Here is a 56,655-nt window from a genome sequence, read left to right on the forward strand (position 1 = left end):
TCCTGATGGCGCTGTCCAACAAGTTCGGCTCGATGGTGGTGACCACCGGCAACAAGTCGGAAATGTCGGTCGGCTATGCGACGCTCTACGGCGACATGAACGGCGGCTTCAACCCGATCAAGGACCTCTACAAGATGCAGGTCTACGGGCTTTCGCGCTGGCGCAACACCACGGTTCCACCCGGGGCGCTCGGGCCTTCCGGCGAGGTCATCCCGAAAAATATCATCGACAAGGCGCCCTCGGCCGAGCTTCGCCCCAACCAGACGGACCAGGATTCGCTGCCGCCCTATCCGGTGCTCGACGATATCCTCGAATGCCTGGTCGAGAAGGAAATGGGCACCGAGGAGATCGTTGCACGCGGCCATGACGAGGCAACCGTGCACCGGATCGAGCATCTGCTCTACATCGCCGAATACAAGCGCCGCCAGTCGGCACCGGGCGTCAAAATCACCAAGAAGAATTTTGGCCGCGACCGCCGTTACCCGATCACCAACCGGTTCCGCGACAGGTAGTTCCGACACCGAAGGAAACGATATGCGCAGTTCGGTCGAGATCTACACGATTGCCAGCGGTGAAAGCCGGGTGGTCTGGCAGACGGAGCAGCTGGTCGAGGCTCCGAACTGGTCGCCTGACGGCCAGTCCCTGGTGATCAACGGCGACGGCTTGCTCTATCGCTTGCCGCTTTCCGGCGGCGAGCCGCAATTGATCGACACCGGTTTTGCGCGCACCTGCAACAACGATCACGGCATTTCGCCCGACGGCCAGACCATCGTCATCAGCGACAAGACCGAATTCGGCGCGTCAACAATCTACATGCTGCCTGCAGAGGGCGGCCTGCCAAGGCAGGTAACGTTGAACCGGCCGTCCTACTGGCATGGCTGGTCGCCGGACGGAAAGATACTTGCCTATTGCGGCATCCGCGACCAAGTCTTCGATATCTACACCATTCCGGTGGAAGGCGGCGAAGAGACCCGCTTGACCTTTGGCGAGGGGCGCAATGACGGACCGGACTACAGCCCGGACGGACAATGGATCTATTTCAACTCCAGCCGCACCGGCCGGATGCAGATCTGGCGCGTCCGTCCCGATGGTTCGGATGTCACGCGCATTACCGACAGCCCGTATGGTGATTGGTTCCCGCATCCGTCTCCGGACGGAAAACACCTGCTGGTGATCTCCTATGACGGCGACGTTTTCAATCATCCGCGCGACCTCGACGTGCGGTTGCGGCTGATGGATCCGGACGGCGGCAACGCCCGTGACCTGTTTGAACTGTTTGGCGGGCAGGGCACGATCAACGTTCCCAACTGGTCGCCCGACGGCAAGGCGTTCGCCTTCGTGCGCTATCAGCCGGGCCTTGGCAATTAACCGATTTCCAACCAGCTTGTTTAAATGAAACTTCCGCTTTTCTTGATAGGCTCCGTCTCAATCAACGCATGAAACCTGGGGGCAGGTTTGGTGAGAAGGACCGGTGAGGCGGGCATGGCAGCGGGGGCGAAAAAGCGGACTTCGAGCAGGGCAGTTCTGGGTATTCATACGGCCTGCACGCTGGTCGCCTTGCTGATTGTCGCCAGCCTTGCCTTCGTGCTCAACCGCTCCGTCACCGAGGCGGACCGGTTTGGCCTGACTGCCGAGCGAAAACTGGTCGAAAGCGAGATGCGCCACCAGGTCGATGCGGTCGTGCAGTATCAGGCCGGACTGTCCTATTGGGACAAGAGTTTCGCGGAGCTTGAAGACCGCACGTTTACCGACGCTTTCGTCAAGCAGGAGCTGACCGACTGGCTCTGGCGGGATTTCGGTTTCTCCTGGATGATCTTTGCCGACGCCTCCGGCCGGACGTTGCTGGCCATGGAAAATGGCCGCAAAGTGGATGCCGGGACGGGCGGCCGCACCCTGAAATGGGTCGAGGATCTCATCGACAAGGCGAACAGTCTTTACGAGGCGGCACTGATCGCCAAGGGCGGCGGATGGGTACTTTTATCGACGGATAAAAATCCGGACGTATTGGCGGCGCCGTTGCCGAATATCCACGCCGCAGACCTGCGGATGATCGATGGCAGTATGAGCATCGTCGTGGTGCAGGCCGTCGTTCCGAAGACGATGGACATTCCAGCCGGCCGCCGCAAGCCGGTGTTCATGATCACCGTCAAGCCGTTCAGCGGGCGCATGATCCGCGACATGGAAGACAGGCTTGGCATTTCCAACCTCGGATTCATCCCGTTGCGCCAGGTGGCGAAGGGCTTTATCCAGGCTGCGGTCAGCGATTGCTCCCAGCCGGCTTGCATGGTTGCAGCCTGGACGCCGCGCGCACCCGGCAGCTTTGTCCGCTCAGAGACGCTGCCGAGCGTGATCGTCATCGCGATGCTGGCAGCCCTGACCATGGCTTTCATCGCAGCCCGGTTCGGCGCGGTCTTTTCCGCTCTGCAGGACAGCGAAGCGGAAAACCGTCACCTCGCCAAGCATGATCGCCTAACGGGCGTTTTGAACCGCAGCGGTTTCGACGATGTGCTGCATGCCTCGCTTGCCAAGGTCAAGGAACGTCCGTTCTCGCTGCTTTGCCTCGATCTCGACACGTTCAAGGTCGTCAACGACACCTACGGCCATCCGGCCGGCGATGCCGTGCTGAAGACACTGGCCGCCAGGTTTGCCGATCGCGTCGCGGGCCAAGGTTTCGTAGCGCGGCTTGGCGGCGATGAGTTCACAATCATTGTCAATCATACGGTTTCGCACGCTGACGTGATGACGCTTGCCAACGCGCTGATCGCCGATGCGCAGGTTCCGGTGCCGTTCGAGGGACACTTGCTGCGCGTCGGCAGCAGCGTCGGCGTGGCCTTTGCGCCCGAACACGGCAACATTGCCCGCGAAATCGTCCCCCTGGCTGACCAGGCGCTGTACCTGGCCAAGAACCGCGGCCGCAATCGAGTCCAGACGGCCGATGATCTGGTTGTCGCGGATCGCATCCCGCGTACCGGACAGGCTGCCTGATCAGCGTCCGGATGCCGGAATATTGTAGGGCGTGATGACTTCCACCGCCGACAGCCGGGCAATACCTTGTCCGGCCAGTGCGCTCTTTTTTCCCAAGATTGCCCGGAACGCGGTGCGTATGTCGGCCTTCAGGTCGTGGTGCAGGATGAAATGGATCTGCCCAGTGCGCAGGAATTCGAGGTTTCCGGCATCGAGGTCATGTGCCACGAATATGGAGCAGGCCCGGTTTGCGGCAGCAAAGGCGGCCAGCACCGCGCGGTTGCCGCCGCCGATCGAATAGACGGCGTTGATGCCCGGATGGTTTGACAGCGCTTCGGCCGTCAGTGCGCCGGTTGCGTCGTCGCGGCCAAACCCCTCGCTGATTTCAACGATGCCGATCGACGGATAGCGGTCGCGCAAGGTGCGGCGAAAGCCGATTTCCCGTTCTTCTTCGCCGCGAAACCGGCTGCTCGACAGGGTGGCAAGGACGATCGCCGGCTGCCCGGAAAAGCGTTCGCCGATCAGGTAGGCAGCTGTTTCGCCGGCTGCCCTGTTGTCTGCTCCGGCATAGGCGGTGCGTGGCGCATTGGGCAGGTCGGTGACCAACGTGACGACGGGAATGCCGGATTGTTCGAGCCGCGCCACGGCGGCGCTGATCTCGGGCACATCCGGCGCCTTCAGGACAACCCCGTCAGTGCCGCGCAGGCGCACCCGGTCGAGCAACTGGACGATCTCCTGCGGGCGCATGGTTTCGGCGAAATGAAAGCGGGACCGGAAGATCGTCGGCAGAAATGTCAGGCTTTCGCTTTCGAACGCATCCCGGACGGCGTCGGTAAAGCGGTCGGGCGCCTCCATGATGACGTCGATGCCGAATTTGCGGCCCTGGATCTCGACGCCGGGCTGCTGTTTTTCCAACTCGCGAATTGCGGCGCGCACGCGCAGTTCGGTCTGTTTGCGCACACCGGGGCGAGCGTTGAGGACACGATCGACCGTGGCGACACTGAGGCCGGCCTGAAAGGCGATGTCCTTGACCCGAAATTCGTGCGCCATCGCCGTTCCGTTCTGATGGTTTTTTGAGGTGTTTCTGCTCTATATCAGCTTCCCCCTCGGCGTATAGTGCGGTCAACGACAGACATCCGGCGGGAGGAAATGGGGATGAAAACCGACAATAGTGTGGAGCAGCGTGCGGATCGGATATGGCTGACGGAAGCCGCCTGCGATCTTGAGGATTTCCGCGCCGAGGTGGAGCGCACGACATCGCTTGCCGACTATCCGCATGCCGCAGCGATCGAGAAAAACGTTTTGATCTATGACAGCGCCAGCGTGCTGAAGGCGGCAGCTTCACACGAGGGGCGCCGGGCGGTACTGGCCGAGATCTGCGAGGCCTTTGCGACAGGGCCCGGCGTCGTCGTGCTGAAGCGGGCTTTCGAGGATACGGCCGTCATCGATATCGCGAGCGGCATTTTCGACGATATCATCAACGAGCAGCACCAGACCAGCACGGGCGGTGGCGATCATTTTGCCAAGCCGGGCGCCAATGACCGAATCTGGAATTCGCTGGAAAAGCACTGCCTGCGCGACCCTGAAAATTTTGCCGCCTACTATGGCAACGCCCTGATCGCTTTGGTCAGCGAAGCCTGGCTCGGGCCGAGCTACCAGATGACGGCGCAGGTCAACCGGGTCAATCCGGGCGGGGCGGCGCAATCGGCACACCGGGACTATCATCTCGGCTTCTTGACCTCGTCCGTCATCGAGCAGTTTCCGGCACATGTTCATCGGCTGTCGCCGGTCCTGACGCTGCAGGGGGCGGTGGCGCATTGCGACATGCCGCTGGAAAGCGGGCCGACTTTGTTCCTGCCCTACAGCCAGACCTATGTTCCCGGCTATCTGGCGCTGAAACGCCAGGAGTTTCGCGATTATTTCGATCGCCACCATGTGCAGTTGCGGCTGTCGAAGGGCGATCTGGTGTTCTTCAATCCGGCGCTGTTCCATGCGGCGGGAACCAATCGTTCCGAAGGGATCAAGCGGGTGGCAAACCTGTTGCAGGTTTCCTCCGCTTTCGGGCGGGCGATGGAGACTGTCAACCGGCAGCGCATGAGCGCCGTGCTCTATCCCGCCTTGAAGGCGATGCTGGCGGATGGGCGCTTGTCTGGCAGCGAAGCCGCTTGCGCCATCGCATCCTGTGCCGAGGGCTATTCGTTCCCGACCAATCTCGACCGGGATCCACCGTTGGGCGGGCTTGCCCCCAAGACGCAGGCGCAGTTGATGCACGAAGCTCTGTCCGGCGGCTGGGAGGAAAGTGCATTCGTAGCGGCGCTTGCCGCGCAATCGGAGAAGAAGCTCAGCTAACGGACCGATGTCTTGCAATTTGAACTCCTGCCCGAATGCCGGGCGGGAGTTTTTTGGCATCGGCGATATCGAAATGGAGGAAAGACAATGAGCACTGACTATGGCCGTCTGGACGGCAAGATCGCAATCGTTACCGGTGGAACGCAAGGCCTGGGAGCGGCGATCGCGACGCTGTTTGCCGAGCGCGGCGCGGCCGGCATCGTCATCTGCGGCCGCAATGCCACCAAAGGCGAGGCCAAGGCGGCCGAGATCGGCAAGGCGACCGGAACCCGGGTCGTCTATGTGCAGGCCGATCTGGAAAAGGTCGAGGATGCGCGCAAGGTGGTTGCCGCCTGCGACAGGGAATTTGGCCGGGTCGATGCGCTGGTCAACGCGGCCGCGATTACCGATCGTGGCACGATCCTCGATACCAGCCCGGAACTGTTCGACCGGATGTTTGCCATCAATGTGCGCGCGCCGTTCTTTCTGATGCAGGAAACGATCAACGTCATGCGCCGGGAAAAAATCGAGGGGACCATCGTCAATATCGGGTCGATGTCGGCCATGGCCGGGCAGCCTTTCATCTCTGCCTATTGCGCGTCCAAGGGCGCGCTGGAAACGCTGACCAAGAACACGGCCTACGCGGTGCTGCGCAACCGGATCCGCGTCAATGGCCTGAACATCGGCTGGATGGCATCCGAAGGTGAGGACCGCATTCAGCGCGAATTCCACGGATCACCTGCCGACTGGCTGGAAAAGGCTGCGGTCAGCCAACCCTTCGGCCGCTTGGTCGATCCTGCGGAAGTGGCGCGCGCCTGCGCCTATCTGTCGTCGGCGGAATCCGGCCTGATGACCGGTTCGATGATTTGCTTCGACCAGTCGATCTGGGGTGCTTATGACGGATCGCCGCATCCGGTCGCGGCGATCTGACAAGAACCGGCGTGCCGCCTTGCAAACGGCGGCCCGCTATGGCCATATCGTTTCGTTCAGGTGCCTGCGCAAGCAGGAGAATCGGGAATCCGGTGAAAATCCGGGACGTGCCCAGCGCTGTAACGGGGACGGCTTTGCTTTTACGAATCTCTGAATCATTTCAGAGTTCTGCCACTGGATCTTCAATCGATCCGGGAAGGCGGCAAAACCGGATGATCCGCAGTCAGAAGACCGGCCTGACGAGATGGACCAGCCCCGCGCGGACGGCGGGAGGTTTCGCATTGTTGGGGATCAAACGATGCAAACTGAACCACAAGACCGCCTTGTGAGGGCGGACGCATTTTCATCGGACGAGCGCGCCGCCGTCTACCGCGCCATCGAAACCCGCCGCGACGTGCGCGACCAGTTCCTGCCGGCGCCCTTGCCGGACGCGCTCATCGGGCGGTTGCTCGCTGCCGCACACAGCGCGCCGTCGGTCGGCTTCATGCAGCCATGGAATTTCATCGTCGTCCGGGACGAGGACCGGCGCGCTCGTGTTTTCGAAGCCTTCCAGCGGGCCAACGAAGAGGCGGCGCTGATGTTCGAGGGCGAGGTGCGGGACAAATACCGGTCGTTGAAGCTTGAAGGGATCCGCAAGGCGCCCGTCAGCATCTGCGTCACCTGTGATCCGACCCGGGCAGGCAAGGTCGTTCTCGGCCGGACGCACAATCGGCGCATGGATGCCTTTTCCACCGTCTGCGCGGTGCAGAATCTCTGGCTTGCTGCACGGGCCGAAGGCGTCGGCGTCGGCTGGGTCAGCATTTTTCACGAACGCGACATCAAGGACGTGCTCGACATCCCCGGTCATGTCGACATCATCGCCTGGCTCTGCCTTGGTTATGTCGACACGCTCTATGCCGAGCCGGAACTGGCCGTCAAAGGCTGGCGCCAGCGCTTGCCGCTCAAGGATTTGGTGTTTTCCGATTGCTGGGGTGCGCGACCAGTCGATTGATCAGTTGGTCTGCTGTAGTTCCTGATATCCGGGGCCGGTTGGATGCCTGAGGTCGATCGAGGTTTCCTGCGAAGGCAGGAAGCTCGGGCCGACAACGCGAACCTTGTTGTCCTGCGGATTGTAAGGCCGGTCGGCAACGGGGGTCTTCACCTCGACCGGGTCGGCCTTCTTGCGGGTGCGAACCTCGATAACGCCTTTGCCGTCGTCCGGCGTGCTCTGTGGTATCGCCGTGCGTCCGGCGGGAGCGCAGCCGCACTGACCGGGCTGGCTGAAATCGCGGGTCTTGTAGGCGAAAGCCGACGGCAGGTCGGCATAGGGTTCGCCGGTGGCGGCGGAGACCATCTGGTTTGTCTCTTCGGTCGCCAAGGCATGATAGTAGAGCGCCGTCTCCGCTCCCGGACACCGCCGCTGGCAGGTTTCGGCATCGCGCTGGAAATCGGCCGGGGACGAGTTCGACGAGATCGGGAAGAACGCGCCGTCGCAGGTACGCACGCACATGGTGCGCAGGCTGCCCGGATAGTCCGCGCTTGGACCAAAGCCGTCATCCGGCGTGGCGAAGTCGGCGTTGCTGCCGCGCATGTCCGGCTCGTCTTCACTGATCGGCGGCAGATCGTTCAGGATGTTGCGGTGGGTTTCCGGTTCTTCGACGGCGGCACTGAGGACTTCATCCTCCTCCTCGGCGCAGCGATTGGCGGCAAGCGCTGCGTGGATGCGCCGCCGGGTGATGTCGCTGGCGCCCCCTTCCAGAAGATTCTGCCGACGGGCTTTCAGCGTTTCGAGATCCATCTCCATCTGAGAGATTTCGGCGTCGAGGCTGTAGCAGGCGTCTTCGTTCGGGCCACCGACAATGATGACGCTGCCGGAACTGCATCCCAGCCGTCTCAGATCGCTGCGCGCCTGCCGCAGATCCAGGTTCTGGCGGGAGATCGCGCTGGTGTAGTCGCGCAGATTGGCATTGGAGGCGACGATCTTCGGCAGGCTGGCAAGGCGGGCATTCAGCCGTTCGCACACAGCCGAGGCATCGGCCGTGGTCGTCATGACCAGAAGAAGCGGAGCGATCAGCGCCGCAAAGGATTTCGAACGGAAGGTCACGTGTTCCTCTCGCCTGAGCATACCGGCACGTGCCGGGTACGAAGGAACATCCTGCGCACTCTGACTTTGCCCTTATCATAACGTCATTCGACGGTGCTGCAACGGTTGCTGCATGGCAGCGTTAACGGCAGGCGGGAGTTTAATGCGAGGCGAGGCGGGAGAGCCACAATCGGCGGCTCTCCCGGGGCAAGGCAATTATGCCGCCCGGGCGGTTTCCAGGGACATTGGCCTTTCCAGCACCGATCCGCCGATTTCCGCGACGCTTTTCATCCGTTCCAGAAGGTCGGGCGTAACCTCCCAGGCAACGGCCACGGCGTAGACGGAACCGATCCGCTGCGGTTCGCCGATACGCTCGCCGGGGCAGCCCATCCGCCTGAACATGCGCTCCAGGAAGACATCGGTGACCGTGACGATGTGGCTGAGACCGGACGACAGCCCGAGTTCGCCAACGCCGCACATCAGTTCCGCCGCCGCAATCGTCACCTGATTGGAGCCGCGATCCTGCGAGATGGTCGGATCGATGCAGAAACGGCTGGATTCCCAGACGGACGCGCTGCGCACCTGCGGATTGTCACCAAGCAGGATCGGGAACGTGTCATCCAGCATGTTGGGTCCAAGCGTCGGCAGCAGCCGCAGCGCACCGCGCAGGCGGCCCGTCTGCTCCGAATAGGAGAGCACGTAGAGCGGATTGGCATCATCATAGTGATCGATCTCCCAGTCGCCGCGAAGCGAGACATCCCATTTCAACAAATCGTGAAAGACACGCTTGCGCAGCCGGAACATGGCGTCGAGATCGCGCGGATGCTGCTTGCCGGTGTTGCGATTGAAAATCCTGATCATTGTTTTGCTCCTGTGTTCGTATGCGAGGAGCAAATGCTGTCAGGGATCGCCGGCCGGCATAACTGTCGGTAGTGACAGGTTTCCAATGCACGCGGACAAGTTTCTCCTGACGGGAGGTCCGCAAGGACATCCCGTCAGGAGAAACAGGGGAGGTGATATCGGGCTGGCGCGCGCAGCGCCGCGTGGGGAAATCAGAACGTCGGAATGAGATCGCGACGGACGGCCTGGGCAACAGCCTGGGTATTGGAAACGACGTTCAGCTTTCGGCGGGCATTGGTCATGAAGAAGCGGACGGTGCGTTCGGAAATGCCGAGGATCGTACCGATTTCCCAATAACTCTTGCCGGCAGCGGTCCAGCCGAGCACTTCTGTTTCACGATGGGTCAACATCTTGGCACCATGCTCCGAAAGCTCAATCCGGCTGTCGTTTTCCAGAACGGATGCGTGGAAAAGATTGGCCAGCAGTTGAAAGTCGCGCAAATGGTTGCGCCGGTAGGCCGGCCACTCTTCTGCTGGGACATCGGCATGGATCGCCAAAAAGGCCAGGCGGCGTGTGGGTGTCGGAAGTGGCAACGTCACGCCGTCGATGCCAAGCCCCAATCGCACGGCGGCGGAAAAGAGCGGTTCACTTTCCGGATGAAGTTGGCGGGCGGCCGCCCAGTCCACCGGCCTGATGCCGCCCATGGTAAGCCGAAGGATAGGGTCGATCCGCCGAAATCCTTCATCGAGATAGGTTCTGGCCGCGCAGGTACTGAAGGTATGATTTAGCCGGTGAATCGCGAAGCCTGACGCCAGAACATCGACATCTGCGTACAGTAGATTTGCAATACAGAAAGTGCTGCGCATCAAGGCGAAAAACCGTTTTGCTTCAACGAGTTTCTCGTTTTCCATAATGTCCAGCAGGTCAAAGAATGCCTGTTGGTCAGTCATGTTGCAAATACCCTGTTATTTAAGGGAATTTACCATGATAATGATTTCTAGACTTTGTCTAGTGCAATCTTTGGTTAATAGAAATTTCTTAAATTTTACAATTTAAGATTGTTTTTTTGAGCAAAATTACATTTCGATTGAGCCGGCTTTAGCCGGCTCAATCGCGTTTAAATCAAGCCGGGTAGGAGGCTTCCACCACGGCCAGCGCTGCCATATTGACCACGCCGCGCGAGGTTACCGACGGCGACAGGATATGCGCGGGCAGGGCCGTCCCGAGCAGGATCGGTCCGACATGCAGGCTGTCGGTCATCGTCTTGACGACGCCGAGCGTGATGTTGGCGGCGTCGAGATTGGGGAAGACCAAGAGGTTGGCCTCTCCGGCCAGCGTGCTGTTGGGCATGACGCGGCGGCGCAAGGTTTCCGAAATTGCGGAATCGCCGTGCATTTCACCGTCGGCTTCGAGATCGGGGGCGAGTTCGCGGACGATCTGCATCGCCTTGCGCATCTTGAAGGCGCTTTCCGAATCCCGCGAGCCGAAGTTGGAATGCGATACGAGAGCCGCGCGTGGCGTAATGCCGAAGCGGCGGATTTCCTGGGCGGCCATCACCGTCTTCTGGGCGATTTCTTCCGCCGTCGGATCGAAGGTCACGTAGGTGTCGGTGAGGAAGGTGGCGCCGCGCTGCGAGATCAGCAGGCTGAGTGCCGAGAAGTCGAGCACGCCCTCGCGTTTGCCGATGATCTGGGAAACGGCGCGGAGATGAGCGCTGTAGCGGCCTTCGACACCGCAGATCAGCGCATCTGCTTCGCCACGGCGCACGGCAAGCGCGCCGATGACGGTCTGGTTGGTACGCACGATGGTGCGGGCTGCTTCCGGAATGACGCCGAGGCGGCCGACCAGCGCAAAATAATCGTCGACATAGTCGCGGAAGCGTGGATCGCCTTCCGGATTGACCACCTCGAAATCGACGTCCGGGCGAATGCGCAGGCCGTAGCGTTTGAGGCGGGTCTCGATGATGTGCGGGCGGCCAATCAGGATTGGCCGGGCCGTGCCGTCTTCGAGCAGCACCTGAGCGGCACGCAGGACGCGCTCGTCCTCGCCTTCCGAAAAGATCACCCGGTTCTTCTGGGCATTCTTGGCGGCGGCGAAGATCGGTTTCATGATGAAGCCGGAGCGGAAGACGAAGCGGTTGAGCTGGTCGAGATAGGCGTCGAAATCGGCAATCGGCCGGTTGGCGACGCCGCTGTCGGCGGCTGCCTTGGCGACGGCCGGCGCGATGCGCAGGATCAGGCGCTGATCGAACGGCGAGGGTATCAGGTAATCCGGGCCGAACACCGGCGTTTCGCCGGAATAGGCCCGGGCGGCAACGTCGGACGGTTCTTCGCGGGCAAGGGCTGCGATGGCGCGCACGGCCGCCATCTTCATTTCCTCATTGATCGTGCGGGCACCGCAATCGAGCGCGCCGCGGAAGATGTAGGGGAAACACAGGACGTTGTTGACCTGATTGGGGAAGTCCGACCGGCCGGTGCAGATCATCGCGTCGGGCCGGGCCGCACGCGCCAGTTCCGGCATGATCTCCGGATTGGGGTTGGCAAGCGCCATGATCAGCGGCTTTTCCGCCATCTGCACCAGAAGCTCCGGCTTCAAGACGCCGGCAGCCGAAAGGCCGAGGAAGACGTCGGCACCGGCAATGCTGTCGGCCAGGACGCGGTTGGCGCTGTCCTGCGCATAGATCGACTTCCACTCGTCCATCAGCACTTCGCGGCCGGTATAGACGAGACCTTCGAGATCGTGGACCCAGATGTTTTCGCGCCGGGCGCCGAGCGTCACCAGGAGATTGAGGCAGGCAAGCGCCGCAGCACCTGCACCGGACGTGACGATCTTCGCCTTGGCGATGTCCTTGCCGGCCAGTTCGAGCCCATTCAGAATGGCGGCGGCAACGATGATCGCGGTTCCATGCTGGTCGTCATGGAAGACCGGAATATCCATCTTCTCGCGCAACCGGCGTTCGACCTCGAAACATTCCGGCGCCTTGATGTCTTCCAGATTGATACCGCCGAAGGTCGGCTCAAGGGCCGAAATGACATTGACCATCTGCTCGATTTCGGGCGCATCGATCTCGATGTCGAAAACATCGATGCCGGCGAATTTCTTGAACAGGACGGCCTTGCCTTCCATCACCGGCTTGGAGGCGAGCGGGCCGATATTGCCAAGACCGAGGACCGCCGTGCCGTTCGACACCACCGCGACCAGATTGGCGCGGGCGGTATAGTCGGCGGCGGTCGAGGGATCGTCGCGAATGGCAAGGCAGGGGGCTGCGACGCCCGGAGAATAGGCAAGCGCCAGGTCGCGCTGGTTGCCGAGCGGCTTGGTCGGCTGGATCTCAAGCTTTCCTGGGCGTGGATAGCGGTGGAAGAACAGCGCCTGTTCATCGAGGTCGCCGCTTGCAGGAGCCGCTGGGGTCTTGGCCTTGTCGCCGGTGCTCATATTCGTATTCCCTACCTATTCGTCGCGGCTCTTTTTGCATGAAAAGGCGGCTCCGTACAGTTTCGAAACGGGCGTTTATCCCTGGTTTTCAGGAACAGGTGTTTCTCCGGCGTTACCGGTGGTTCCACAGGCTGTCATGCTCCTGAAACAAGAGTCTGTTTTTGAAGGCTTAGAAGAGAGGCACGATAGACCGTTGCGAGGCAAGATGACCGAGAAAGAGCAAGAACCCCGGCGTTTCAGGACCCTGTTCATTTCCGACGTTCATCTGGGATCGAAAGCCGCAAAGACCGACTACCTCCTCGATTTCCTGCGGGCCACCGAGGCGGAGACGATCATCCTCGTCGGCGATATCGTCGATGGATGGCGGCTGAAGCGCAGCTGGTACTGGCCGCAATCGTGCAACGATGTCGTCCAGAAGCTGTTGCGCAAGGCGCGCAAGGGCAGCCGCATCATCTACATCCCCGGCAATCACGACGAGTTCATGCGGGATTTCCCGGGCGTCCATTTCGGCGGCATCGAGGTCGCCCAGCGCCACATGCACGAGGCGGCGGACGGCCGCAAATATCTGGTGCTGCATGGTGACGAATTCGACGTGGTGGTGCGCAATGCCCGCCTGCTCGCCTATCTCGGCGATTGGGCCTATGACACAGCGATCGTCATCAATATCGGGCTTGCCGCCATCCGCCGCCGTCTCGGCATGCCCTATTGGTCGTTTTCGGCCTGGGCGAAGCAGCAGGTCAAGCACGCGGTCAATTTCATCGGCGAATTTCAGCGTGTGGTCGCCGACGAGGCGCGCCGCGAAAAGGCCGACGGAGTCATCTGCGGCCATATCCATCACGCTGTGATCGAGGATATCGGCGGCATCCGCTACATCAATACCGGCGACTGGGTGGAGAGCTGCACCGCGATAGCCGAGCACCATGATGGGACCATGGAGCTGATCACCTGGCGGGAATTGAGCAACGTGCCTGCGGTTCGCGAAGACACGGCCGAAGTGGAAATGATGATGGCACGGGCTCTTTCGCAACAGGCGGCATAAAACCGCAGTTATCTGCGACAGTAGGGAAAAGTAGCGGCTGGCGCTGGTCTCGGGCGTCGTGATAAATCATGGACGCAACTGTCAGGTCCTTCCATGATTCCCTCATCTCCGCCTCCCTTTCACGAGGAAGCGCCGCGCTATTTCGTGCCGCGCATCGCCTTGCTCTTCTGCGCGCCTCTCGTCGTCAACGGTTTTGCCATGCCGTATTTTCCGGTCTGGCTGAGCACCTTGTCGCTGAGCGATTTCGAAATCGGCATCATCCTTGCCTTGCCGATGTTCGTGCGCGTCATCACGGCGCCTCTGGTCGGGCTTTTGGCGGACAGGATCGGCGAGCGGGCGGAAGTGCTGATCTGGTCGGCAGTGCTGTCGCTACTGACGGCGCTGGCGCTGTTCGTATCCCATAGCTTCTGGTTCGTGCTGATCATTTATGCCGTGCAGGGCGGCGTCTATGCGCCCTATGTGCCGATCGTCGAGGCGATCGCGCTGACCGGCGTGCGCCGCTGGGGCTACGATTACGCGACCATGCGCGTCTGGGGATCCGTCGCCTTCATCGGGGCAACGATGCTGGGCGGCGTGATGGTCGGGTGGTATGGCGGCTCGATGGTGCTGCCTGCGATGGCCGGCGGTTTCATCCTGATGATTCTCTTGACCTTCATCGCGCCGCGCGTCGGAAAACCGCGCCGGCCATCGACCTTAACGACGCTGACGGAACCGCCGCCGAAGGCGTTGCACAAACTCGATCTGCAACTGCTTTTGATCGGCGTGACGCTGGTCAACGGCAGCCACGCGATGCTGTTCGCCTTCTCGGCGATCTACTGGCAGCATATCGGTTTTACCGGCACCGAGATCGGTCTGTTGTGGAGCGCCGGGGTCGCTGCCGAAATTCTCATGTTCTTCTGCGCCAAGATGATCATCCGGCGGTTCAGCCTGTGGACGATGATCTTTTCAGGCTGCGTGCTTGCCGTCGTGCGCTGGATCATCTTTCCGATGGATCTCGGCTTCGGTGGCTATTTCGGCTTGCAATGTTTCCACGCGTTCACCTATGCGATCATGCATACGGGCATGCAGAACATTCTGGTGCAGCGGGTTCCCGAAGAACAGGAATCCTCGGCGCAGGGGCTGTATTTCTTCTACACCGGCGTATTCTCGGCGATCTTTACCTTCACATCGGGCTATTTTTATACCTGGTTCGGCGTCCACGGATTCTATTCGATGTCCGTCGTTGCCTTCATCGGTTGCTGTTCTGCCTTTGCCGCCTGGTACCTTCAGCCCCAGAGGGCAGGAAGGGGCGGAAAGACCAGCGAATCGGCGTAGCGCAGGCCGGGCTCGCGGTCGCGGGCCAAAAGCAGCGGTCCGTCGAGATCGACGAAATCGGCGCCTTGGGCCAAAAGCACAGCCGGCGCCATGCCGAGCGACGTGCCGACCATGCAGCCAACCATGATCTTGAGGTTCAGCGCCCGCGCCGCATCGCGCATGCGCAAGGCCTCTGTGAGGCCACCCGTCTTGTCGAGCTTGATATTGACGGCATCGTAGAGCCCCACGAGCTTCGGCAGATCTTCGGTCTTGTGGACGCTTTCATCGGCGCAGACCGGCACCGGGCGGTGAACGGATGCAAGCAGGGCGTCATCTCCGGCGGGCAGGGGCTGTTCGATCAGCGCGACGCCTGATTCGGCGCAGACATCAAAATGATAGGCAAGATTGACCTCCGTCCATCCTTCATTGGCATCCAGAATGATGGCGCTGTCAGGGGCTGCTGCCCGCACAGCGCGAATGCGCGAGGCATCGTCAGCGGTTCCGACCTTGATCTTCAGGAGCGCCCGATGGGCATGTTGCGCGGTCTGCGCCGCCATGGCTTCCGGTTCGCCAAGCGAAATCGTGTAGGCGGTGGTGAGCGGCGCCGGGTCGGCAAGTCCTGCCAGGGTAAAAGCGCGCGCGCCGGCTTTCTTCGCATCAAGATCCCAGAGCGCGCAATCGACGGCATTGCGTGCGGCACCGGCCTTCATGGTCTGCCGGAGTTCGTTGCGGTCAATGCCCGCCTCGATCCGCGGCCGGATGGTTTCGATTTCCGCCAGCACGCTGTCGATGGTTTCGCCGTAGCGTGCATAGGGCACACATTCGCCCATGCCGGCAAAAACGCCCTCCGAAATATGGCAGGTGACCACGGAGGCGGTGGTCTTGCTGCCGCGCGAAATCGTGAAACTGCCGGCGATCGGGAAGTGTTCGACAGCGGTTTGCATCAAACGGGTCATGGTGTTCTCCTGTGGCATCGATATCGCAGCGGCCAACCGTTTGGTACAGAAACGTTTCCATCGGTGACAGACCGGGCTCAAGCGGCTATGAGTCGCTGACGTTTTATCAAATGCAGCCATCTCCGGAAGACCCAACAGACGTGACGCGTTCCCAAGAGAAAACCGACACCGACGTGCAGCTCGCAGAAGCTGACGATGGCAGCAACCGGGCTTATCGTTTCAGCGGCGATTGGCGCAGCGTCTCCATTCACTTGGCGACGCCGAAGCTGGATGCGTTCGCCGCAAAGGGCGGCGACCCCGCCGAGGTCGATCTGAGCGAAGTCACCGCCATGGATACGGCTGGCGCATGGGTTATTCGCCGCTTCATGACGCAGATCGGCGAGGTGAAGCTGACGAGCGACAAGCCGCGTTATCTCGAACTGATGAATGCCCTGCCGGAGATGCTGCCGGAACCAGCCACCGAAGAGAAGAAACCCGGCTCGCTTTTCATTCGCATTTTTACCCCTATCGGCAATTCGGTGGTCTCCGCCTGGGAAGACACCGTTGCGGCGATGTTCATTCTCGGATCGGCTGTGCGTGGCGCGCAGCTGAAGCTCGGCCGCCATAGCGGCCTGTCGCCGGCGGCGATCGTCAGCCAGATCGACCGCATGGGCGTTCAGGCAGTACCGATCATCCTTTTGATGTCGTTCCTCATCGGTGCGATCATTGCCCAGCAGGGGGCGTTCCAGCTGCGCTATTTCGGCGCCGAGCTTTTCGTCGTCGATCTGGTCGGCATTCTGCAGCTGCGCGAAATCGGCGTGCTGCTGACTGCGATCATGATCGCCGGCCGTTCCGGCAGTGCGATCACGGCCGAAATCGGCTCGATGAAAATGCGCGAGGAAATCGATGCGCTGAAGGTGATGGGGCTGAGCCCGATCGGCGTTCTGGTGTTTCCAAGGCTCGTCGCGCTCACCATTGCGCTGCCGCTCCTGACGATCATCGCCAATTTCGCTGCTCTCACTGGGGCAGCTGTCGTCACCTGGAGCTATTCCGGGATCACCTTTGCGACGTTCCTGGCACGGTTGCAGGAGGCGGTGGATTTTTCCTCCGTGCTGGCTGGCATGATCAAGGCGCCATTCATGGCGCTGATCATCGGCGTCGTGGCTGCGGTCGAAGGCTTGAAAGTCGGTGGCAGTGCCGAATCGCTCGGCAAACACGTGACGCAATCGGTGGTGAAGTCGATCTTCGTGGTCATTCTCGTCGATGGCCTGTTTGCGATCTTCTATGCGGCGATCAATTTCTGATGGAAGAGGTTTTGCCGGTGGATCCGAGGGAAGACATGACTGCAGACGTGCCCAGGCAAGCCGGCGAAAACGGCACGGAGGTCATCCTGTCGGTGAAGGATCTGACCGTCGGTTTCGGTTCGAATATCGTCCTCGACAAACTCAACCTCGATATTTATCGCGGCGAAATACTCGGTTTCGTCGGCGCGTCCGGCACCGGCAAGTCGGTTCTGATGCGGACCGTGTTGCGCCTCTTGCCGCGCCGGTCCGGCTCGATCGAGATTCTCGGCGTCGAATATGATGCGGTGAGCGAAGAGGAGCGCATGGAACTCGACATGCGTCTTGGCGTTCTGTTCCAGCATGGCGCGCTGTTTTCGGCGCTGACGGTCAAGGAAAACATCCAGGTACCGATGCGGGAATATCTCAATCTGCCGCAGGAGCTGATGGATGAGCTGGCACGGCTGAAGATCGACATGGTGGGGCTGGCGCCGGAAGCGGCCGACAAATTCCCCTCCGAACTCTCCGGCGGCATGATCAAGCGCGCTGCTCTGGCCCGGGCGTTGGCGCTCGATCCCGACCTCGTCTTTCTCGACGAACCGACCTCCGGGCTCGACCCGATCGGGGCAGCCGAGTTCGATAACCTGATCGCCAAACTGCGCGACACCCTTGGGTTGACCGTGTATATGGTGACTCACGACCTCGACAGCCTGTTTTCGGTCTGTGACCGGATTGCAGTGCTCGGCAAGAAAAAAGTTCTGGTCGAAGGCACGATCGAGGACATGCTGGCCTGCGACGACGAGTGGGTGACGTCCTACTTCCAGGGCAAGCGGGCGCGTTCAATCGTGCGCGAGGATGACAAGAAGGCTTCCTGACAGCGCTGCATGATTGAGACGTTGCACGAATGCTTGACTGAAGCCGACTGATTAATTGAAGCAAGGAGCCGCATTGGCGGCGTCCCCCAAGGGTACCGGTAGCAATGGAAACAAAAGCCAATTACGCCATCGTCGGATTTTTCACGATCGCGGTCATCTTCGCGGCCTTCGGCTTTGTCTATTGGATGTCTCAATATGGCCGAAGCGGCGAAATGGCGGAGCTGGTCATCAGTATTCCCGGATCCGCCAACGGCTTGAGCGTCGGCTCGCCGGTGCGCTTCAACGGCATCCCCGTCGGCTCGGTCCGCAGCCTCGCCATCAATTCCAACGATCCGCGCTATTCCGTTGCCGTGACCGAAGTGTCCGCCGATGCGCCGGTGTTGAAATCGACGACGGCGACGCTGGAGATCCAAGGTTTGACCGGTGCTGCCTATATCGAACTCAGCGGCGGCAACAAGGGAGATGAGAACATCCTGCGCAAGGCTCTTGATACCGGCACATCCGCGCAGCTGACCGCCGACCAGTCCAGCGTCACCAGTCTTCTGGCGACCGCAGACAAGATTCTCGACCGGGCCAACACGGCGATCGGTGACATTCAGGGCTTCGTCAAGGATGTGCGCGGACCGTTGACCGAGACGATTTCCAATGCCGAGCGTTTCACCCGGTCGCTGGCCGACAATTCGGAAGGTATCGACCAATTCCTGAAGAGCGTCAGTGCGCTGTCGACCTCCATCACCGCTGCTGCCAGCAAGCTCGATTCGACACTGACTGCAGCAGATACTCTGGTGAAATCGGTCGATCCGAGGAAGATCGACCACATCGTCAGCAACGTCGAGAAGGTAAGCAACGATCTGAGTGCGGCGTCCACAGGCGTTGCCGACACCATCGCCTCGTTCAGGAAGACGGCCGAGACCTATGAACGGTTTGGCGAAAAGGCCACCGCATCGCTCGATCGCGTCGATACGCTGATCGCCTCCATCGACCCGCAGAAAGTTTCTGGCGTCGTCAACGACGTCTCGGCTGCCAGCGCCGATGCCCGCAAGGCGGTTGCCTCGGTGGCGGATTTCGCCGAGCGGATCAAGGGCCGGCAAAACGATATCGACCAGACGATCACCGATGTCACCCAGATGGCCAACAAGCTGAATGCGGCCTCCAGCCGCGTCGATGGCATCCTGGTCAAGCTTGACGGCTTCCTTGGCGATGCAGACGCGCCATCGCTGTCTGCGGATGCCCGTGCAACGCTCCAATCGTTCCGCAAGGTAGCCGATAACCTGAATGCGCAGATCGGCCCGATCGCTGAAAACCTCAAGCGCTTCTCCGGCTCCGGCCTGCGGGATATCGAGGCCCTGGTCAGCGATACGCGCCGGACGGTCAACACGCTCGATACGACGATTTCGACCTTCGACAAGGATCCGCAGCGGCTGCTGTTCGGCGGCGAAACGGTGAAGCAGTATGACGGGCGCACGCGCCGCTGAACCGAAGTCCCGAACGGTCATTCAAATCCGGAATTGCCGTTAAAGGTGCTGCCGAATCGGGTATTGCTGCGATAAGCGTGACGTTTGCGTGGCAAGGCTGCAAGCCTTGCCGGATTTTTACTCTGTCCGCGCTGGTTTGGCTGCTTTTTGGCTTGTTTTGAGCGGATCAGCCTCTACGTTGCTGCTGATTGGCGAAGGATAGTGTTTGAAATGATTTTTTCCGGTGTGTCGTTTGGACGAAAGGCAGGTTTGATCCGGGCCTGTTCCGCATTTCTGTTGATCACTGTGCTTTCCGCCTGCGCCGGCAAGGCCAACAATGACACCTACAGCCTGTCTGCTTCGCCGGCTATCGAAGGTCCGTCTTCGACCAGGAAGCAGATACTCGTTCCCGAGCCGACTGCGCTGAAAGCGCTTGACAGCGATCAGGTGGTGATCCGGCTGTCGAGTTCGGAAATCCAGTATCTTGCAAAATCGCAATGGAGCGACCGTCTGCCGAAGATGGTCCAGGCAAAGCTTGTGCAAGCCTTCGAGAATACCGGCAAGATCGGCGGCGTCGGCAAGCCGGGCGAGGGGTTGGCCATCGATTATCAGGTCATCACCGAAATCCGCTCGTTCGAAATTTCGACCGAGGGCTCCGATACGGCCGTCGTGGAGATTTTCGCCAAGATTCTCAATGACCGCAATGGCACCGTCGGTGCGCAAAAAGCTTTCCGCGCGACCGTTCCGGTGCGTGGCAGCGGGGCGCCCGCCTTCGTCGCGGGTCTTGACGGCGCATTCGCGCAGGTGACAGGCGAAATCGTCAGTTGGACGCTCAAGGCGATCTGATCAGGAAACCACGATCCGGTTGACGATCTCGGCCACACCTTCGACGGTGTTTGCGGCTTCTTCCGCCCGCTCGGCCTCTTCAATCGTTGCGACCGTACCGCTCAGCACAATCATATTTCCCTTCGAGACCACGGACACATCCGAGGCATCGAGCCCGTCCACCGTGGCCAGGCAGTTGGCGACCCGCGTTTCCAGGTCGGCCTGATCTCCCTCGAAAAGCTCCTCCGGGGTTTTGCCGTAAAATGTGCGCTCTTTGAAAACCATGGCTCAGTTCTCCGATCCGGTTATTCGCAGATAACGCGGCCGGGACGCTTTTGTTCGGACCTGTTCCATTCGAAACAGCGCGGATACGTGGCGCATGAGAGTGTTGGGTCACTGGATGAGACGAACTCATCAGGAACCAACAGAGGGAACATCAACATGCGCAAGCTCATCATTTCTGCCGCCGTCGCAGTCATTGCCGCCGTCTCGTTCGCCGCTCCGTCGCAGGCCGGCGGACATGGCCATCACGGCCGTCACCATGGCGGGTTTTCGATCGGCTTCTACAACGCCGGCTACTATGGCGGCGACTATTACGGCGGCGGCTATTATGAGCCGTCCTGCTACATCAAGAAGGTGAAGCGCTGGGACCGGTGGGGCAACCTGCATATCCGCCGCATCAAGATCTGCGACTGATACGCATCCTACAGAAAACAAAAATCCGGCCGCGCAAACGGCCGGATTTTTCGTTCGTGCAATCCGGCTTTAAGGCCAGCGGACCACGGGTGGCAGCGATGACAGGATCGAATCGACATTGCCGCCGGTTTTCAGCCCAAAAATCGTGCCGCGATCGTAGAGCAGGTTGAACTCGACATAGCGGCCGCGGCGGACCAGCTGCTCGTCGCGGTCTTCCTCGCTCCAGGGCTTGTTGAAATTGGCGCGCACGATCTTCGGGTAGATCAGGCTGAACGCCTTGCCGACGTCCTGGGTGAAGGCGAAGTCGGCTTCCCAGCCGCCCTTCTCCGCATCGGAATGCAGCCAGTCGTAGAAGATACCGCCGGTGCCCCGCGGTTCGTTGCGGTGTTTTAGGAAGAAATACTCGTCGCACCATTGCTTGAAGCGGGCGTGATCGGCAACCGGATGCCGCTTGCAGGCGATCTCCATGCCTTTGTGAAACAGCATCGTATCCGGGTCGGCCTGGGTGCGGCGGCTGTCGAGCACAGGTGTCAAGTCGGCGCCGCCGCCGAACCAGTGGCTGGTGGTGACGACCATGCGTGTGTTCATGTGAACGGCCGGAACGTTCGGATTGACCGGATGGGCGATCAGCGAAATGCCGGAGGCCCAGAACGCCGGGTCTTCTTCCGCACCTGGAATCTGGCTGCGGAATTCCGGTGAGAATTCGCCGTAGACCGTGGACGTATGAACGCCGACTTTTTCGAAGACGCGGCCGTCCATCATCGACATGCGCCCGCCGCCGCCGGCTCCCTTGTCGCGCAACCAGTCCTTGCCGATGAAACGCCCCGGCTCGCGGTCGGACAATGGACCTGCCAGTTCGTCCTCAAGGGTTTCAAACGCGGCGCAGATGCTGTCCCGCAGGGATTGAAACCACGCTGTTGCTCTGGCCTTCTTGTCTTCGATATCCGCGGGCAATCCCTGCGGCAGGTTGGGTCGTTCCATGAAAAGTAATCCTGTTTGGCGGGGCCTCAAGCGGCAAGAAGAGCGCCGATTCGCATATTGGCCGACAGTTCATATTTTTGCCACAGCTGCAACTGTGCAGGCTTCAAGCGGTCAGGTTGCCGCAGGCGGCGGACAGGCGATTCGACTCGCAAAAGCAGAAATATCTCCCTATCTTCTAGGCAAGAGGCTCGACTGGCGAAAGGTGAGCTTATGGCTAGAATTCCCGCAGGACCGCCGCTCGACGGTTTGAAACGTCAGATCGCCCGGCACCGGAATGGCGATCCGCAACGCAGTGACGGTCTGTTCGTGCGCGAGACTTTCCGGCTCGATCGTACGCATGCGCGTCAGAAGGCGCAGGAGTGGTTCGATTCCTGGCCGAAAGCCGCTTACTGGACCGAGGTCGAAAGCTGGCGTCAGCTCGACGGCGACCAGATCGAATTCACCATGCGCCGCCTGCCCAGCGCCGATTGAGGGCTCAATCCGCTGGCTCTCCATTGGCGCCGTATCTCTATTCCGGTTCCTCACCGGCATGCTCGATGAGATAGGCGCCGGCACCCTTTTCCGACAGCGTGTCGTATGGATTGCGCAGCGGACAGTCGCGCATGGAAAGGCAGCCGCAGCCGATGCAGGATGTCAGCTGATCGCGCAATGCGGTGAGCTTGGCGATGCGCTCATTCAGATCAGCCTTCCAGTGCTCAGACAAGTGCGCCCAGTCGCTCGTCAGCAATTGCCGGTCGTTTGGCAGGGCGGAGAGTTCCCTTTGAATGTCGGCTAGCGGAATTCCGGTGCGCTGGGCGATCTTGATTACGGCGATGCGGCGCAGCACGCTGCGCGGATAGCGGCGCTGGTTGCCCCGGCTGCGCATGCTCTTGATCAAGCCCTTTGTCTCGTAAAAATGCAGCGTCGATACCGCGACGCCGCTGCGCGCGGCGACCTCTCCGACCGTCAGTTCGCGGCGGGGCAGGTCGGTTCGATCTTTTTCCAGCATGTCTGTTGACCTCAACTTTAGTTGAGGTTCTATACCATCAGCTCCATCGTAACAACAACGGAGCTTTCGCAGACATGAACGAGAAAATGACCATCGCCGTCGTCTATGGCAGTGCCCGGCAAGGACGCTTCTGCGACACGGTCGTCAACTGGGTCTTGACGGAGTTGTGGGCCGAAAGCGGTTTCCGGGTCAGCCTCATCGATCCCCTTGAGTTCAAGGGAGCGGCCGGAGATGTGACGCTGAATGCCGAAGCGCTTGAGGAAAGGGTTGCCGAGGCCGACGCCTTCATCGTCGTCACGCCCGAATATAATCACGGTTATCCGGCAGCGCTCAAGGAGCTGATCGACAGTTGCTATGAGCCTTGGCACGCAAAACCGGTTGCCTTCATCTCCTATGGCGGCGTCTCGGGAGGGTTGCGCGCGGTCGAGCAGTTGCGCCAGGTGTTTGCCGAGCTGCACACGGTGACGATCCGCGATACCGTCAGTTTTGCCAATGTCTGGGCACAGTTCGATGCGGCCGGCAATCCGTTCAAGGCGGCAGAGGCCAAGGCCGGGCTGATGGTGACGCTGCGACGGCTGAAATGGTGGGCGAGGGCGCTGAAGACCGCCCGGGCCGAAAATGCCTATGGCGGCGTTGCCGCATGAGGCGATCCGGCAGGTTTAGCCGTTGACCTGCCGGATCGCCTCGCCAGCGATCATCGCCACAGACATGGCAACGTTCAGCGACCGCTGCCCCTCGACCATCGGCACGATGATGCGCCCGTCCGCCTTGTCATGGACGTTATCCGGCACACCAGCGCTTTCGCGGCCGAACAGCAGGGTATCGTTCGGCTGGAACCGGAAGCGCGTGTAGGGCTCGGCAGCCTTGGTGGAGGCCAGCACCAGCCGGCGGCCCTCGGCAAGCCGGGCTTCTTCGAAACGCTCCCAGTTGACGTGGCGGGTCAGCGTGACCGAGGCGATATAGTCCATGCCGGCGCGCTTGAGGTTCTTGTCCGACAGGTCGAAGCCCGCCGGCTCGATAATATCGATGGCGAGACCCAGACACGCGGCAAGGCGAAGGATCGTCCCGGTGTTGCCGGGAATGTCGGGCTGATAGAGGGCGATGCGGAGCGAATGGGATGACATATCAACAATTCTTATGGGGTCCATCAATGGCCGTAATCAATCTGTGCCGTAATGGCAACAGAATCCTGGTTGAGACAAAAATGATGAAAAAAACGCCATCGCCAATCTGGCGTACCGGCACAAATCAATCTATGTCTGCAGCATCTGCAACGCGAACCACAGGAGGCTTACATGGATATTCGAATGATCACCAGCCTCCAGGCTGTGCCTCCAGTCCGCTTGGACTGACCGGTTTCGCGCTTTTCCTTTTTTTAAACTCTTGCGCACGACCGCCCGCTTTCCGGACGAACACGTTTCGTATGCAAGATTGAGTTGTTTCCGGTTTTTAATGTCTAATCGATGAATGCGGGGCTTCCCCGCCTTCCTTCACTGGATTCCTGAAGGAGCCTATCATGTTCGGCTGGTTTGAATCCCGCCTTAATGCCTATCCGGTCGAGGAACCCACGGTTCCGCCGCAAGGTCTGTTCGCATTCTGCTGGCACTATACCAAGCCTGCGGCACCCTGGCTGTTGACCATGTCGATCTGCACCATGCTGATCGCGGTCGGCGAAGTGGCCCTGTTCCAGTTCCTCGGCAACGTCGTAGACTGGCTGTCTTCGGCCAAGCAGGACACGTTCCTGCAGAGCGAAGGCACCAAGCTGATCTGGATGGGCGCGCTGATCCTGATCGGTCTGCCGACGGTGGTGGCGATCGATTCGATCATCATGCACCAGGTGTTGCTTGGCAATTATCCGATGATCGCACGCTGGCAGATGCATCGCTATCTGCTGCGGCAGGGCATGACCTTTTTCGCCAACGAGTTTGCCGGCCGTGTCGCCACCAAGGTGATGCAGACCTCGCTTGCCGTGCGCGAAACGGTGATGAAGATCCTCGACGTCTTCGTTTACGTCGTCGCCTATTTCATCTCGATGCTGGTAGTGGTCGCTGCGGCCGACTGGCGGCTGCTTGCGCCGCTGATCGTCTGGATCATCATCTATGTCTGCATCGTCACGTATTTCGTGCCGCGCCTGCGCAAGATCTCCAAGGATCAGGCGGATGCGCGCTCGATGATGACCGGCCGCGTCGTCGACAGCTATACCAACATCGCCACCGTCAAGCTGTTTTCGCATGCCGGCCGCGAGGAGGTGTATGCCAAGGAAAGCATGGATGCGTTCCTGCAGACCGTGCACCGGCAGATGCGCAAGGTGACGCTGTTCCATGTGCTCGTCTACACCAACAACTGCATCGCGCTGTTTGCGATCTCGGCGCTCGGCATCTATTTCTGGATGACCAGCGGCATGTCGGTCGGTTCGATTGCCATTGCCGTGTCGCTCGCCATGCGTATCAACGGCATGTCGCAGTGGATCATGTGGGAAGTCTCGGCGCTGTTTGAAAACATCGGCACCGTCTATGACGGCATGAGCATGATGACCAAGGCACATGACATCGTCGACAATCACGATGCCAAGGTGCTGAAGGCGCCGCAAGGCGCCATCGCGTTCGAAAACATCGGCTTTCACTACGGCAAGAACAAGGGCGTGATCGACAACCTCTCGCTCGACATCAAGCCGGGCGAAAAGATCGGTCTGGTTGGACGCTCAGGTGCCGGCAAGACGACGCTGATGAATGTGCTGTTGCGCTTCTACGATCTCGAATCCGGCACGATCCGGATCGACGGGCAGGACATTTCCGCGGCAACGCAGAACAGCCTGCGCGCGCAGATCGGCGTGGTGACGCAGGATACGTCCCTTCTGCACCGCTCGATCCGCGACAACATCGCCTATGGTCACCCCGAGGCTGACGATGCCGACATCATCGCCGCCGCCAAGCGGGCCAATGCCTGGGACTTCATCGAGTTGCTCGAGGATAACCAGGGCCGCAAGGGGCTCGATGCGCAGGTTGGCGAGCGCGGCGTCAAGCTCTCCGGCGGCCAGCGCCAGCGGATCGCGATTGCCCGTGTCTTCCTGAAGGACGCGCCGATCCTGATTCTCGACGAGGCGACCTCGGCGCTCGATTCGGAAGTGGAGGCCGCGATCCAGGAAAACCTGTTTGCCCTGATGAAGGGCAAGACGGTGATCGCGATTGCCCACCGCCTGTCGACGCTGACGGAGATGGACCGGCTGGTCATCCTCGAAGCCGGCAAGATCGTCGAAACCGGCAGCCATGCCGAGCTGATCAGCCGCAGCGGTCTGTATTCCGACCTCTGGTCGAGACAGTCCGGCGGCTTCATCGCTGATGATGGCGATGGTGCAAACCAAAAGGAGGAGGCGGCCGAATAGGCCGCCTCCGAGCTTCGCATGCTATCTCCCGGGACGATCGACGTGAGCGCTATCGGTTTTGAATTCGACATCCTGATCAAGGGGGAGCGCACGCAGGCCCTCGATGTGTTCACCGCGGCCAATCCGGACTGGAAATGCCGCTGTGGAAAGAACGGCGGCATGCTGGCCGAGCCACCACAACTGACGGTAGATCAGCCGGAAGCGTGTGCATTCGTGGCGCTGCATGTCGATGCGTATGCGACGCAGCTTTCGGCGCTGCGGGTGCTTGGCCATGGTCATTGCGTCCGCATTGCCGTCCATTTTGACAGTGCGACGATGACGGCCTTGAGCCTTGGCCTCAAACCCTCGACCATGGCGCTGGTTTCGGCACTCGGCTACCAAGTCGAGTTTTGCCTTTATCCTTCCACCGAGCACGACGACGACTGAAAACTCGATCCGAACGCGTCCCTTTGGGAACATGACGAATTTGTAATTGAGATCATCAGCATTCGCGGTTGATTGCCGATTGCCGCGCGCGCGAATCCGCCTATATCGGACATATGCTTTTGCGCGCCCTGTTCGCTTTTTTCGAAAACTGGCTCCAGCCTTTCGCTGTTCGCGACGGCTTGCAGCCACCTGAGCGGCTGATCCCATACGTTTGGTTTTACATCCGGCAGGCCAAGGCACCGTTCATCGCCATGCTTGTTCTCGGCGGCCTGACGGCGGCGATCGAGGCGACGCTGTTCTGGTTCGTCGGCCGCATCGTCGATATTCTGGCCACGGTCAAGCCAAGCGACGGCTGGAGCGGGCTGCTTGCAGACCACGGCGCCGAACTGTTCGGCATGCTCGTTCTGATCGGCATCGTCCGCTTTGTCGTATCGCTGGCGATGGCGCTGGTCGATCAGCAGGTGATCACACCCGGTTTCTACAATCTGGTGCGCTGGCAATCCTACCTGCATGTCTCGCGACAGTCTTTGTCGTTCTTCCAGAACGATTTTTCCGGCCGCATCGTCACCAAGGTTTGGTCGGGCGGGCAGGCGGTCGGCGATGTCGTGACCTCGCTGATGGAAAGTGTCTGGTTCGTCGGCATCTACTCGGTCTCGACGCTGGTGCTGGTCGGCCAACTCGATCTGTCACTTGCCGTTGTCGTTCTTCTCTGGCTGATCGGCTTTGCCTTCCTGGCACGTTATTTCGTTCCGCGCATCCGCAAGCATTCGAGGGAAACGGCGGAAGCGTCGTCGATGCTGAGCGGCCGCATGGTCGATGCCTACAGCAATATGCAGACGCTCAAACTGTTTGCCCGCGACGAGGAAAACGACCGCTACATGCGGCAGGGCTTCGATATCTTTCAGGACAGCATCATCCGCTTTACCCGGTTCATCACCGGCGTGCGCGCGTCGATGGCGTTTCTGTCGGGGATCATGATCGTCACCATGGCGGGGCTCAGCGTCAATCTCTGGCTTTCGGGCGCGATCAGTTCGGGTGCGGTGGCGTTTACGATGGCGCTGATCCTGCGGCTGAATTTTCTCTTGAGCCGGATGATGGTGCAGTTCAACGGCATTATGCGCAATATCGGCACGATCCAGAATGCCGCCGAGATGATTTCGCAGCCGGTGCAGCTTGTCGACCAGCCGAATGCACCGAGCCTCGTCGTCAACAGCCCGGCGATCCGTTTTGAAAACATCCACTTCCATTACGGCAAGGGGCAGGGCGTCATAGACAACCTGTCTCTGGTGGTCAGGCCGGGTGAAAAAATCGGCATTGTCGGCCGCTCAGGCGCGGGCAAGACGACGCTCGTCAATCTGCTGTTGCGCTTCTACGACCTTGAAGCCGGCCGCATTCTGATCGACGGGCAGGATATCTCGACGGTGCGCCAGGAATCACTGCGCATGCAGATCGGCGTTGTCAGCCAGGATACATCGCTGCTGCACCGGTCGATCCGCGACAACATCCTGTTTGGCCGGCCGGATGCCGATGAGAACGGCCTGCGCGACGCGGCTGAAAAAGCCGAGGCGCTGGATTTCATCGCGAATCTCCAGGACCAGCGTGGCCGCAAGGGGTTTGACGCGCATGTCGGCGAGCGCGGCGTCAAGCTGTCCGGCGGACAGCGCCAGCGGGTGGCGATCGCGCGGGTGATGCTGAAGGATGCGCCGATCCTCGTGCTCGACGAGGCGACCTCAGCACTTGATTCGGAAGTCGAGGCTGCCATCCAGTCCAATCTCGACCGGCTGATGCACGGAAAGACCGTGCTTGCCATCGCCCACCGGCTGTCCACCATCGCTGCGCTCGACCGGCTGATCGTCATGGATCAGGGCCGGATTGTCGAAGATGGAACCCATGACCAGCTGATATCTGCCGGCGGCCTTTACGCCGATCTCTGGCTGCGCCAGTCGGGTGGATTTCTGGCCCGCGAAGCTGCGGCCGAATAGCGCACCAAGCCGCTATCCACGGGCGTGGAAAAGCCTTGTTTTGACCGCGCCGGACGGCAAAAATCGGTTTGCGAACATTGGCTTCGGTTTTCCCGCGACATTGTGGCTCACCTCTTGCGCTCAAGGCTAGACATCCCCAGCGATCAAGCATAGAACGCGCCGGAATGCCGGGGAATCTGCCGTTTCTGATACGTGTGGGGTTCGCCCGGTTTTGATGTATGACGCGGGAGAGCGAAAGTTTTCTTCGAATCGTGCATAGAGGCTTATTGATTTGGCGCTGTTCTTTCGCTCAAGTGTCAGCACGGGGCGCGGATCGACGCCGGGGACAGTGCGGTTTCCGCAAAACATTGCGTGAGAGGATGGTTTAGCCGTGAGCGAACACGAGATATCAAGCGAAACCTCGGGCGAGCCCACTCGCCGCGATTTCCTGTATTTGACGACTGGGATGGCAGGCGCAGTCGGCGCAGCAGCCGTGGCATGGCCATTCATCGACCAGATGCGGCCTGATGCCTCGACGCTGGCGCTGGCCTCGATCGAGGTCGATGTTGCAAGCCTGCAGCCGGGCATGTCACTGACCGTAAAATGGCGCGGCAAGCCGGTGTTCATCCGCAACCGTACCGACAAGGAAGTCGAGGAGGCCAACGCTGTTGCGCTGGCCGACCTGAAAGACCCGGTTGCGCGTAACGCCAACCTTCCAGCCGATGCGACTGCGACAGACCTTGATCGCTCCGCCGGCAAGGAAAAAGAAAACTGGATCGTCATGATTGGCTCCTGCACGCATCTCGGTTGCGTTCCGCTCGGCCAGGCTGGCGATTTTGGCGGCTGGTTCTGTCCGTGCCACGGCTCTCACTACGATACGGCCGGCCGTATTCGTAAGGGCCCGGCACCACAGAACCTCGCCGTACCGACCTTTGCGTTCGCTACCGACACAGTCATCAAGATCGGTTGAGGGGAATACTGATTATGAGTGGTGATCATTCAACCTATACGCCGACGTCCGGTATCGAAAAATGGGTGGATTCGCGCCTGCCGCTGCCGCGGCTCGTGCATGACAGCTTCATTTCCTATCCGGTTCCGCGCAATCTGAACTACGCCTACACATTCGGCGCCATGCTTTCGGTCATGCTGATCATCCAGATCCTGACCGGTGTCGTTCTGGCCATGCACTATGCTGCGGAAACGACAGTCGCCTTCAATTCCGTCGAGAAGATCATGCGCGACGTCAACCAGGGTTGGCTCCTGCGCTACATGCATGCCAACGGCGCGTCGTTCTTCTTCATCGCCGTCTACCTGCATATCGGCCGTGGTCTCTACTACGGCTCCTACAAGGCTCCGCGCGAAATCCTCTGGATTCTCGGCGTTGTCATCTACCTTCTGATGATGGCTGCGGGCTTCATGGGCTACGTTCTGCCCTGGGGTCAGATGTCCTTCTGGGGTGCGACCGTTATCACCGGCTTCTTCTCGGCCTTCCCGCTCGTCGGCGAATGGATCCAGCAGTTCCTGCTCGGCGGCTTTGCCGTCGATAATCCGACGCTCAACCGCTTCTTTGCGCTGCATTACCTGCTGCCCTTCATGATCGCCGGCGTTGTTGTCCTGCATATCTGGGCGCTGCATGTCGTCGGCCAGACCAACCCGACGGGCGTCGAGGTCAAGACCAAGACGGACACGGTTGCCTTTACCCCCTTCGCTACCCTCAAGGATGCGCTCGGTGTATCAGTGTTCCTGCTGGTTTACGCCTGGTTCGTGTTCTACATGCCGAATTTCCTCGGCCACCCGGACAACTACATTCCGGCGAACGCCCTGAAGACACCGGCTCACATCGTTCCTGAATGGTACTACCTGCCGTTCTACGCGATGCTGCGCGCCATCACCTTCAATGTCGGCCCGATCGATTCCAAGCTTGGCGGCGTTCTGGTGATGTTCGGTGCGATCATCATCCTGTTCTTCCTGCCCTGGCTCGACACGTCGAAGGTTCGCTCAGCGGTTTATCGTCCCTGGTACAAGCTGTTCTTCTGGCTCTTCGTGGTCAATGCCATCCTGCTCGGCTGGCTGGGCTCGCGCCCTGCCGAAGGCCTCTACGTGGTGATGTCGCAGCTTGGCACTCTCTACTATTTCGGTTTCTTCCTCGTCATCATGCCGGTTCTCGGCCTGATCGAGACGCCGAAGCGCATCCCGAATTCCATTACCGAGGCGGTTCTGGAAAAGCAGGCTGCGAAAAAGTCTGTTGCTGCGTGATGTCTGCCAAGAACAAGGGACCCAAAACAATGAAAAAGCTTGTTACAGGCATTCTTTCGCTCGCAGTCGTCGCCGGACTTGGTGCTGGCATGGTGTTCGCCGCAGAGACCGGCGAAGCCAAGCCTGCGGGTGCTGCCGCTGAGGAAGAGCATGGCGGCGGTACGCCGCACTTCCCGATCCACAAGCCGGAACAGGAAAAATGGTCCTTTGCTGGACCGTTTGGCCACTATGACAAGGGCCAGCTCCAGCGCGGCCTGAAGATCTACACCGAAGTCTGTTCCGCCTGCCACTCGATGAACCTGGTGTCCTTCCGTACACTGGAAGGCCTGGGCTATTCGCCCGCCCAGGTGAAGACCTTTGCGGCCAACTATGAAGTCCAGGACGGCCCGAATGCCGAAGGCGAGATGTACACCCGCAAGGCCGTGCCTTCGGATCATTTCCCGTCGCCGTTCCCGAATGCCGAGGCTGCTGCTGCTGCCAACAATGGTGCGGCACCGCCGGACTTCTCGCTGATCGCCAAGGCGCGCGGTATCGAACGCGGCTTCCCGACCTTCATCTTCGACATGTTCACCCAGTATCAGGAAGGTGGCCCGGATTACATTCATGCGCTGCTGACCGGCTACCAGGAACCGCCGAAGGGTGTCGAGATTTCGCCGGGCACCCATTACAACCCGTACTTCGCCAATGCTGCGGCTCTGGCCATGGCAAAGCCGATCTCCGACGATCAGGTCACTTATGACGACGGTTCGCCGCAGACGGTCGAGCAATATTCGCGCGACGTCTCCGCGTTCCTGATGTGGGCTGCCGAGCCGCATCTGGAAGCGCGCAAGCGCACCGGCTTCATGGTGATGATCTTCCTGTTGATCTTCACCGGCCTGATCTACCTGACGAAGAAGTCGGTTTACGCCAACAAGGAGCATTGAGTTTTCTCAATCTTTGAAATGACAAAAGGCGGTCCATGGGGCCGCCTTTTTTTTGTGCGGGCTGCTCCGCCAGCGCATGGTTGAAATCTCCGCCTCTGCCGCGCGAGGTGAATAACGCGCCATGGATGTGATGCCTCAGAGGGCATTCGTCCCGTGTCATCGGTAGCTGCCTGATCGCAGCGATGTCTGGAAGAGCGCTCTGTAAAGCCGTCAAGGTAAGTTGACCGTCGCAGGCACCTGCGCACTTTTCTTAGCCGTCAGTATGGATACGGGTCAGGTGGATTTCTGACGGTACGTAGCCGTCCGCTGTCAATTTGGAAACGATTGTGACATCTCCCCTAACTGAATCTCTATTCCAGATGTCAGCGACAGTCACTGGGTCGATCAACTTCATTCTGAGGCGCTTTTCACATATACCGTTTGGCACCGCGGCCCATCCAGAGTTTATTTTGTCCTTGTCTTGAGCGTGAATCTCAAGGTCTACATCATTGTGACTCTGGTAGCGTTCGAAGTCCTCCTTCGCGCTGAACTCTTCAGCACAAGGAATCTCCTTGATCACTTCACGGCCGATCTTTTGACGATCAAAAGATATGGGCGTAGCGCCTTCGCGCTGACTTGGAATAAAGAACCCTTGAACGGCTTTTGTTAGCCTTTTGACAGCGCTTGGGCTTCCATACTTCGCGTCAAAAATCTTTTTGATTTCCTCTTCGGATCTGCCAGTGCTGTTGGCCAGTTGAGATATCAGATTGTTGACTTGAGCTCGTAACGTTCCGTTCTCGACAGCTTTAACTGCTGCGTCCTTTAGAAAAGCAGCTCCGTAGAAAAGGACAATCATCGTAGCAACCGTTACGATTGAATCGTATGTATCGGGGATGTTGACCTTAAAAAGGTCCTCGATCATTGGCGGGATCTCTGTTTTTAGATCGTCCTGAAACGCTACGATCAACGTCAGAGCAAATAGCTCCCGAAGTGGACTTTCTTGGGACAAATGGCGAACATTTATCTGACTGTGCTCCACTTGCAGTCCATCGATAAGGCTCGGTAGCAGAGAGATCGCATCGTCGATTGCAGTGTCTGCCGCCTGCAACGCAGCGATAACATCGGCTATCGGGGTTAAGCCTTTGGTATCGTAGGTAATTAACAACGGAAGATTGATTTGAGCCATTTGCGAAAGAAAGCAGCTTTCCGTTCGGTTGTAGAGTCATTTTTCTCTACCGGCCAATTTTTTGGTGACTTGCTATAACGTCGTTAGATTCATAAAGCCGTTTTCAGCTGAGAAATAAAACAAGAAAGGCCCCATCCTTATGGACAGGGCCTCTGGGGATAGAAAGGGATCCGCCCCTTAGCTGAACCGTCCAGCCGCGTGCGCCAGCATCGTGTAGACCTTGCCGGTATCCGACGTCAGGTAGGTCTGCGTCATGACCTTGTCGCGGTCATTGCGGGCGACGTCGCCGAGCAGCTTTTCGAAGTCGGCGATGTAGCGATCGACGGCGGTGCGGAATTCCGGTTCGCGATCATACTTGCGCTTGATCTCGTCGAAGGTCTGCTGACCCTTCAGCGTATAGAGGCGGCGTGTGAACACGTCGCGCTCACCGCGCTGGTAACGGCGCCACAGATCGACCGAAGCATCGTGGTCGATGGCGCGGGCGATATCGACCGACAGCGAATTCAGCGATTCCATCACATGGCGCGGGTTGCGGGTGTCGCCGTTGCGGGCCGCAGGAGTTGGCTGTGCTTCGGCGGCACGCTGCTGGACCGGTGCAGCGGTTGCCGGCTCTTCGTCGCGCGAGGCACCACGCAGCAGGTCACGCATCCAGCCGCTGCCTTCTTCGGCACGCTGGCGGGTTGCTGCCTGCGGCTCCGGCTGGCGGCCAACTGGCTGTTGGACGGCTGGCTGCTGGGCGAGTGGACGCGGCTGCTCGATGCCGAGGCTGCCGCGAAGGGCCGTCTCGGGCTCCGGGCGGCGTTGTTCGACTGCCGGCTGGTGGGCGACGGCGCGGACCGGGGCGGGCGCTACGGCCTGCTGGACTGCCTGCTGGGCTGCGGTCTGCTGGCGGATCACGGGCTGGGAGATCTCGAGCTGGCCGGACGACTTGCCGATGATGTCGGAAAGCTCCTGCAAGGCCTTGATCTGTTCGGCGACCGCACGGCGCATGACCGAGGCGTTTTCCTTGGCCTCTTCCGGCAGGTCGAAGGCGCCGCGTTTCAGTTCCTCGCGGGTCATGTCGAGTTCCTTGCGGATCTCGTGGGCCGAGCGGCGGATTTCGTCGGTGGCGCCGCTGAAGCGGCTGACCGCCTCTTCGACGGCCTGGCGGATGGCCGAACCCATGTGCTCGGCCGCACCGTCGGATTTCTTGCTGGTTTCGGTCATCAGGCGATCGATGTCCGAGAGCGAGGCGCCAACGCTGCCGCGCAGGCGGGAGGCGACTTCCTTGGAGCGTTCCTCGGCGCGGACAAAGGCACCCTCGACGGAGAGGCTTGCGTCTTCCCCGGCCTTGGTGACGGCGGCGCGCATCGCTTCGCTGGCCGATGCGGCGCGGGCTTCGGCTTCCGACAGTGTCTTGCTGACATTGGCGAAGGACGACTGGACACCGGCGCGCAGGTTGCTGGCGATCTCGTTGGAGCGTTCTTCTGCCCGCACGAACACCGATTCGACCGACATGCTGGCTTCGTCGCCGGCCTTGACGACGGCATTGCGCATGGCCTCGGCCGCCGATGCGGCGCGCTGTTCGGCTTCGCTCAGAATGCGGCCGACATCGCTGAAGGACGACTGGATGCCGGAGCGCAGATTGCCCGCGACCTGGGCCGAGCGGTCTTCTGCCCGCTGGAAGGCGCCATCGACGAAGCCTTCAAGCGCATGCATGGTCTTTTCGATTTCCTCGGACCGGCTGACGAGACCGATGGAGAGTGTGCGCAGCGCGTCCTGGCGTTCTTCCAGCGTGCTGACCAGATTGGACTGCGCGGCAGCGAGGAGATCGGACGCCTGGCCGAGAACCTTGGAATGATCCTCGAAGCGGCCGACGATGCCGCCGATCTGCGACAGGGTGGAGCCGGAAATATCGGCGAGCTTATCGACCTTGCCTTCGAGAAGGCGGGTCGAAGTGGACAGCATGTCGGAGGCACGGGTGGCGGATTCGGAGAACCGCGCGGTTGTCGATTCCAGCTGCTCGTCCATGGCACCGAGATTGGTGCTGGCCTGTTCGATGACGCCGGCAATCGAGTGGTTGCTGGCGGCCAACTGGTCGATCAGGCCCATGGCCGTCGACTGCAGACGGTTCTCGACCATCTTCATCGCCTTGGCCGTCTCTTCGGCGCGGCTCGAGATCGCATTCAGCGTTTCGCCGGTGCGCGCAGTCAGGCTGTCGAGCAGAGTGGCATTTTCGGCGCGCAGGCGATCAGCGCTCTGCTGTGCCACTTCGCTGATCCGGTCGGCTGCTTCCTTACCGGTTGCGGCATACTGATCGATGATCGGGCGTGCCTGTTCGTCGATGATTCGCGTCAGCTCGGCGGAGCGGCCGGCCAGCATCGAGTTGAGCTCGCGCGTGCTGTCGTCGAGGGTGGTGCGGATGGTGTTGCCACGGGCCTCCAAGGCCTTTTCGACATCGGTCAGGCTCTGGCTCAGCGACGATGCCTGTTCGGCGACGCGCGACTGTGTCTGGGCAATCCGTGCAGCTGCGCCATCGGATGCTTCGCCAACGGAACGGGCAAGCTCGGCGCTGCGCATGGCTGCGGTCGCTGCCGTCTGTTCAACGGCCGACTGGAAGTCGGCCTGCCGTGCAGCCATTGCCTGGGCAAAATCGTCACCGGCCTTGGCGAGCAGTTCGGCAGAGCGCAGGGCTTCCGCATCGATGCCCTGGGCTGCTTCGCCGACGGCACCGCGCAGGTTGGTGACAAGGCCAGCGGCCTTGCCCTCGATCGTACGGCTGACATTGTCGAGACCGATCGAAAGGGCGCGGTCCATGGTGCCGAGGCGTTCTTCGATGCGGCCTGTGCCGCCTTCGATGCTGGCCTCGATCCGTGTGGCGGCGGCTGAAGTGACGCGGTCGAGTTCGGCGGTCTGGGTGGTGAGCGTGTCAGAGATACGGGTTGCGGCTGCGACGCTGATCCGGTCGATCTCTTCGGTGCGGCCGGTCAGGCTGCCGGCGATCCGGTCGGCGGCAAGGGTGCTGACACGGTCGAGTTCCGCCGTATGATCCGACAGGGTCGAGGCGATGCGCGCTGCGGCGGCATTGCCGACGCGGTCGATCTCTTGCGTCCGTCCAGCCAGGCTGTCGGTAATCATCGCGGCAGCAGCCGTGCTGATCTGATCGAATTCAGCCGTGTGGGCCGAGAGCGTTTCGGCGATCCGTGCTGCGGCAACGCCGCCGATACGGTGGATTTCGTCGGTGCGGCCGGCAAGGCTGTCGGCGATGCGCGCGGCTGCACGGTCGCTGACCTGATCCAGTTCGGACACCTTGGCCGACAGGGTATCGGCGATCCGCTGGCCGGCATTGTCGACGAAATCGCTGACGCCGCCGACGCTTTCGCGGACGCGGCCTTCCAGTACGCCGAGGCTGCTCTCAATGCGGGCGCCGGTCTCGTCGACGCTGCTGTTGATGTTGGTGAGCGACGTGTCCATCCGGTGCGTCAGGGTGTCGGCAGCGCGGCTGATCTGGTCGGCGGTTTCGCCAAGCTGGGTGGCGACGTGGCTGGTGCTGGCAAGCATACGCTGCTCAAGGGCAAGCGCGCTCTTGTCGATGGTGCTGCCGAGTTCCGCCTGGCGTTCGTCCAGCGACATTTCCAGCATGCTGGCGCTGGTGGCGAGCGTCGTGGCAATCGACATCGACTGCTCCGCCAAGACGTCGGCGAGCTGGTCGGTTCCGCTGGCAACCGCGACGTTGATCGCGTTGATCCGGTCGTCGAGCGTTGCCCGGATCTGGTCGTGTGTCGATGCAAGCGAGGTTGACAGCTGCTCGGCACGGCCGGCAAGGGTCTGCTCGATATCGGCGGCACGGCCAGTCATAGCGAGGGCCAGTTCAGAGGCGTGGCCGGAGAGGACGGTGGCAATCTCCGCCGATGTGCTGGTCATCGTACCGGCAATATCGCTGACGCGGCCGGACAGATCATCGGCGATTTCGGCGACGCGGCCGGACAGCTGCTTTTCGATGTCACCGACCCGGTCGGCCATCGTTTCGGCAATCGCGCTGGCGCGATAGGACAGGCTGTCGGCAATTTCCTCGGTGCGGCTGCTGAGCGTCTCCGTCATTTCGGTGGCGCGCGCAGACATCGTGCCGGCGATTTCGGCGGAGCGTTCGGAGAGAAGCGTGTCGAGCGTCGCGGTTTGGGCGGTAAGTGTGTCGCCGAGCGCACGGCTGCGTTCGGACATCACGCTATCCAGGCGCTCGGTGGTGCCGCCGATCGCCTGCTCGATTGCGCCGGCAGAGGAGGTCAAAACGTTGGCAAGCGCGCCGGTGCGGTGCGACAGGATGGTGTCGAGACGTTCGGCAGTGCCGTCGAATGCGCCGTCGATCGCAGCGGTCGATGAGGACAGGACGTTTGCAAGGGCGCCGGTGCGCTCCGACAGAATGGTGTCGAGACGTTCGGCAGTGCCGTCGAAGGCGCTGTCGATTGCCGCGGTCGATGAGGACAGCACGGTTGCAAGTGCGCCCGTGCGCTGCGACAGGATGGTATCGATCCGCTCTGCGGTTCCATCGAATGCGCCGTCGATTGCTGCGGTCGATGAAGACAGCACGTTTGCAAGAGCACCCGTGCGCTGCGACAGGATCGTATCGATCCGTTCGGCCGTACCTTCAAAGGCGCTGTCGATGGATTCCGAGCTTGCAGCGAGCAGGCCCGAGAGTTCGACGCTTCGTTCCGAAAGCGTGTTGTCGAGACGCAACTGGCTGGCCGCGATCGATGTGGTGATCTCGTCGGCGCGGTTGGTGAGGGTCTCCTCGATGCGGCCGTGGATCGCCTGCAGACCGTCGATGAAGCCGGTCGTGTGTGTGTCCAGGTTTTCGGCAAGCTGCCGGTTGCTCGTAGCGATGGCGCTGGTGCGGGCGTCGAGCGTGTCGGCAAGACGCTGCTGGCTCTCGGTAAGGGCTGTTTCGAGCGAGATCGCGCGGTGGGCAAAGCCGTTCTCAAGCCGGTCCTGCGCCTCCGTGAGTGCGCCCATCAGGGTGCCGGAGCGTTCCTGCAGGACGCTGTCGATGCGCAGATGCGCATTGCCGATCGCATCGCCGAGTTCAGCGGTTTTGCCGCTGATGGTCTGCTCGATGAAATCCTGCGTGGTGCCGAGGGTCGTGGCCAGCGTCAGAGACTGGTCCTGAAGAGCAGTTTCGAAGCGCTCTATGCCGCCGTCAAGAATGCCGCCGATGGAGTCAGCGCCGCCGGTGACCGACTGGTTGATGCGGGCGAGGCTTTCCATCAGCTTGGAGTCCAATAAGCCGGCGCGCTTGTCGAAGGCTGTGGCAAACTCGTGGAAGCGGCTGTCGAAGGCCGTTGCCAGGTGGCCGACGGTCGTCTGCAGTTTTTCGTCGAAGAAGCCGGTGCGCAGATCGATGTCCATGATCATGTCGTCGGCGCTGGACTTCAGGCTCTGGCGGAAGTTGGCGCCCTTTTCGTCCAGCGTGGCGTTCAGCGTGTGCAGGATGTCGTCCAGGCCGCCGGTAATGGCCTGCTGGCCAATGTTCAGGCTCTCGTTGAGATCGCGTGTGCGGGCAATCAGCGTTTCATTGAGCTGACGGGCGCGCTCGTTGAGTGCTGCGTTCAATTTCTCGGTATTGGCATCGAGCGAGGAGGCGCGGGTCTCGAACTGACCCAAAAGTTGCTGGCCACGCTTTGCGAGCGTCTGGCTGAGATTGTCCAGGCGGGTATCGAATTCGTTGCTGAGCGAAACGCCGGCGGTGGTCAGGCCCGAGAGCAGGGCGTCGGTACGGGTCGACAGCATGGCGCCGATCGTCTGGGTGGCGCTATCGGAGCGTTCCATCAGGGCCGCAGCGCGGGTCTCGATCATCGAGGCAAACGCTTCGCCTGACGTGGCGATACGGTTGGAAATGTCGTCGCCGGCAAGCGCCAATTCGTCCTTGAGCTGGATATGGGCGCCGGAAATGGACGAGCGGATGCGTTCGGCATGGCCGACGATGGATTCGCGCTCGAGGCCGAGTTCCTGAACCAGCGTCCGCACACGCAATTCGTTGTCACTATAGCTACGCTCAAGCGCGTTGACTTCGGAATGGACCAGCGTTTCGAGCTCGGTCGCACGCGCAATGGTGCGTTCGATGCCTTCGTTCATCGCCGACACTTCGCGGCGAACCGCCTGGCCGACGGTCATGATGCGCTCGGAGGCGGCAGTTTCCGGCTCTGCGAGGCGCAAGGCGACCTCGGCCATGGAGCGGGCGGCACTGCGCAATTCCTGGGCGCGCGAAATCATGATGGCAAACGAGAAGAACAGCATCACCGGCAGGATGATGAAGATCGCCACGCCAATGGCGCCCGGCATGGCCGACAGATCGGCGAGCGAGCGGATTTGCCAGATTTCCGGCCCGTAAAGAAGATTGGCGACACCGAGGCCACCGATGATCCACAGGGCGGAGACTGCGGCGGCAATGCGCATTGCCGAACGGCTGGAGCGGACGTCCAGCGATCGCAGGATCGCAGCCGGCGTCTTGCGGCCATCGTCGTTTGCGGGCGCAAACGACGGGGCCTTGGGAGCGGGCTCGGGAGACAGGGTTCTTTGGGTTTCGGCGGCGCGGGCAGCCTTGGCGGCCTGCTCCTGCTGTGCTTTTGAGTTCTTCGCCTGGCTGGGTACATGCGTCTGTTTGGCCGGCTCGGACAGTTTTTCCTCCGGATGATCCAGGGACGTCTTGTCGTTGAGGGCAGACTTAAGCTCGTCAAAATCGATTTTCAGAGCGTCTTCCAACGCCTGAAATGCCTTGTCGTCGATCGACTCATTGCTTTTATTTGTCGCCATGCGGATACGCCTCGTTACCAAACTGTCCTTCCGGAAGGATCCGCCGCAACACCGCCTGCATTGGGAACACCTCCGGAACTCGGACGGTGACATGAGGATACGCGCATCACATCTACGCAGAACCCTGACATGCACCCATTTCAACCACGCACCGACGGATAACGCATTGAGACCCGTAGGTGCTTCATTCAATACAGTTTTCCGTCAGGACCGTTTACACCCAAAGACATAAACATATCCCTCAACGTACCGTAGTGACACATTCACCGGTTTCTTACAATTAAGCCCCTCCGGCATTCGTTAAAATCCTAACAAGTTCTTAATGAAAATTAGAGGCGTTTCGGCCAAAAACCCTTGTAATCAGGCGGTTTAATGGCCGTTAACCATGCCAAGCGAAAGCTGCCCTCATTGTGCCGCGTTTTAATCAGATAGCAGCGCCGCTCCGGCTTAATCGGAGCTGAAGATGATTGAAATACCGGCTCTGCAGGGCGAAGGACCAAACGGTCGGCGCCATCTTGAAGCCATAGAATAGGTAGATCGGTCAGGCACTTCCAGACAAATCCGGGCAGTCCGGAGTTTCATGGGAGAGCGGACCGGTTAAAAAACGGGACGATCGGTTGCGAGCCGGTGCGTCAGAAAAAAACACAACAAGGACATTGGCACATGGCGGCTCTCAAGATCGCATTCGAAGCACCCGATAATTTCGGGGGCGCTTGCTCTTCCACGTCGAGGCCTATCGATCTCGTGCATCTGGCGACGCAGACGATGGGTGACAAGCTTCTTGAAATCGAAGTGCTGCAAATGTTTGCCCGCCAGACCCGGCAGTTGATGAAGGATCTGTCATCCGACAGCGCCGACGCCCGGCTGGCGACCGCCCACCGGCTCCGCGGTGCGGCTCTGGCCGTTGGCGCTTTCAGCGTGGCCGAGACTGCGGCTGCGGTCGAAGCGGCGCCGCACGACGCCGGCAATCTTGCGGCGCTCGGTGCAGCCGTGCTTGAGGCCGAACTGTTTATCCTGAAACTCTGCCGGTAATCGCCACGGGCCTTTGCCGGTGAAACGTTTGGCGACAAAGGGTCACGGTTGATGCCGGACCTTGCTGACACCCATGCGAGTTGACTGGCGATGGGATTTGTTGGAAGAAATCGGCTGAATTCGCTGCGTTCCGCCGCCGCCTCTGTTTCGGGGCGGCGTTTGTTCTTGCGGCAAGCCGAAACAACGCCAAGCATCCGGAAGAAACAATGCCAAAACTGAGTATCATCACCTTTGACGGCACGCGCCACGATTTTGAGGTTCAAGCTGGTTCCACAGTCATGGAAAACGCTGTCCGCAACTCGGTGCCTGGCATCGAGGCCGAATGCGGCGGCGCCTGTGCCTGTGCCACCTGTCATGTCTACGTGGATGACGCATGGTCGGCGAAGGTAGGCGCACCGGAGGCGATGGAAGAAGACATGCTCGATTTCGCCTATGACGTGAAGCCGACCTCGCGGTTGTCCTGTCAGATCAAGATGAGCGACGGCCTTGACGGGCTCGTCGTTCATGTTCCGGAACGTCAGGCCTGATTCAGGTCCATCGATCTCATTGCCGCAGGCAAAAAAAGCCCCGCTCGTCGCGATCGACGTGCGGGGCCAGGAGGGCGCATCGCATGCAGATGAGGGAGGGAACATCTGCTGCATAAGGATACGCCAGGAGAACACAACCTGCATGATGGCTACGGCCGGTCGAACATCAATCCGGACGAGACAGTCAAGCGCGAAACAATACTCCGGATTTGGCGCATCCATGTGGAGGCGTACTCAGTAATCCGGGCGGGAATGAAGCCGGTCTGTTTGCCTGTTCTTCACTCTGTGCTTTAACAGTACCTCATCTTGCAGCGTTGTTGTATCGCTAGAAATCACCAATGAGATACTGTTGACGGAAAGCTTTACGCAAGCCACGTGATTCACCGCTTGGATTATCTGGGGCTGCGATTCTGTGTGATTGCGGTGTTCACCGCTTTTTCAGCGTATCAAGCCGGTATTGCAGCAACCGGATCATCCGGCGGTCAAAATTGGCGGCTTCCATCCTGTCGAAGCGGGCCTGATCGCGATCATGGTCCTGGATCGCCGTTTCGCTCAGCCGCGCGACGCGGGCCTGCATGCGCTCGCAATCCGCTTCCGGTTTCAGTGCCAGAAAGTCCTTTTCCAGCTTGCGGGCATGGTTGCGGGCGATTTCGGCATGACGCTCCTCGTGGCGCTTGATGTCGCTCGACAGCGTATCCCAGACGAGGCCAAGGTCGCGGTTTGCCTTGCCCCGGTTTTTCCAGCGGGGCAGGATCAACCGGGTGCTGAGCGTGACCTTTGCACTGCCGACGGCGCAACGGTTGCCGTGTTTTACATAGGTCACCGTGCCGCCGAACTTGATCTTGGTGGCGCCGGGATGGCGTGAGCCGCTGCTTTTCATCATCGGCCCGTTTTCCGACAGCGCCTTGTCCAGCTCCTCCGCCGTGCGGCCGCCGATGGAGAAATACGTGATGCTCTTGTTCACGACGGTTTCGGCATGGGCTGCCGAAAAAGTGCTCGCCACGATGCTTGCTATCAGAAGCGCGGCGAATGAAATGCGGCCAGTCGGCATATGTTTACAGGTCTCGGCAGTTGAACTTCCAAGGAGCTTGGGGCATAGCCAGCCGGAGCGCAACAGCAAATAGGCAACAGCTCCCGGTAAACCGGAAAAGCCAATGTATTTCGGATATTTGCGGTTTGCCAATTGTGCATGTGCCTCCGCTGTCGAGCGGCTCGCCGTGTCATAGACCCAGTGCAAGAAAAGGAATGAAACCATCATGATCGATCCTTTCCAGCCGTTCGAATGGGCATTGGCACATGGCCGGACGTTGACGCTCGGTCCGCAGGGACGGTTGATGGCGATCGTCAATGTCACGCCGGATTCGTTTTCCGACGGCGGCAGCCATGCGGAAACCGAGGCGGCGGTGTCGCAGGCGTTGCGTTGTATCGAAGACGGCGCCGAGATCATCGATGTCGGCGGGGAATCGACCCGTCCGGGGGCAGCGATGGTGACGGCCGCGCAGGAGCAGGACCGGGTGCTGCCGGTGATCGCAGCACTTGCCAGCCGTACCGATGCGATCATTTCAGTGGATACCTACCGGGCCGAGACCGCAAACTGCGCGATCGCCGCAGGCGCCCATATCATCAATGACGTGCACGGACTGCAGCGCGAGCCTGATCTTGCCAATGTCGCTGCGGCAACCGGGGCCGGGCTTTGCATCATGCACACGGGCCGTGACCGCGAGAAGCTCACTGATGTGGTTGCCGATCAGTATCATTTCCTCGAGCGGTCTCTGGCGATTGCCGCCGCCGCCGGCGTCGAGCGTCAACGGATCGTGCTTGATCCGGGCTTCGGCTTTGCCAAGGATACCGATGAAAACGTCGCGTTGATGGCGCGCTTCGCAGAATTGTCCGGTTTCGCGCTGCCGCTTTTGGCCGGCACCTCGCGAAAACGCTTTCTCGGCGCCATTACCAATCGTGAGGCGCAGGAGCGGGATGCGGCCACGGCTGCAACGACCGCGCTGCTTAGAGTGGCCGGTGCTGCTGTTTTCCGGGTACACGATGTCGCAATCAACAGGGATGCGCTTCTGGTGGCGGATGCTATGCTTGCCGCAAAAAGACACATGACCGGACTGCCTGGGAAGGAAAATCGACCATGACAGCGATCTACACGATCACCCTGAAGAACTGCGCCTTTTTTGCGCGCCACGGCGTCCATGACGAGGAGGAGTTCCTTGGGCAGCGGTTCTTCGTCGATGCGGAACTGGATGTTGTTCAGGGAACGGCTCTGGTCGAGGATTCGATCAATGATACAGTGCATTACGGCATTGCCTTCACCGAAATCGAGAAGATCATCACCGGGCGCCGGCGTTACCTGATCGAGGCCCTGGCGCTGGAGGTGGCAACCACGCTCTGTTCGGTTTTCCCGCAAATCCGCCGGGCGAAAATATCGATCCGCAAGCCGAATGCACCGGTTCCCGGTGTGCTCGACTATGTCGAAGTGACGGTCGAGCATTTTGCCTGAGATGGATGGGCATTTGGCGACGCTCGGCCTCGGCGGCAATATCGGCGATCCCAGAGCGTCAATGGCGCGCGCGCTCGTCCTTCTGGATACCCGGCCGGACTGCGCGGTGGTCAGTGTTTCAAAACTCTATCGCACGCCGCCCTGGGGTAAAATCGATCAGGCCTGGTTCTTCAATGCTTGCGCTGCCGTGAGGACGACATTGTCTCCGGACGATCTGCTCGATGCCTGCCTGTCGATCGAACGCCAGATGAAGCGGGAGCGGCTGGAGCGCTGGGGGCCGCGCACGATCGATATCGATGTGCTGACCTATGGCGACCGCATGCAGCAGTCACAGGCGCTGGAAATACCGCATCCGCGGATGACCGAGCGCGGTTTTGTCCTGAAACCGCTGGCGGATTTTGCGCCGGACCTTGTCATCGCTGGCCGCACGGTTGCCGATTGGCTGGAGGACGCCGATGTGGCGGGTATAGAAATCGCCGATCCGCGCAGCGATTGGTGGCGGCAGACTACGGAAAATCCGCAGTCCTAAACGCATCCGCAGTCTTAAACGCAAAAGAGCCGGACAAGCCGGCTCTTTAAACTACCCAATGGGCATTTGCTTATTCGATAGAACCGACGGCCATGTTGTCGACCTGGCGGCTGAGGCTGACACCGATCACCGGAACCATCGCGTCCTCGACCTTGACCGAAATGGTGATGTTCAGTGTGGAGGGATCCTGCAAGCGGGCGATCATCGCGCCGTTCAGCTTCTTGCGATTGATGCCGACGACGACCTTGTCCTTGGCGACGTTGCCCGAGACGATGTCGAGCCCCTTGCCGTTGGCGCCATCGAGGAACTTGCCGGTATAGGTCTTGCCCTTCTGGGTGATCAAGGCGGACATTGGCTGCTTGAAAACGCCAACCCGGCAGGTACCATCGAGCTTGATGCCTGCGGATGCGCCTTCAGCCGGTTCTCCGATCAGGTCGCAGGTGAATTTCGTCCCCTTGTACTTGCCCGCGACGATTTCACCCGGGCCTTTCCACTGGCCGGACACCTGTTCGAAAAACGCCTTGTCATCGCCGGAAAAGGCCGGCGATGCTGCGCAGGTCAGGGCTGCGAGTGAGGCTGCGGCAACGCCGCGAGCGATCAAAGAAGGGCGCGAGAACATGAACGATCCTTGATGGTCGATGTCAGGAATGTGAGGCTACATTTGCACTTAAATGGTTAATGGAGCGTTTCGCCACTTTGCTTGATGACGGTGAAGAGCGCTCACGAAATGTTTCATGTATCGATTTCCGGCCTTTTGAACCCCTTGGAAATCCAGCGTTTTCACGGCTGAATCACCGGGACGTGTGCAGCGGTGACTGGATGTGCTTTGGAAACTGCCATGCCGCTTGTTACGTAATGCGCATATAAGGGAGATACGAGATGACCATCGTTAACGATATCGAGTCGCGCTCGGCAGCAAAGGCCGGTGACGGCTCCGTCATCTACCGGCACCGGATTGCGACGCGCATCACGCATTGGACCTGGGCGATCGCGCTGTTCTTTCTGCTGTTGAGCGGGCTGCAGATCTTCAACGCCCATCCCCAACTCTATATCGGCAATCAATCCGGCTTCGAATTTGAAAACAGCGTGCTTTCGATGCGGGCCATGCAGGCCGCCGATGGGACGGTCGGCGGCTACACCACGGTTCTTGGCCGCAGTTTCGACACGACCGGCGTGTTCGGCATGAGCGGTCCGGCCGACAATCCGGCCTATCGCGGTTTTCCCGCATGGGCGACACTCCCGTCCTACCAGGATCTGGCGACGGGACGCGTCGTGCATTTCTTCTTTGCCTGGTTCTTCGTTGCCGCCTTCCTTGTCTGGTTCGTGAGCAGCCTGATCAGCGGGCATCTGAAGCGCGATATTCTTCCCTCCTTGGCCGATATCAGGGCCTTGCCGCGCAGCATCGTTGATCACCTGCGCTTCCGGTTCCATCACGACGGCCGTTACAATGGCCTGCAGAAGATGGCCTATGCCGGCGTGCTGCTGGTGATCTTTCCTCTGATCATTGCCACCGGCCTTACCATGTCGCCGGGCATGAATGCCGCCTGGCCCTGGCTGCTCGATATCTTTGGCGGCCGCCAGACGGCGCGTACCATCCATTTCCTCTGTATGGCAGCGTTGGTGGTTTTTTTCCTGATCCACATCTTCATGGTTTTGGCGGCGGGGCCGCTGAACGAAATGCGCTCGATCATTACCGGCTGGTATCGGACGGATAAGAAGAATGAGGAGCACTCGGCATGACCCCCTTCATCATCAACCGTCGAAAGTTCCTGACCATCGCCGGCGTCGCCGCTGCCGCCGTTCCGCTTTCGGGCTGCGATGTCTTTGACAGCGTGCTGGCTGGACAAAGCCCGGTGCGGCAGTTTCTTGCCTCGGCAAACGGTCTTACCTACCGCGCCCACCGCGCGCTGATCGGCGCCGATACGCTGGTGCCGGAGTTTTCCGCCAGCGAAATCCGCCAGGGCCAGCGGCCGAACGGTTCGACGGATCCGACCGATGCCGATTATTTGTCGTTGAAGGACGCGAATTTTTCCAGCTATCGACTGGCCGTCGGTGGGCTGGTCGAGAAGCCGGTGAGCTTCAGTCTCGATGAACTGCGCAACATGCCGTCGCGCACGCAGATCACCCGCCATGACTGCGTCGAGGGCTGGAGCTGCATCGCCAAATGGACCGGCGTGCCGCTACGCCAGATACTTGACGAGGCCCAGGTGAAATCGGAGGCACGTTTTGTGGTGTTCCACTGCTACGATACGATGAACCTCGGGCTGCAGGGTGCCGTAGCCTATTACGAATCGATCGACCTCATCGATGCACGGCATCCGCAGACGATTCTTGCCTATGGCAACAATGACAAGCCGCTGGCGATCGCTAACGGCGCGCCGCTGCGAGTCCGTGTCGAACGGCAGCTGGGCTACAAGATGGCGAAATACATCAAGGGCATCGAGCTCGTTTCGTCGCTGGCGCCATTCGGCGGCGGCAAGGGCGGCTTCTGGGAAGATCTCGGCTACGACTGGTATGGCGGCATTTAAGCCAAGCCGCGCTAGCCGTCGCCTTCCGGCATCCTTGTCTTGGATGATCCGGGCGTCAGGTCGCCGATGAAATCGCCGATTCCGGGGCGTTTCAGCGCCCGGAAGGGCATCGGCCGGCAGAGATCCATCGCGGCGATGCCGATCCGTGCGGTCATCAGGCCGTTGATGACGCCTTCGCCAAGGCGCGCCGACAGTTTCGAGGCGAGGCCATGCCCGAGCACCTGCTGGATCAAACTGTCGCCGGCGGCAATCGAGCCGGTGACCGCCAGGTGGGCAATGACATCGCGCATCAACCGCAACAGTCCCAATGTCCCCGGCCGGCCGCCATAAAGATCGGCCATTGCCCGGATCAACCGCGCCGATTCGTAAATCACATAGCCGAGATCGACGAGCGCACGCGGGCTGACGGCGGTGACGATCGAGACGCGTTTGGAGGCGTTGAGGATCAGGCCCCTGGCTTCCCGATCGAGCGGCGTCAAGAGTTCGCGCTCGGTCAGGTCGAGCAGGTGAGGACCGTCGATGATCTCCGTCTCGGTTTCCTTCAGCCGCAGGCGGCCGCGCGCCGTCTGCGGCTTGGCTGCCAGCAGGTGGACGAGATGGGCCATCACCTGCCGTGCCGGCTTTGCTGTCGATGACAGGCTGGCATCGATGGTTTCCTGCTTCAGGGCCTGCACGGCATTCAACCGCATCAGCCCCGACAGTTCGCGGGCGATGATCACCAGAAAGGCGATCAGCCCGATCGCAACAGCGCCGATAGCGAGATATCCGAGCCAGTCGGCGCGGGTGAAAAGATCACGCACGAGACTATCGACCCAGAGGCCGGCCGCCAGGGAAACCAGAACGCTTATGGCGCCAACGGCAAGCTTGGCGAAAGAGAAACGCCGTTTGCGCGGTGTGGCTTCAGGCGTGCCGGGCAGGGCAGTGGTGGTCGCCGCGAAAGGATCATCGGCATCGGCCGTCATGACGATATTGTCGCCGAAACTGGCCGGAGAACGTTTCGTTGGAGTTGGCGCTTCGGTGGAAGTGGATGGATCGTTGCCGATGGTGAATACGGCAGGTTTTCGCTGCGGAATCTTGGGTGTGTCGCTCATGCCAGCCGGTCTCCGAACAGGAACTGCATGGCCCGGTCGAGCCGGATATGCGGGACGGACAGTTTCAGGCCGCCGCCGGTCTCTTCGATCGGTGGTGGCCGGAAGCGGACGAAGCTCAGATCGGGCACCAGGCTTTCTTCCGGTTTGGATTCGAGGTCTTGAAAAAGTGAATCCGGATTCTTCGGTAAGTCACCGGTAAATATCGCTGTTTTCCGTTCGCCATCAAAGGTCTCGCCGTTGATGGTCTCGCCCGCAATCGGCGTACCGACGATGACCGGCAGGGTGTGGCCGTCGTGATCGACGGTCGCCTCGCGGGTTGCTCTGACCGAGGCGATGGCCATGACCTCGAGGCCGGCTCCACTCATGCCGATACGCTCGACGGCACGCCGGACAAGGCGCTCTGTGATCCGTTCAAGCCGGTCGTGGCTTTCGTGGTGCAGATGGTCGGCCTTGGTTGCGGCGATCAGCACCTTGTCGATCCGCTTGGTGAGAAAGGATGACAGGAAGGAATTGGTGCCGGGCTGGAAGCTCGCCAAGACGTCGGCCAGCGCGCTCTCCAGGTCGAGCAGTGATTCCGGGCCGCGGTTGATTGCCTGCAGCGCGTCGATCAGCACGATCTGGCGGTCGAGCCGGGCGAAGTGTTCGCGGAAGAACGGCTTGACGACATAGGTCTTGTAGGCCTCGTAACGCCGTTCCATCATTGCCCAGAGAGAGCCTTTTGGCGCACGGCCTTGCGGAAGGTCCGGCAGCGGCGAGAAGGTCAGGGCGGGCGAGCCTTCGAGATCGCCGGGCATCAGGAAACGGCCGGGCGGCAGCGTCGACAGCGAACGTTCGTCCGACTTGCAGGCCCGCAGATAACGGGTGAAGACCTCGGCCAACCCGCGGGCGTCTGCCTCGACGGCAGGTGCCGTAATGTCGAGCGAGGAGGCCAGCGCCAGCCAGTCAGCCGACAGCTCGGCGCGGACGCCGGTTCTAGCCCGATCCGCCGTGCGGTCGCTGAAGGTGCGAAAGTCCTGGTTGAGCAGGGGCAGATCGAGCAGCCACTCGCCGGGATAATCGACAATGTCGATCGACAGCCGGCCGGGCGAAAACATCCGGTTCCAGCCGCTGGCGCTCTCATAGTCGAGCGTGATGCGCAGTTGCGAGATCGCTCGCGTCGAATCCGGCCAGAGCCGGTCGCGCACCAGCGCTGCGATATGGTCTTCGTATTGAAAGCGCGGCACCGCATCGTCGGGTTGCGGCTCCAGCCGGATCTTCGATACCCGCCCCGAGCGGACGGCCTCGAAGACGGGCAGGCGGCCACCGTTCAGGAGATTGTGGACCAGCGACGAGATGAACACGGTCTTGCCGGCGCGGGAAAGGCCGGTGACACCCAGCCGCAAGGTCGGATTAACGAAACCCGATGCACGGTCGGTCAGCGTGTCGATTGCAAGTCGTGCGTCATCGGTGAAACGGGTCATGAATGGCGGCAAGTTTCCGGGCCTCAAATATGCGTGGGCTATGGCTTCACGGCCATGCATGTCATCTGCGATATAGTGCGCCGGGGCGGCCGAATAAAGGTTGCGGCAGACGGTTGGCGAACAGCGTTCACCTGCCGTGACTGTCCGGATCGAGCCATGCGGTCAAAGTCCCTGGCGGCAGCATGTCAGCGGACGGCCGCATATCGAAGTCGATGACGGCGAGCGCGCCGGGAGGATAACCGGCCGGGGCGGCCTCGATTGCAGCCTCCTCGCTGAGAATTTCGCGCAAGATCTCTTCGATCACCGGATTGTGCCCGACCACCATCAGCGCTGAAAGGCCAGAATCCTGGCTGCCGATGACGTTGCGATAGACACTCGCTCCACCGGCGTAGAGTTCATCGACATAGCGGATATCCAGATCTTCTGTCATCGCGCGCCGGAAGGCATCCGCCGTCTGGCGGCAGCGCAGGGCGGTCGAGCAGAGAACGAGATCCGGCCGCATGCCGCCGTCCGCCGCCATGCCGGCGACGATCTCGGCGTCGGCAAAGCCCGTATCATCCAGCGTCCGGTCGAAATCCTTCTGGCCTGGAAGCGCCCAGGCGGCCTTGGCATGCCGCAGAAGGTACAGTCGAAAAACAGCAGCAACCGCAGCGGGCATGGGAAATATCCTAGAGATAGCATTGCCGCCCGAACGCCATCTCGATCCGGGCAGCGGCGTCTGTTGTTCGGTTCCGTATGCGCTTTGTCCGCCGGGACCGTCGAAAGATCAAGCGGTGGCGATCCGTTTTTCAGTCGTCGCGATGGATATTGCCGGATCCTTTTACGGCCAGTGCAGCAAGGGGGAACGCACAGTGCTGTTGGCACGAAGAGGAAGAAAAAACATCTGCCTATTTCTTGTGCCGTGGAGAACGCGAAATATGCGTTGTCCGAAATTTCGCTGCCGCTGAGATGCAGCTTTGGTGCCGGCTGCCGGATGTCTGCAGCAAAACAATTTCGAGAAAAATCTGAAATCTTTAATTTTGATGAAATATTAGCCTGTTAGCCTCTCAAGTAAGCAAGGCTTAAAAAACGGTGGGCTGTTTTTCAAAGACTTGAAACGGCGCGTGCATGGGTCTATACACCGCCGCACATGAGATGTTCTTCAGGAGAATCGCGTTGAGTGAGAAGATCGATCTTAGTTCCTATGTCTTGTCTGAGACTGAGGAATTCATGAATACTAACCAGCGTGCATATTTTAGAGCAAAGCTGAACGCCTGGAAAAACGACATCCTCCGTGAGGCCCGGGAAACACTTGGGCACCTGGCCGAGGAAAGTGCAAACCACCCCGATCTTGCAGACAGAGCATCGTCGGAAACCGACCGGGCCATCGAGCTTCGGGCACGGGACCGGCAGCGCAAGCTGATCTCCAAGATCGATGCGGCCCTGCAAAGGCTTGACGAGGGAACGTACGGTTACTGCGAGGAAACCGGCGAACCGATCGGACTGAAGCGTCTTGACGCAAGGCCGATCGCAACCTTGTCGATCGAGGCGCAGGAGCGTCACGAGCGTCGGGAAAAAGTCTACCGCGACGAGTAATCGTTCCGGTTCAAACATGAAAAACGGCGCGAGATGATCGCGCCGTTTTTTGTTTTGGTGGTGTTGTCGCTTGGCCAAACGCGGCATTGAGGCCGCGATATCCGCAACCAGCTCAATTCTTACGGTTTTCGGCGATCTCGTTCAGCATCCGGTTCATTTCGTCTTCCAGCGACGGTTCCGGGCGGTTGCCCTGCACCGCGCCCAGCCGCGGCTCCTGACGGCCTGCCGGATTGGCTACGGGAGCGCTTGCACGCTTTTCGCCGTCGATACGGACAGGGTCGGCGCTCAGCTTGCCAAGGTCGCCGGTGATCTGGGCATCGAGAATACGTTCGAACTCAAGGGCGGTCGCGTCCTTTTGAGCTTTGGCATCTGGCTGAGCTTGAGCACCCGCCAAGCTTGGAACGGGTTGCGCCTGCGTTGCCGCGGCGACTGCAACGGCAGGTGTCTGGGGCAACGGCCGCTCTGCGGTGACGGACTGATTTGCCGCCAGCACCCGCGATCGTGCAGCATCCAAAATATCTTCTGGTGATCTGGCCGTCTCGATCGACACGGGTTGCGGTCGAACCTGAGCTTGAACCGGAATAGTCCGCTCGGGAAGAGCTTGGCGTGGTGTGACGGTATCGGTTCGTGGTTGCATCGGCTGGACGGCCCGCGCCGGTGGCAGGGAGACATCGGCGCCTTCACCGTAAAGAACCTGACCCATTGCCGACACCGGCGCCGGTTTGACTTCTGGCTGGGGTGCAGGACGCCGTTCGGTGATCGGGCGCTCTGCGACCGAACGCTCTGTGACCGGGCGTGCGCCAATGGCAGCATCGGCCGGCGGCTGAGCAATGGCAGCCGGCATCTGTGGCTGGGCCGTCGATGCAATCCGGCTTTCGATCACGACGTCGGTCGGTCCGCCGATCATGATCAGGTGCTCGACATCGTCGCGCCGCACCAGCACGAGCCGCCTGCGCGTATCGATCGCTGCCGCATCCAGCACGGCAAGCCGCGGCTGGCGGTTCTTGCCGCCGCGAATGAACGGCGAGGACGGCCTGTTGCGCATGAACCGGAGCACCCCGACCAGGCAAAGCAGGGCAAGAGCCACAGCGCCCGCCGCAATGATGAAACGGGTACCGTTGTTGCCAACCATTTCAATCATGTGCTGTACTCCTTCGTAAACCCGCGACCCATGCCGATTTGACAGCTTTTTTCGGGTCGCAACAAACAGTGCCGGTCATTGTCCTAGCGCCAATGTAGCGCTGTTTCCAGCTTCGGCGAGGTTTTGCGGGACATTCCCTGTGAATTGACCGCAATGCCTTTCACAGAGATGCTTTCTGCTCTTCCCTGTGGCTGTTAAAGATGATTCTTGCTCGGTGTTTCGCGGTCCGCCGGCACGGGATGCAGATTCGCCCCGGCTGCCGTTGATCTGAGCATAGAGACCAAACCTGCGCGTTCATTCCGGACGTGCACGGCACGGTCTAAAAACGAGGGCCTTATGACGAAATTGCGGCAGGCAGGTGACTATCACATGCCGATTGTAGACCGTGGAACGCGGCCCGGAACGGTGCTGCGGATCATTCTGCTCGCCATCGTGCTGACCGCGTCGGCCGTCGGCTTCGTCATTTTCAAAAATCAGCTGGAAAACCAGATCGTCCTCGGCATTCTCGGGGTGCTGGCCATGGTCGGCATTTTCTTCCTGGTGTCCTCGGTGATCGGCTTCATCGAGGTGATGCCGCAGTCGCGCCCGGACGAACTGGCGCGCGCCTTCCTCGACGGTCATCAGGACGGCACGCTGGTGACCGACCGCAAGGGCCGGATCATCTATGCCAATGCAGCCTATGGTGCGCTGACCGGGGCCACCAAGGCCACCGAAATCCAGTCGCTCGAAACCATCCTGTCGCGCAACCGCGAAGCAACCGAGGCGATCTACCGGCTGACCAACGGCCTGCACGAGGGCAAGGCCGGACACGAGGAGTTCCGCTTGTTGAAGCCGCTGCGCTCGAGCGGCGGTTCGGCCGGTTCCGGCGCCCACTGGTTCCGTCTGAAAGCCCGCGTGCTGCCACTCGAGGATGGCGACCGCAACCCGTTCTATATCTGGCAGATTTCCGACATCACCTCGGAGCGCGACGATCAGGAGCGATTCTTCAAGGAATTGCAGAACGCCATCGACTATCTCGACCACGCGCCGGCCGGCTTCTTTTCGGCCGGCAAGAAGGGCGAGATTTTCTACGTCAACGCCACGCTCGCCGATTGGCTTGGCCTGGATTTGACCAAGTTCCAGCCGGGATCGATGACGATCGCCGATCTCGTCGCAGGCGAGGGGCTGGCCCTGGTTCAGTCGGTGCAGGCCGAACCCGGCTTGAAAAAGACCAAGACGCTCGATCTCGATCTGCGCAAGGCCAATGGCCAGAGTTTTGCCGTGCGCATGGTGCACCGGGTTTCCTCGGCGCGCGACGGTGCCCCCGGCGAAAGCCGAACGATCGTACTTGCCCGTTCGAACGACGACGAAAGCGATCAGTCGGCATCGATCGCCGCGATGCGCTTTACCCGCTTCTTCAACAATACGCCGATGGCCATCGCCTCCGTCGATGGCGACGGCCGGATTCTGCGCACCAACGCGCCGTTCCTCAAGCTGTTCTCCGCCGTCGTCTCGCAGGACGATATGGAGCACGGCGCATTGCTGGAAGCTTTCGTTCACAGTACCGACCAGACGCGACTGCGCGATGCGCTGGACGCCGCCAAGGACCGGCAGGGCGACATCGCACCGATCGATTCGCTGCACCCGACCGACGAGGCACGGCATTTCCGCTTCTATGTGCATGCGGTCATCGACCAGAGCGACCAGGCGCCGGAAGAGGCGGCGATCGTCTATGCCGTCGAGATCACCGAGCAGAAGGCACTCGAAACCCAGATGGCGCAGACGCAGAAGATGAATGCGGTCGGCACGCTTGCAGGCGGCATCGCGCATGACTTCAACAATGTGCTGACGGCGATCCTGCTCTCCTCCGACCATCTGCTTTTGTCTGCAAGGCCGTCGGACGCCAGTTTTGCTGATCTGATGGAGATCAAGCGCAACGCCAACCGCGCGGCGGTGCTGGTGCGTCAGCTTCTGGCCTTTTCGCGCAAGCAGACGATGCGGCCGACCGTGCTGTCGATGACCGATGTCCTCGGCGACCTGCGCATGCTGGTCGACCGGATGACCGGCACCAACGTCAAGCTTGAGGTCGATTACGGCCGTGATCTCTGGCCGGTGCGCACCGACCTCGGCCAGTTCGAACAGGTGGTGCTCAATCTGGCCGTCAATGCGCGCGACGCCATGCCCAATGGCGGCGTCATCACCTTGCGCACCCGCAACTTGCCCGCTGCCGAAGTCGCATCGTTCAACGTCCGGGAACTGCCGGAAGATGATTATGTGATGGTTGAGGTGTCCGACCAGGGCACCGGCATTCCGCCGGAAATCCTCGACAAGATCTTCGAACCTTTCTTCACCACAAAGGAGGTCGGCAAGGGTACCGGGCTTGGGCTGTCGATGGTCTACGGCATCATCAAGCAATCCGGCGGCTACATCTATCCGGAATCCGAAGTCGGCAAGGGAACGACGTTCCGTATTCTCCTGCCGCGCTACATCGAAGAGCCGCCATTGCCGGGCGAAGCCGGCGAGGCGCAGGCGGCGGCAGCACTGGCCGCAAAAGCCCCGGCCAAGCCGGAACCGACCGACCTGACCGGAAACTCGGCGGTGGTTCTTTTGGTGGAAGACGAAGAGGCCGTGCGCCGCGGCGGCAAGCGCATGCTGGAAACCCGCGGCTATACGGTGCACGAGGCCGGTTCCGGTGTCGAAGCTCTCGAGGTCATGGCGGAGCTGAACGGCGCCGTCGATATCGTCGTTTCCGATGTCGTCATGCCGGAAATGGATGGGCCGACTTTGCTCAAGGAAATCCGCAAAACCTATCCGGACCTGAAGTTCATCTTCGTCTCCGGTTATGCCGAGGATGCTTTTGCGAGAAATCTGCCGGCCGACGCCAAATTCGGCTTCCTGCCGAAGCCGTTTTCGCTCAAACAGCTTGCCGTCGCCGTGCGGGAAATGCTCGACAGCTGATCTGCAACTGCTGGCCATCGGCAGGATTCGGGATCTGCCGTTCCCGGTTGAGCGCGGCCACCGATCGGCTGATCTCTGTGGCGTTAACCTCGCGCCGGGATATTTTTTGGGCCGGGTTGCTGCTGTCCTAAAAAGGCCTGTTTCGCAATTGCATCTTCAGGTGCCACGCGCTGCGTTTGAGTCTGACAGGTTGTGTGGTCTGTTTGCCCAAACGTAGCGTCCCATCCTCCGATCTTGCGAGCGCTCGAATGAATTCAAAGCTGAGAATTGCTGTTCTCTTTGGTGGCCGTTCTGCCGAACATGATGTTTCTGTTCTGTCTGCGCGCAATGTCTTCAAGGCGCTCGATGCTGAAAAATACGACGTCGTGCCGATTCTGATCGACCGCCAGGGGAAATGGCTTCTGCATCAGCTGCGCGATGGAGCCTTGCCGGATCCGCTGCCAGCCGCGAGTACACAGGTCTGCCTTTTACCCGGGGGCCGTGGCCGCCTTGTCATCGTTCCCGAGGACCAATCCATCCGCGAACTGCCGCCGATCGATATTCTTTTTCCGGTTCTGCATGGGCCGCATGGCGAGGATGGCTCTGTGCAGGGGCTTGCCGAGGTTGCCATGGTGCCGTTTGCCGGGTGCGGAATTCTGGGTTCGGCCACCGCCATCGACAAGGATGTGGCCAAGCGCCTGCTGAACGAAGCCGGATTGCCGGTGGCGCGTTCACTGACTTTCCATCAGGGCGACGCACCCTCATTCGATGACGTCGTCGCGGCGCTGGGATCGACGGTGTTCGTCAAGCCTGCCCGGCAGGGCTCGTCGGTTGGCGTCAGCAGGGCTCAAACGGCAGGCGAATTTCTTGCTGCCCTCGCGGAAGGCTTCCGCCATGATCAGAAAATCCTCGTCGAGGAGTTCATTCAGGGGCGCGAGATCGAATTCAGCATTCTCGAACAGGCCGACGGCACGCTCATCGCCTCTCGTCCAGGAGAAATCACTCCCGCCGGTAGCCACGGCTTCTACAGCTATGATGCCAAATACATCGATCCGGACGGTGCCATTCTCAGCATTCCGGCTCAACTGCCGGATGACGTTGCGCAAAAGCTCAGATCAATGGCGCAAGGGGCTTTCCGGGCGCTCGGATGCGACGGCATGGCCCGCATCGACTTTTTCGTGCGTCCCGACCTCAGCGCCGTCGTCAACGAGGTCAATACGATCCCCGGTTTTACCGATATCAGCATGTATGCCAAGGCTCTGGCCGCCAGCGGAATTGCCTATGCCGACATCATCGACAGGCTGGTCGAACATGGTTTTGCGCGGGCAGGGCGGCAGGGCTGACATTGCGGGGGCTGGCTGCCAGCCCCCGATTTTCGATGGTAGTTTGAATTCAGACCAGAGCGACGGCAATCTCGGCCGCAAGCCGGGCATTGTTCTCGACCAAGGCGATATTGGTTTCGAGGCTGCGGCCGTCGGTCAGGCCGAAAATGCTGTCCAGCAGGTAGGGGGTGACCTTCTTGCCGGAAA

General features: G+C 60.5%; 50 protein-coding genes and 1 riboswitch (2 of these 51 cut by a window edge). Of the genes, 31 read left to right on the plus strand and 19 right to left on the minus strand.

The window, feature by feature from the left end:
• The 3 genes from ACP7BS_RS03585 to ACP7BS_RS03595 form a co-directional block, all read left to right on the plus strand.
• Nucleotides 1-512: the final stretch of an NAD+ synthase gene (locus ACP7BS_RS03585; protein ID WP_426228144.1), read on the plus strand. It extends 1,168 nt beyond the left edge of the window; 512 of the gene's 1,680 nt are visible here — the last part of the coding sequence; its start codon lies beyond the left edge, outside the window; it ends in the stop codon at nucleotides 510-512.
• A 22-nt stretch (nucleotides 513-534) separates the two neighbouring features.
• Nucleotides 535-1,368: a TolB family protein gene (locus ACP7BS_RS03590; RefSeq protein ID WP_426236147.1), complete on the plus strand. Its 834-nt coding sequence runs from the start codon at nucleotides 535-537 to the stop codon at nucleotides 1,366-1,368.
• 114 nt (nucleotides 1,369-1,482) lie between these two features.
• Nucleotides 1,483-2,985, plus strand: a complete 1,503-nt coding sequence (locus tag ACP7BS_RS03595; protein ID WP_426236149.1) for a diguanylate cyclase domain-containing protein — start codon at nucleotides 1,483-1,485, stop codon at nucleotides 2,983-2,985.
• Here the strand turns inward: ACP7BS_RS03595 and ACP7BS_RS03600 are convergent, their stop codons facing one another.
• Complete coding sequence (locus ACP7BS_RS03600) at nucleotides 2,986-4,014, minus strand: LacI family DNA-binding transcriptional regulator (RefSeq protein WP_426236151.1); 1,029 nt, start codon at nucleotides 4,012-4,014, stop codon at nucleotides 2,986-2,988.
• 105 nt (nucleotides 4,015-4,119) lie between these two features.
• Here ACP7BS_RS03600 and ACP7BS_RS03605 point away from each other — a divergent pair, with 105 nt between their 5' ends.
• The 3 genes from ACP7BS_RS03605 (at nucleotide 4,120) to bluB (ending at nucleotide 7,213) form a co-directional block, all read left to right on the plus strand.
• On the plus strand, nucleotides 4,120-5,313 hold the full coding sequence (locus ACP7BS_RS03605; protein ID WP_426236153.1) for a phytanoyl-CoA dioxygenase family protein: 1,194 nt from the start codon (nucleotides 4,120-4,122) through the stop codon (nucleotides 5,311-5,313).
• An 87-nt stretch (nucleotides 5,314-5,400) separates the two neighbouring features.
• Nucleotides 5,401-6,222 carry an SDR family oxidoreductase gene (locus ACP7BS_RS03610; protein WP_426236155.1) on the plus strand — a complete coding sequence of 274 codons (822 nt, stop codon included), beginning with the start codon at nucleotides 5,401-5,403 and terminating at the stop codon, nucleotides 6,220-6,222.
• Between the two features lie 40 nt (nucleotides 6,223-6,262).
• Nucleotides 6,263-6,476: riboswitch (cobalamin riboswitch) on the plus strand.
• Between the two features lie 44 nt (nucleotides 6,477-6,520).
• On the plus strand, nucleotides 6,521-7,213 hold the full coding sequence (gene bluB / locus ACP7BS_RS03615; RefSeq protein WP_426236157.1) for a 5,6-dimethylbenzimidazole synthase: 693 nt from the start codon (nucleotides 6,521-6,523) through the stop codon (nucleotides 7,211-7,213).
• Here the strand turns inward: bluB and ACP7BS_RS03620 are convergent, their stop codons facing one another.
• The 4 genes from ACP7BS_RS03620 to ACP7BS_RS03635 form a co-directional block, all read right to left on the minus strand.
• Entirely contained in the window at nucleotides 7,214-8,326 is a 1,113-nt protein-coding gene (locus ACP7BS_RS03620; protein ID WP_426236159.1) for a DUF2865 domain-containing protein, read from the minus strand.
• Between the two features lie 174 nt (nucleotides 8,327-8,500).
• On the minus strand, nucleotides 8,501-9,145 hold the full coding sequence (locus tag ACP7BS_RS03625) for an acyl-homoserine-lactone synthase (protein WP_426236161.1): 645 nt from the start codon (nucleotides 9,143-9,145) through the stop codon (nucleotides 8,501-8,503).
• Nucleotides 9,146-9,336: 191 nt separating this feature from the next.
• Nucleotides 9,337-10,074 carry a helix-turn-helix transcriptional regulator gene (locus ACP7BS_RS03630; RefSeq protein WP_426236163.1) on the minus strand — a complete coding sequence of 246 codons (738 nt, stop codon included), beginning with the start codon at nucleotides 10,072-10,074 and terminating at the stop codon, nucleotides 9,337-9,339.
• A gap of 172 nt (nucleotides 10,075-10,246) precedes the next feature.
• Complete coding sequence (locus ACP7BS_RS03635) at nucleotides 10,247-12,559, minus strand: NADP-dependent malic enzyme (RefSeq protein ID WP_426236165.1); 2,313 nt, start codon at nucleotides 12,557-12,559, stop codon at nucleotides 10,247-10,249.
• Between the two features lie 205 nt (nucleotides 12,560-12,764).
• Here ACP7BS_RS03635 and ACP7BS_RS03640 point away from each other — a divergent pair, with 205 nt between their 5' ends.
• Both ACP7BS_RS03640 and ACP7BS_RS03645 read left to right on the plus strand, forming a co-directional pair.
• The gene (locus tag ACP7BS_RS03640) at nucleotides 12,765-13,598 is read left to right on the plus strand and encodes a UDP-2,3-diacylglucosamine diphosphatase (protein ID WP_426228162.1); all 834 of its coding nucleotides are present in this window, start codon (nucleotides 12,765-12,767) and stop codon (nucleotides 13,596-13,598) included.
• Between the two features lie 93 nt (nucleotides 13,599-13,691).
• Nucleotides 13,692-14,912, plus strand: coding sequence for an MFS transporter (locus ACP7BS_RS03645; protein ID WP_426236167.1), 1,221 nt, complete (start codon nucleotides 13,692-13,694; stop codon nucleotides 14,910-14,912).
• Here the strand turns inward: ACP7BS_RS03645 and dgcA are convergent.
• A complete protein-coding gene (gene dgcA / locus ACP7BS_RS03650) occupies nucleotides 14,864-15,847 on the minus strand; it encodes an N-acetyl-D-Glu racemase DgcA (protein WP_426236168.1) in 984 nt (327 codons plus the stop codon). The two genes, ACP7BS_RS03645 and dgcA, sit on opposite strands and share 49 nt — an antisense overlap.
• Before the next feature lie 140 nt (nucleotides 15,848-15,987).
• On the opposite strand from dgcA, the gene ACP7BS_RS03655 reads away from it, so the two are divergent.
• The 4 genes from ACP7BS_RS03655 to ACP7BS_RS03670 all read left to right on the plus strand — a co-directional run bounded on the left by ACP7BS_RS03655 (nucleotide 15,988) and on the right by ACP7BS_RS03670 (nucleotide 20,281).
• On the plus strand, nucleotides 15,988-17,130 hold the full coding sequence (locus ACP7BS_RS03655; RefSeq protein WP_426236170.1) for an MlaE family ABC transporter permease: 1,143 nt from the start codon (nucleotides 15,988-15,990) through the stop codon (nucleotides 17,128-17,130).
• Between the two features lie 35 nt (nucleotides 17,131-17,165).
• A complete protein-coding gene (locus ACP7BS_RS03660) occupies nucleotides 17,166-17,981 on the plus strand; it encodes an ABC transporter ATP-binding protein (RefSeq protein WP_426228169.1) in 816 nt (271 codons plus the stop codon).
• Between the two features lie 104 nt (nucleotides 17,982-18,085).
• Entirely contained in the window at nucleotides 18,086-19,456 is a 1,371-nt protein-coding gene (locus tag ACP7BS_RS03665) for an MlaD family protein (protein WP_426236172.1), read from the plus strand.
• 210 nt (nucleotides 19,457-19,666) lie between these two features.
• Nucleotides 19,667-20,281, plus strand: a complete 615-nt coding sequence (locus tag ACP7BS_RS03670) for an ABC-type transport auxiliary lipoprotein family protein (protein WP_426236174.1) — start codon at nucleotides 19,667-19,669, stop codon at nucleotides 20,279-20,281.
• On the opposite strand, the gene ACP7BS_RS03675 is transcribed toward ACP7BS_RS03670, so the two are convergent.
• On the minus strand, nucleotides 20,282-20,545 hold the full coding sequence (locus ACP7BS_RS03675) for a BON domain-containing protein (RefSeq protein WP_426236176.1): 264 nt from the start codon (nucleotides 20,543-20,545) through the stop codon (nucleotides 20,282-20,284). It lies immediately after the preceding gene.
• 156 nt (nucleotides 20,546-20,701) lie between these two features.
• Here ACP7BS_RS03675 and ACP7BS_RS03680 point away from each other — a divergent pair, with 156 nt between their 5' ends.
• Nucleotides 20,702-20,956 carry a sulfur globule protein precursor gene (locus ACP7BS_RS03680; protein ID WP_426236178.1) on the plus strand — a complete coding sequence of 85 codons (255 nt, stop codon included), beginning with the start codon at nucleotides 20,702-20,704 and terminating at the stop codon, nucleotides 20,954-20,956.
• Between the two features lie 69 nt (nucleotides 20,957-21,025).
• On the opposite strand, the gene hemF is transcribed toward ACP7BS_RS03680, so the two are convergent.
• Nucleotides 21,026-21,937 (minus strand): oxygen-dependent coproporphyrinogen oxidase, encoded by a 912-nt coding sequence (gene hemF / locus ACP7BS_RS03685; protein ID WP_426228178.1) that lies wholly within the window; start codon nucleotides 21,935-21,937, stop codon nucleotides 21,026-21,028.
• 210 nt (nucleotides 21,938-22,147) lie between these two features.
• Between hemF and ACP7BS_RS03690 the strand changes: the two genes are divergently transcribed.
• A complete protein-coding gene (locus ACP7BS_RS03690) occupies nucleotides 22,148-22,408 on the plus strand; it encodes a hypothetical protein (protein ID WP_426228180.1) in 261 nt (86 codons plus the stop codon).
• A gap of 37 nt (nucleotides 22,409-22,445) precedes the next feature.
• On the opposite strand, the gene soxR is transcribed toward ACP7BS_RS03690, so the two are convergent.
• Entirely contained in the window at nucleotides 22,446-22,925 is a 480-nt protein-coding gene (soxR, locus tag ACP7BS_RS03695; protein ID WP_426236180.1) for a redox-sensitive transcriptional activator SoxR, read from the minus strand.
• Nucleotides 22,926-22,999: 74 nt separating this feature from the next.
• Here soxR and ACP7BS_RS03700 point away from each other — a divergent pair, with 74 nt between their 5' ends.
• Entirely contained in the window at nucleotides 23,000-23,569 is a 570-nt protein-coding gene (locus ACP7BS_RS03700; RefSeq protein ID WP_426236182.1) for an NADPH-dependent FMN reductase, read from the plus strand.
• A 15-nt stretch (nucleotides 23,570-23,584) separates the two neighbouring features.
• On the opposite strand, the gene ACP7BS_RS03705 is transcribed toward ACP7BS_RS03700, so the two are convergent.
• Nucleotides 23,585-24,049, minus strand: a complete 465-nt coding sequence (locus ACP7BS_RS03705) for a tRNA (cytidine(34)-2'-O)-methyltransferase (RefSeq protein ID WP_426236184.1) — start codon at nucleotides 24,047-24,049, stop codon at nucleotides 23,585-23,587.
• A 392-nt stretch (nucleotides 24,050-24,441) separates the two neighbouring features.
• Here ACP7BS_RS03705 and ACP7BS_RS03710 point away from each other — a divergent pair, with 392 nt between their 5' ends.
• From ACP7BS_RS03710 to ACP7BS_RS03735, 6 genes are all read left to right on the plus strand, one after another.
• The gene (locus ACP7BS_RS03710; protein ID WP_426228188.1) at nucleotides 24,442-26,307 is read left to right on the plus strand and encodes an ABC transporter ATP-binding protein; all 1,866 of its coding nucleotides are present in this window, start codon (nucleotides 24,442-24,444) and stop codon (nucleotides 26,305-26,307) included.
• Between the two features lie 42 nt (nucleotides 26,308-26,349).
• Entirely contained in the window at nucleotides 26,350-26,733 is a 384-nt protein-coding gene (locus ACP7BS_RS03715) for a hypothetical protein (RefSeq protein ID WP_426236186.1), read from the plus strand.
• Nucleotides 26,734-26,846: 113 nt separating this feature from the next.
• Nucleotides 26,847-28,715 carry an ABC transporter ATP-binding protein gene (locus ACP7BS_RS03720; RefSeq protein ID WP_426236481.1) on the plus strand — a complete coding sequence of 623 codons (1,869 nt, stop codon included), beginning with the start codon at nucleotides 26,847-26,849 and terminating at the stop codon, nucleotides 28,713-28,715.
• A 370-nt stretch (nucleotides 28,716-29,085) separates the two neighbouring features.
• On the plus strand, nucleotides 29,086-29,664 hold the full coding sequence (petA, locus tag ACP7BS_RS03725; RefSeq protein WP_037095693.1) for a ubiquinol-cytochrome c reductase iron-sulfur subunit: 579 nt from the start codon (nucleotides 29,086-29,088) through the stop codon (nucleotides 29,662-29,664).
• Between the two features lie 14 nt (nucleotides 29,665-29,678).
• Nucleotides 29,679-30,950 (plus strand): cytochrome b, encoded by a 1,272-nt coding sequence (locus ACP7BS_RS03730; RefSeq protein ID WP_426236188.1) that lies wholly within the window; start codon nucleotides 29,679-29,681, stop codon nucleotides 30,948-30,950.
• Nucleotides 30,951-30,979: 29 nt separating this feature from the next.
• Complete coding sequence (locus tag ACP7BS_RS03735) at nucleotides 30,980-31,873, plus strand: cytochrome c1 (protein WP_426236190.1); 894 nt, start codon at nucleotides 30,980-30,982, stop codon at nucleotides 31,871-31,873.
• Nucleotides 31,874-32,123: 250 nt separating this feature from the next.
• Here ACP7BS_RS03735 and ACP7BS_RS03740 read toward each other — a convergent pair whose 3' ends face one another.
• Nucleotides 32,124-33,038 (minus strand): hypothetical protein, encoded by a 915-nt coding sequence (locus ACP7BS_RS03740; RefSeq protein WP_426236192.1) that lies wholly within the window; start codon nucleotides 33,036-33,038, stop codon nucleotides 32,124-32,126.
• 177 nt (nucleotides 33,039-33,215) lie between these two features.
• A complete protein-coding gene (locus ACP7BS_RS03745; RefSeq protein ID WP_426236194.1) occupies nucleotides 33,216-39,824 on the minus strand; it encodes a kinesin in 6,609 nt (2,202 codons plus the stop codon).
• A 663-nt stretch (nucleotides 39,825-40,487) separates the two neighbouring features.
• On the opposite strand from ACP7BS_RS03745, the gene ACP7BS_RS03750 reads away from it, so the two are divergent.
• Nucleotides 40,488-40,856, plus strand: coding sequence for an Hpt domain-containing protein (locus tag ACP7BS_RS03750; protein WP_426228204.1), 369 nt, complete (start codon nucleotides 40,488-40,490; stop codon nucleotides 40,854-40,856).
• Nucleotides 40,857-41,062: 206 nt separating this feature from the next.
• Entirely contained in the window at nucleotides 41,063-41,383 is a 321-nt protein-coding gene (locus ACP7BS_RS03755; RefSeq protein WP_426236196.1) for a 2Fe-2S iron-sulfur cluster-binding protein, read from the plus strand.
• Between the two features lie 427 nt (nucleotides 41,384-41,810).
• On the opposite strand, the gene ACP7BS_RS03760 is transcribed toward ACP7BS_RS03755, so the two are convergent.
• Nucleotides 41,811-42,434, minus strand: coding sequence for a DUF922 domain-containing Zn-dependent protease (locus tag ACP7BS_RS03760; RefSeq protein ID WP_426228552.1), 624 nt, complete (start codon nucleotides 42,432-42,434; stop codon nucleotides 41,811-41,813).
• A gap of 205 nt (nucleotides 42,435-42,639) precedes the next feature.
• Here ACP7BS_RS03760 and folP point away from each other — a divergent pair, with 205 nt between their 5' ends.
• From folP to folK, 3 genes are read left to right on the plus strand one after another with little or no spacing between them, the layout of a single operon-like run.
• Complete coding sequence (gene folP, locus ACP7BS_RS03765) at nucleotides 42,640-43,521, plus strand: dihydropteroate synthase (RefSeq protein ID WP_426236197.1); 882 nt, start codon at nucleotides 42,640-42,642, stop codon at nucleotides 43,519-43,521.
• Nucleotides 43,518-43,886: a dihydroneopterin aldolase gene (gene folB, locus ACP7BS_RS03770; RefSeq protein ID WP_113318221.1), complete on the plus strand. Its 369-nt coding sequence runs from the start codon at nucleotides 43,518-43,520 to the stop codon at nucleotides 43,884-43,886. The genes folP and folB overlap by 4 nt, the downstream gene beginning before the upstream one ends.
• A 1-nt stretch (nucleotide 43,887) precedes the next feature.
• Nucleotides 43,888-44,415, plus strand: a complete 528-nt coding sequence (folK, locus tag ACP7BS_RS03775; RefSeq protein ID WP_426236199.1) for a 2-amino-4-hydroxy-6-hydroxymethyldihydropteridine diphosphokinase — start codon at nucleotides 43,888-43,890, stop codon at nucleotides 44,413-44,415.
• A 70-nt stretch (nucleotides 44,416-44,485) separates the two neighbouring features.
• Here the strand turns inward: folK and ACP7BS_RS03780 are convergent, their stop codons facing one another.
• A complete protein-coding gene (locus ACP7BS_RS03780; RefSeq protein ID WP_426236201.1) occupies nucleotides 44,486-45,034 on the minus strand; it encodes a hypothetical protein in 549 nt (182 codons plus the stop codon).
• Between the two features lie 260 nt (nucleotides 45,035-45,294).
• Between ACP7BS_RS03780 and ACP7BS_RS03785 the strand changes: the two genes are divergently transcribed.
• Together ACP7BS_RS03785 and ACP7BS_RS03790 are read left to right on the plus strand one after the other, a co-directional pair.
• Nucleotides 45,295-46,155 carry a cytochrome b/b6 domain-containing protein gene (locus ACP7BS_RS03785; protein WP_426236203.1) on the plus strand — a complete coding sequence of 287 codons (861 nt, stop codon included), beginning with the start codon at nucleotides 45,295-45,297 and terminating at the stop codon, nucleotides 46,153-46,155.
• The gene (locus ACP7BS_RS03790) at nucleotides 46,152-46,943 is read left to right on the plus strand and encodes a molybdopterin-binding protein (protein ID WP_426236204.1); all 792 of its coding nucleotides are present in this window, start codon (nucleotides 46,152-46,154) and stop codon (nucleotides 46,941-46,943) included. Before ACP7BS_RS03785 ends, ACP7BS_RS03790 begins: the two co-directional genes overlap by 4 nt.
• 11 nt (nucleotides 46,944-46,954) lie before the next feature.
• Here ACP7BS_RS03790 and ACP7BS_RS03795 read toward each other — a convergent pair whose 3' ends face one another.
• From ACP7BS_RS03795 to ACP7BS_RS03805, 3 genes are all read right to left on the minus strand, one after another.
• Nucleotides 46,955-48,034 (minus strand): YcjF family protein, encoded by a 1,080-nt coding sequence (locus tag ACP7BS_RS03795; RefSeq protein ID WP_426236206.1) that lies wholly within the window; start codon nucleotides 48,032-48,034, stop codon nucleotides 46,955-46,957.
• Nucleotides 48,031-49,506 (minus strand): YcjX family protein, encoded by a 1,476-nt coding sequence (locus ACP7BS_RS03800; protein WP_426236208.1) that lies wholly within the window; start codon nucleotides 49,504-49,506, stop codon nucleotides 48,031-48,033. The genes ACP7BS_RS03795 and ACP7BS_RS03800 overlap by 4 nt, the downstream gene beginning before the upstream one ends.
• A 115-nt stretch (nucleotides 49,507-49,621) precedes the next feature.
• Nucleotides 49,622-50,152: a SixA phosphatase family protein gene (locus ACP7BS_RS03805; RefSeq protein ID WP_426236210.1), complete on the minus strand. Its 531-nt coding sequence runs from the start codon at nucleotides 50,150-50,152 to the stop codon at nucleotides 49,622-49,624.
• 497 nt (nucleotides 50,153-50,649) lie between these two features.
• Here ACP7BS_RS03805 and dksA point away from each other — a divergent pair, with 497 nt between their 5' ends.
• Nucleotides 50,650-51,069, plus strand: a complete 420-nt coding sequence (dksA, locus tag ACP7BS_RS03810) for an RNA polymerase-binding protein DksA (protein WP_426228226.1) — start codon at nucleotides 50,650-50,652, stop codon at nucleotides 51,067-51,069.
• Between the two features lie 112 nt (nucleotides 51,070-51,181).
• Here the strand turns inward: dksA and ACP7BS_RS03815 are convergent, their stop codons facing one another.
• Nucleotides 51,182-52,210: a flagellar biosynthetic protein FliO gene (locus ACP7BS_RS03815; RefSeq protein WP_426236212.1), complete on the minus strand. Its 1,029-nt coding sequence runs from the start codon at nucleotides 52,208-52,210 to the stop codon at nucleotides 51,182-51,184.
• 336 nt (nucleotides 52,211-52,546) lie between these two features.
• Between ACP7BS_RS03815 and cckA the strand changes: the two genes are divergently transcribed.
• Both cckA and ACP7BS_RS03825 read left to right on the plus strand, forming a co-directional pair.
• The gene (gene cckA / locus ACP7BS_RS03820; protein ID WP_426236214.1) at nucleotides 52,547-55,147 is read left to right on the plus strand and encodes a cell cycle histidine kinase CckA; all 2,601 of its coding nucleotides are present in this window, start codon (nucleotides 52,547-52,549) and stop codon (nucleotides 55,145-55,147) included.
• A 248-nt stretch (nucleotides 55,148-55,395) separates the two neighbouring features.
• A complete protein-coding gene (locus tag ACP7BS_RS03825; RefSeq protein ID WP_426236216.1) occupies nucleotides 55,396-56,469 on the plus strand; it encodes a D-alanine--D-alanine ligase family protein in 1,074 nt (357 codons plus the stop codon).
• Nucleotides 56,470-56,518: 49 nt separating this feature from the next.
• Here the strand turns inward: ACP7BS_RS03825 and ACP7BS_RS03830 are convergent, their stop codons facing one another.
• On the minus strand, nucleotides 56,519-56,655 hold the 3' portion of the coding sequence (locus ACP7BS_RS03830; RefSeq protein WP_426236217.1) for a pseudouridine-5'-phosphate glycosidase. 787 nt of this gene lie beyond the right edge of the window; only the last 137 of its 924 coding nucleotides appear in the window; the start codon falls outside the window, past its right edge; the stop codon is at nucleotides 56,519-56,521.

The sequence above is a fragment of the Pararhizobium sp. DWP1-1-3 genome (genome assembly GCF_049896125.1).
Taxonomy (GTDB): Bacteria; Pseudomonadota; Alphaproteobacteria; order Rhizobiales; family Rhizobiaceae; genus Pararhizobium.

Bases quoted from the DNA above. Each gene is read 5' to 3' on its own strand.
- ACP7BS_RS03605 (WP_426236153.1), top strand. From the start codon at position 4,120: ATGAAAACCGACAATAGTGTGGAGCAGCGTGCGGATCGGATATGGCTG.
- ACP7BS_RS03680 (WP_426236178.1), top strand. From the start codon at position 20,702: ATGCGCAAGCTCATCATTTCTGCCGCCGTCGCAGTCATTGCCGCCGTC.
- ACP7BS_RS03690 (WP_426228180.1), top strand. From the start codon at position 22,148: ATGGCTAGAATTCCCGCAGGACCGCCGCTCGACGGTTTGAAACGTCAG.
- ACP7BS_RS03635 (WP_426236165.1), bottom strand. From the start codon at position 12,559: ATGAGCACCGGCGACAAGGCCAAGACCCCAGCGGCTCCTGCAAGCGGC.
- ACP7BS_RS03640 (WP_426228162.1), top strand. From the start codon at position 12,765: ATGACCGAGAAAGAGCAAGAACCCCGGCGTTTCAGGACCCTGTTCATT.
- ACP7BS_RS03745 (WP_426236194.1), bottom strand. From the start codon at position 39,824: ATGGCGACAAATAAAAGCAATGAGTCGATCGACGACAAGGCATTTCAG.
- soxR (WP_426236180.1), bottom strand. From the start codon at position 22,925: ATGCTGGAAAAAGATCGAACCGACCTGCCCCGCCGCGAACTGACGGTC.
- ACP7BS_RS03740 (WP_426236192.1), bottom strand. From the start codon at position 33,038: ATGGCTCAAATCAATCTTCCGTTGTTAATTACCTACGATACCAAAGGC.
- ACP7BS_RS03805 (WP_426236210.1), bottom strand. From the start codon at position 50,152: ATGCCCGCTGCGGTTGCTGCTGTTTTTCGACTGTACCTTCTGCGGCAT.
- ACP7BS_RS03620 (WP_426236159.1), bottom strand. From the start codon at position 8,326: ATGCTCAGGCGAGAGGAACACGTGACCTTCCGTTCGAAATCCTTTGCG.
- ACP7BS_RS03780 (WP_426236201.1), bottom strand. From the start codon at position 45,034: ATGTTCTCGCGCCCTTCTTTGATCGCTCGCGGCGTTGCCGCAGCCTCA.
- ACP7BS_RS03600 (WP_426236151.1), bottom strand. From the start codon at position 4,014: ATGGCGCACGAATTTCGGGTCAAGGACATCGCCTTTCAGGCCGGCCTC.
- ACP7BS_RS03595 (WP_426236149.1), top strand. From the start codon at position 1,483: ATGGCAGCGGGGGCGAAAAAGCGGACTTCGAGCAGGGCAGTTCTGGGT.
- ACP7BS_RS03625 (WP_426236161.1), bottom strand. From the start codon at position 9,145: ATGATCAGGATTTTCAATCGCAACACCGGCAAGCAGCATCCGCGCGAT.
- ACP7BS_RS03710 (WP_426228188.1), top strand. From the start codon at position 24,442: ATGTTCGGCTGGTTTGAATCCCGCCTTAATGCCTATCCGGTCGAGGAA.
- folB (WP_113318221.1), top strand. From the start codon at position 43,518: ATGACAGCGATCTACACGATCACCCTGAAGAACTGCGCCTTTTTTGCG.
- ACP7BS_RS03645 (WP_426236167.1), top strand. From the start codon at position 13,692: ATGATTCCCTCATCTCCGCCTCCCTTTCACGAGGAAGCGCCGCGCTAT.
- folK (WP_426236199.1), top strand. From the start codon at position 43,888: ATGGATGGGCATTTGGCGACGCTCGGCCTCGGCGGCAATATCGGCGAT.
- dgcA (WP_426236168.1), bottom strand. From the start codon at position 15,847: ATGACCCGTTTGATGCAAACCGCTGTCGAACACTTCCCGATCGCCGGC.
- ACP7BS_RS03795 (WP_426236206.1), bottom strand. From the start codon at position 48,034: ATGAGCGACACACCCAAGATTCCGCAGCGAAAACCTGCCGTATTCACC.
- bluB (WP_426236157.1), top strand. From the start codon at position 6,521: ATGCAAACTGAACCACAAGACCGCCTTGTGAGGGCGGACGCATTTTCA.
- ACP7BS_RS03700 (WP_426236182.1), top strand. From the start codon at position 23,000: ATGAACGAGAAAATGACCATCGCCGTCGTCTATGGCAGTGCCCGGCAA.
- ACP7BS_RS03675 (WP_426236176.1), bottom strand. From the start codon at position 20,545: ATGGTTTTCAAAGAGCGCACATTTTACGGCAAAACCCCGGAGGAGCTT.
- ACP7BS_RS03755 (WP_426236196.1), top strand. From the start codon at position 41,063: ATGCCAAAACTGAGTATCATCACCTTTGACGGCACGCGCCACGATTTT.
- ACP7BS_RS03760 (WP_426228552.1), bottom strand. From the start codon at position 42,434: ATGCCGACTGGCCGCATTTCATTCGCCGCGCTTCTGATAGCAAGCATC.
- ACP7BS_RS03660 (WP_426228169.1), top strand. From the start codon at position 17,166: ATGACTGCAGACGTGCCCAGGCAAGCCGGCGAAAACGGCACGGAGGTC.
- ACP7BS_RS03730 (WP_426236188.1), top strand. From the start codon at position 29,679: ATGAGTGGTGATCATTCAACCTATACGCCGACGTCCGGTATCGAAAAA.
- ACP7BS_RS03590 (WP_426236147.1), top strand. From the start codon at position 535: ATGCGCAGTTCGGTCGAGATCTACACGATTGCCAGCGGTGAAAGCCGG.
- ACP7BS_RS03825 (WP_426236216.1), top strand. From the start codon at position 55,396: ATGAATTCAAAGCTGAGAATTGCTGTTCTCTTTGGTGGCCGTTCTGCC.
- ACP7BS_RS03735 (WP_426236190.1), top strand. From the start codon at position 30,980: ATGAAAAAGCTTGTTACAGGCATTCTTTCGCTCGCAGTCGTCGCCGGA.
- cckA (WP_426236214.1), top strand. From the start codon at position 52,547: ATGACGAAATTGCGGCAGGCAGGTGACTATCACATGCCGATTGTAGAC.
- ACP7BS_RS03630 (WP_426236163.1), bottom strand. From the start codon at position 10,074: ATGACTGACCAACAGGCATTCTTTGACCTGCTGGACATTATGGAAAAC.
- ACP7BS_RS03790 (WP_426236204.1), top strand. From the start codon at position 46,152: ATGACCCCCTTCATCATCAACCGTCGAAAGTTCCTGACCATCGCCGGC.
- ACP7BS_RS03670 (WP_426236174.1), top strand. From the start codon at position 19,667: ATGATTTTTTCCGGTGTGTCGTTTGGACGAAAGGCAGGTTTGATCCGG.
- ACP7BS_RS03785 (WP_426236203.1), top strand. From the start codon at position 45,295: ATGACCATCGTTAACGATATCGAGTCGCGCTCGGCAGCAAAGGCCGGT.
- ACP7BS_RS03665 (WP_426236172.1), top strand. From the start codon at position 18,086: ATGGAAACAAAAGCCAATTACGCCATCGTCGGATTTTTCACGATCGCG.
- folP (WP_426236197.1), top strand. From the start codon at position 42,640: ATGATCGATCCTTTCCAGCCGTTCGAATGGGCATTGGCACATGGCCGG.
- ACP7BS_RS03610 (WP_426236155.1), top strand. From the start codon at position 5,401: ATGAGCACTGACTATGGCCGTCTGGACGGCAAGATCGCAATCGTTACC.
- ACP7BS_RS03750 (WP_426228204.1), top strand. From the start codon at position 40,488: ATGGCGGCTCTCAAGATCGCATTCGAAGCACCCGATAATTTCGGGGGC.
- hemF (WP_426228178.1), bottom strand. From the start codon at position 21,937: ATGGAACGACCCAACCTGCCGCAGGGATTGCCCGCGGATATCGAAGAC.
- ACP7BS_RS03815 (WP_426236212.1), bottom strand. From the start codon at position 52,210: ATGATTGAAATGGTTGGCAACAACGGTACCCGTTTCATCATTGCGGCG.
- ACP7BS_RS03705 (WP_426236184.1), bottom strand. From the start codon at position 24,049: ATGTCATCCCATTCGCTCCGCATCGCCCTCTATCAGCCCGACATTCCC.
- ACP7BS_RS03720 (WP_426236481.1), top strand. From the start codon at position 26,847: ATGCTTTTGCGCGCCCTGTTCGCTTTTTTCGAAAACTGGCTCCAGCCT.